This is a genomic window from Alkalihalobacterium sp. APHAB7, from assembly GCF_048323755.1.
Taxonomy (GTDB): Bacteria; Bacillota; Bacilli; order Bacillales; family Bacillaceae_F; genus Alkalihalobacterium.
Genome location: NZ_JBLWFS010000009.1, coordinates 115,343 through 167,051 on the forward strand (window position 1 = coordinate 115,343; position 51,709 = coordinate 167,051).

At 36.7% G+C, this 51,709-nt stretch carries 50 protein-coding genes and 2 riboswitches; of the genes, 3 read left to right on the forward strand and 47 right to left on the reverse strand.

All coding sequences use genetic code 11. From position 1 onward, the window contains the following. Positions 1 to 168 precede the first annotated feature (168 nt). From metH to ACNSTQ_RS11490, 9 genes are all read right to left on the reverse strand, one after another. Positions 169 to 3,615, reverse strand: a complete 3,447-nt coding sequence (metH, locus tag ACNSTQ_RS11450) for a methionine synthase (protein WP_418199946.1) — start codon at positions 3,613 to 3,615, stop codon at positions 169 to 171. Between the two features lie 48 nt (positions 3,616 to 3,663). Beyond that, entirely contained in the window at positions 3,664 to 5,520 is a 1,857-nt protein-coding gene (locus tag ACNSTQ_RS11455; RefSeq protein ID WP_418199947.1) for a bifunctional homocysteine S-methyltransferase/methylenetetrahydrofolate reductase, read from the reverse strand. A gap of 96 nt (positions 5,521 to 5,616) precedes the next feature. After that, the gene (gene metC, locus ACNSTQ_RS11460) at positions 5,617 to 6,780 is read right to left on the reverse strand and encodes a cystathionine beta-lyase (RefSeq protein WP_418199948.1); all 1,164 of its coding nucleotides are present in this window, start codon (positions 6,778 to 6,780) and stop codon (positions 5,617 to 5,619) included. 16 nt (positions 6,781 to 6,796) lie between these two features. Next, the gene (locus ACNSTQ_RS11465; protein ID WP_418199949.1) at positions 6,797 to 7,903 is read right to left on the reverse strand and encodes a methionine biosynthesis PLP-dependent protein; all 1,107 of its coding nucleotides are present in this window, start codon (positions 7,901 to 7,903) and stop codon (positions 6,797 to 6,799) included. 92 nt (positions 7,904 to 7,995) lie between these two features. Next, positions 7,996 to 8,102, reverse strand: a riboswitch (SAM riboswitch). Positions 8,103 to 8,346: 244 nt separating this feature from the next. Then, positions 8,347 to 8,511: a hypothetical protein gene (locus tag ACNSTQ_RS11470; RefSeq protein WP_418199950.1), complete on the reverse strand. Its 165-nt coding sequence runs from the start codon at positions 8,509 to 8,511 to the stop codon at positions 8,347 to 8,349. A 22-nt stretch (positions 8,512 to 8,533) separates the two neighbouring features. Continuing rightward, positions 8,534 to 9,169 (reverse strand): glutamic-type intramembrane protease PrsW, encoded by a 636-nt coding sequence (gene prsW, locus ACNSTQ_RS11475; protein WP_418199951.1) that lies wholly within the window; start codon positions 9,167 to 9,169, stop codon positions 8,534 to 8,536. Positions 9,170 to 9,205: 36 nt separating this feature from the next. Beyond that, positions 9,206 to 10,168, reverse strand: a complete 963-nt coding sequence (locus ACNSTQ_RS11480; RefSeq protein ID WP_418199952.1) for an asparaginase — start codon at positions 10,166 to 10,168, stop codon at positions 9,206 to 9,208. A gap of 39 nt (positions 10,169 to 10,207) precedes the next feature. After that, positions 10,208 to 11,200, reverse strand: a complete 993-nt coding sequence (locus tag ACNSTQ_RS11485; RefSeq protein WP_418199953.1) for a YpdA family putative bacillithiol disulfide reductase — start codon at positions 11,198 to 11,200, stop codon at positions 10,208 to 10,210. A 118-nt stretch (positions 11,201 to 11,318) separates the two neighbouring features. After that, on the reverse strand, positions 11,319 to 12,602 hold the full coding sequence (locus ACNSTQ_RS11490) for a Glu/Leu/Phe/Val family dehydrogenase (protein ID WP_418199954.1): 1,284 nt from the start codon (positions 12,600 to 12,602) through the stop codon (positions 11,319 to 11,321). Positions 12,603 to 12,947: 345 nt separating this feature from the next. On the opposite strand from ACNSTQ_RS11490, the gene ACNSTQ_RS11495 reads away from it, so the two are divergent. Next, positions 12,948 to 13,769 (forward strand): alpha/beta fold hydrolase, encoded by an 822-nt coding sequence (locus tag ACNSTQ_RS11495; protein ID WP_418199955.1) that lies wholly within the window; start codon positions 12,948 to 12,950, stop codon positions 13,767 to 13,769. Positions 13,770 to 13,891: 122 nt separating this feature from the next. Here the strand turns inward: ACNSTQ_RS11495 and ACNSTQ_RS11500 are convergent, their stop codons facing one another. The 14 genes from ACNSTQ_RS11500 to yhfH form a co-directional block, all read right to left on the reverse strand. Next, positions 13,892 to 14,809: a D-alanine--D-alanine ligase family protein gene (locus tag ACNSTQ_RS11500; RefSeq protein WP_418199956.1), complete on the reverse strand. Its 918-nt coding sequence runs from the start codon at positions 14,807 to 14,809 to the stop codon at positions 13,892 to 13,894. Positions 14,810 to 15,383: 574 nt separating this feature from the next. Next, entirely contained in the window at positions 15,384 to 15,992 is a 609-nt protein-coding gene (locus ACNSTQ_RS11505; protein WP_418199957.1) for a genetic competence negative regulator, read from the reverse strand. A gap of 151 nt (positions 15,993 to 16,143) precedes the next feature. Then, the gene (locus tag ACNSTQ_RS11510; protein WP_418199958.1) at positions 16,144 to 17,052 is read right to left on the reverse strand and encodes a MerR family transcriptional regulator; all 909 of its coding nucleotides are present in this window, start codon (positions 17,050 to 17,052) and stop codon (positions 16,144 to 16,146) included. 96 nt (positions 17,053 to 17,148) lie between these two features. Next, positions 17,149 to 17,913, reverse strand: a complete 765-nt coding sequence (locus ACNSTQ_RS11515) for a metallophosphoesterase (RefSeq protein ID WP_418199998.1) — start codon at positions 17,911 to 17,913, stop codon at positions 17,149 to 17,151. Positions 17,914 to 17,933: 20 nt separating this feature from the next. Then, the gene (locus ACNSTQ_RS11520; protein ID WP_418199959.1) at positions 17,934 to 18,338 is read right to left on the reverse strand and encodes a hypothetical protein; all 405 of its coding nucleotides are present in this window, start codon (positions 18,336 to 18,338) and stop codon (positions 17,934 to 17,936) included. 242 nt (positions 18,339 to 18,580) lie between these two features. After that, positions 18,581 to 19,843, reverse strand: coding sequence for an NAD(P)-dependent malic enzyme (locus ACNSTQ_RS11525; protein ID WP_418199960.1), 1,263 nt, complete (start codon positions 19,841 to 19,843; stop codon positions 18,581 to 18,583). 194 nt (positions 19,844 to 20,037) lie between these two features. Continuing rightward, positions 20,038 to 20,838 (reverse strand): hypothetical protein, encoded by an 801-nt coding sequence (locus ACNSTQ_RS11530; RefSeq protein ID WP_418199961.1) that lies wholly within the window; start codon positions 20,836 to 20,838, stop codon positions 20,038 to 20,040. Beyond that, positions 20,831 to 21,367 carry an RNA polymerase sigma factor gene (locus ACNSTQ_RS11535; RefSeq protein WP_418199962.1) on the reverse strand — a complete coding sequence of 179 codons (537 nt, stop codon included), beginning with the start codon at positions 21,365 to 21,367 and terminating at the stop codon, positions 20,831 to 20,833. The genes ACNSTQ_RS11530 and ACNSTQ_RS11535 overlap by 8 nt, the downstream gene beginning before the upstream one ends. A gap of 239 nt (positions 21,368 to 21,606) precedes the next feature. Then, on the reverse strand, positions 21,607 to 22,062 hold the full coding sequence (locus ACNSTQ_RS11540) for a biotin-dependent carboxyltransferase family protein (protein ID WP_418199963.1): 456 nt from the start codon (positions 22,060 to 22,062) through the stop codon (positions 21,607 to 21,609). An 81-nt stretch (positions 22,063 to 22,143) separates the two neighbouring features. Continuing rightward, positions 22,144 to 22,911, reverse strand: a complete 768-nt coding sequence (locus ACNSTQ_RS11545) for a LamB/YcsF family protein (protein WP_418199964.1) — start codon at positions 22,909 to 22,911, stop codon at positions 22,144 to 22,146. After that, positions 22,895 to 23,644: a 5-oxoprolinase subunit PxpB gene (gene pxpB / locus ACNSTQ_RS11550; protein WP_418199965.1), complete on the reverse strand. Its 750-nt coding sequence runs from the start codon at positions 23,642 to 23,644 to the stop codon at positions 22,895 to 22,897. Before pxpB ends, ACNSTQ_RS11545 begins: the two co-directional genes overlap by 17 nt. A gap of 17 nt (positions 23,645 to 23,661) precedes the next feature. After that, positions 23,662 to 24,528 (reverse strand): 50S ribosomal protein L11 methyltransferase, encoded by an 867-nt coding sequence (locus tag ACNSTQ_RS11555; protein ID WP_418199966.1) that lies wholly within the window; start codon positions 24,526 to 24,528, stop codon positions 23,662 to 23,664. A 199-nt stretch (positions 24,529 to 24,727) separates the two neighbouring features. Further along, positions 24,728 to 25,447, reverse strand: a complete 720-nt coding sequence (locus tag ACNSTQ_RS11560; protein ID WP_418199967.1) for a hypothetical protein — start codon at positions 25,445 to 25,447, stop codon at positions 24,728 to 24,730. 165 nt (positions 25,448 to 25,612) lie between these two features. Then, positions 25,613 to 25,744 (reverse strand): protein YhfH, encoded by a 132-nt coding sequence (gene yhfH, locus ACNSTQ_RS11565; RefSeq protein ID WP_418199968.1) that lies wholly within the window; start codon positions 25,742 to 25,744, stop codon positions 25,613 to 25,615. Between the two features lie 832 nt (positions 25,745 to 26,576). On the opposite strand from yhfH, the gene ACNSTQ_RS11570 reads away from it, so the two are divergent. Continuing rightward, positions 26,577 to 26,807 carry a hypothetical protein gene (locus ACNSTQ_RS11570; RefSeq protein WP_418199969.1) on the forward strand — a complete coding sequence of 77 codons (231 nt, stop codon included), beginning with the start codon at positions 26,577 to 26,579 and terminating at the stop codon, positions 26,805 to 26,807. A gap of 56 nt (positions 26,808 to 26,863) precedes the next feature. On the opposite strand, the gene ACNSTQ_RS11575 is transcribed toward ACNSTQ_RS11570, so the two are convergent. The 5 genes from ACNSTQ_RS11575 to ACNSTQ_RS11595 all read right to left on the reverse strand — a co-directional run bounded on the left by ACNSTQ_RS11575 (position 26,864) and on the right by ACNSTQ_RS11595 (position 30,816). Continuing rightward, positions 26,864 to 27,298, reverse strand: coding sequence for a DUF2663 family protein (locus ACNSTQ_RS11575; RefSeq protein WP_418199970.1), 435 nt, complete (start codon positions 27,296 to 27,298; stop codon positions 26,864 to 26,866). A gap of 80 nt (positions 27,299 to 27,378) precedes the next feature. After that, positions 27,379 to 27,618: a hypothetical protein gene (locus ACNSTQ_RS11580; RefSeq protein ID WP_418199971.1), complete on the reverse strand. Its 240-nt coding sequence runs from the start codon at positions 27,616 to 27,618 to the stop codon at positions 27,379 to 27,381. Between the two features lie 28 nt (positions 27,619 to 27,646). After that, positions 27,647 to 28,231: a lysostaphin resistance A-like protein gene (locus ACNSTQ_RS11585; RefSeq protein WP_418199972.1), complete on the reverse strand. Its 585-nt coding sequence runs from the start codon at positions 28,229 to 28,231 to the stop codon at positions 27,647 to 27,649. A gap of 15 nt (positions 28,232 to 28,246) precedes the next feature. Further along, positions 28,247 to 29,767, reverse strand: a complete 1,521-nt coding sequence (locus ACNSTQ_RS11590) for a RecQ family ATP-dependent DNA helicase (protein WP_418199973.1) — start codon at positions 29,765 to 29,767, stop codon at positions 28,247 to 28,249. Continuing rightward, the gene (locus ACNSTQ_RS11595) at positions 29,767 to 30,816 is read right to left on the reverse strand and encodes a helix-turn-helix domain-containing protein (protein ID WP_418199974.1); all 1,050 of its coding nucleotides are present in this window, start codon (positions 30,814 to 30,816) and stop codon (positions 29,767 to 29,769) included. Before ACNSTQ_RS11595 ends, ACNSTQ_RS11590 begins: the two co-directional genes overlap by 1 nt. A gap of 303 nt (positions 30,817 to 31,119) precedes the next feature. Between ACNSTQ_RS11595 and ACNSTQ_RS11600 the strand changes: the two genes are divergently transcribed. Further along, positions 31,120 to 31,368 carry a 4Fe-4S domain-containing protein gene (locus ACNSTQ_RS11600; protein ID WP_418199975.1) on the forward strand — a complete coding sequence of 83 codons (249 nt, stop codon included), beginning with the start codon at positions 31,120 to 31,122 and terminating at the stop codon, positions 31,366 to 31,368. 441 nt (positions 31,369 to 31,809) lie between these two features. On the opposite strand, the gene ACNSTQ_RS11605 is transcribed toward ACNSTQ_RS11600, so the two are convergent. The 19 genes from ACNSTQ_RS11605 to ACNSTQ_RS11695 all read right to left on the reverse strand — a co-directional run bounded on the left by ACNSTQ_RS11605 (position 31,810) and on the right by ACNSTQ_RS11695 (position 51,321). Further along, the gene (locus tag ACNSTQ_RS11605) at positions 31,810 to 32,526 is read right to left on the reverse strand and encodes a FadR/GntR family transcriptional regulator (protein ID WP_418199976.1); all 717 of its coding nucleotides are present in this window, start codon (positions 32,524 to 32,526) and stop codon (positions 31,810 to 31,812) included. Between the two features lie 174 nt (positions 32,527 to 32,700). Then, a complete protein-coding gene (locus tag ACNSTQ_RS11610) occupies positions 32,701 to 33,783 on the reverse strand; it encodes a M14 family zinc carboxypeptidase (protein WP_418199977.1) in 1,083 nt (360 codons plus the stop codon). A 204-nt stretch (positions 33,784 to 33,987) separates the two neighbouring features. Continuing rightward, the gene (locus ACNSTQ_RS11615; protein WP_418199978.1) at positions 33,988 to 34,986 is read right to left on the reverse strand and encodes a peptidoglycan DD-metalloendopeptidase family protein; all 999 of its coding nucleotides are present in this window, start codon (positions 34,984 to 34,986) and stop codon (positions 33,988 to 33,990) included. A gap of 307 nt (positions 34,987 to 35,293) precedes the next feature. After that, positions 35,294 to 36,388 (reverse strand): Ger(x)C family spore germination protein, encoded by a 1,095-nt coding sequence (locus ACNSTQ_RS11620; RefSeq protein WP_418199979.1) that lies wholly within the window; start codon positions 36,386 to 36,388, stop codon positions 35,294 to 35,296. Further along, complete coding sequence (locus ACNSTQ_RS11625) at positions 36,375 to 37,481, reverse strand: GerAB/ArcD/ProY family transporter (protein WP_418199980.1); 1,107 nt, start codon at positions 37,479 to 37,481, stop codon at positions 36,375 to 36,377. Before ACNSTQ_RS11625 ends, ACNSTQ_RS11620 begins: the two co-directional genes overlap by 14 nt. Positions 37,482 to 37,512: 31 nt before the next feature. Further along, complete coding sequence (locus tag ACNSTQ_RS11630) at positions 37,513 to 39,012, reverse strand: spore germination protein (RefSeq protein WP_418199981.1); 1,500 nt, start codon at positions 39,010 to 39,012, stop codon at positions 37,513 to 37,515. A gap of 241 nt (positions 39,013 to 39,253) precedes the next feature. Further along, positions 39,254 to 40,207 (reverse strand): VanW family protein, encoded by a 954-nt coding sequence (locus tag ACNSTQ_RS11635; protein WP_418199982.1) that lies wholly within the window; start codon positions 40,205 to 40,207, stop codon positions 39,254 to 39,256. A gap of 181 nt (positions 40,208 to 40,388) precedes the next feature. Continuing rightward, positions 40,389 to 40,973, reverse strand: a complete 585-nt coding sequence (locus tag ACNSTQ_RS11640; protein ID WP_418199983.1) for a cob(I)yrinic acid a,c-diamide adenosyltransferase — start codon at positions 40,971 to 40,973, stop codon at positions 40,389 to 40,391. A gap of 14 nt (positions 40,974 to 40,987) precedes the next feature. Beyond that, positions 40,988 to 41,422: a bifunctional adenosylcobinamide kinase/adenosylcobinamide-phosphate guanylyltransferase gene (locus tag ACNSTQ_RS11645; RefSeq protein ID WP_418199984.1), complete on the reverse strand. Its 435-nt coding sequence runs from the start codon at positions 41,420 to 41,422 to the stop codon at positions 40,988 to 40,990. Continuing rightward, complete coding sequence (locus ACNSTQ_RS11650; protein ID WP_418199985.1) at positions 41,356 to 42,006, reverse strand: histidine phosphatase family protein; 651 nt, start codon at positions 42,004 to 42,006, stop codon at positions 41,356 to 41,358. Before ACNSTQ_RS11650 ends, ACNSTQ_RS11645 begins: the two co-directional genes overlap by 67 nt. Next, the gene (gene cobS, locus ACNSTQ_RS11655; protein WP_418199986.1) at positions 41,964 to 42,770 is read right to left on the reverse strand and encodes an adenosylcobinamide-GDP ribazoletransferase; all 807 of its coding nucleotides are present in this window, start codon (positions 42,768 to 42,770) and stop codon (positions 41,964 to 41,966) included. Before cobS ends, ACNSTQ_RS11650 begins: the two co-directional genes overlap by 43 nt. Beyond that, entirely contained in the window at positions 42,763 to 44,277 is a 1,515-nt protein-coding gene (locus ACNSTQ_RS11660) for a cobyric acid synthase (protein ID WP_418199987.1), read from the reverse strand. Before ACNSTQ_RS11660 ends, cobS begins: the two co-directional genes overlap by 8 nt. Further along, a complete protein-coding gene (locus tag ACNSTQ_RS11665) occupies positions 44,274 to 44,849 on the reverse strand; it encodes a bifunctional adenosylcobinamide kinase/adenosylcobinamide-phosphate guanylyltransferase (RefSeq protein WP_418199988.1) in 576 nt (191 codons plus the stop codon). The genes ACNSTQ_RS11660 and ACNSTQ_RS11665 overlap by 4 nt, the downstream gene beginning before the upstream one ends. Next, positions 44,846 to 45,925, reverse strand: a complete 1,080-nt coding sequence (gene cobD / locus ACNSTQ_RS11670) for a threonine-phosphate decarboxylase CobD (protein WP_418199989.1) — start codon at positions 45,923 to 45,925, stop codon at positions 44,846 to 44,848. Before cobD ends, ACNSTQ_RS11665 begins: the two co-directional genes overlap by 4 nt. Continuing rightward, a complete protein-coding gene (gene cbiB, locus ACNSTQ_RS11675; RefSeq protein ID WP_418199990.1) occupies positions 45,883 to 46,878 on the reverse strand; it encodes an adenosylcobinamide-phosphate synthase CbiB in 996 nt (331 codons plus the stop codon). The genes cobD and cbiB overlap by 43 nt, the downstream gene beginning before the upstream one ends. Beyond that, the gene (locus tag ACNSTQ_RS11680) at positions 46,875 to 48,347 is read right to left on the reverse strand and encodes a heme ABC transporter ATP-binding protein (protein ID WP_418199991.1); all 1,473 of its coding nucleotides are present in this window, start codon (positions 48,345 to 48,347) and stop codon (positions 46,875 to 46,877) included. Before ACNSTQ_RS11680 ends, cbiB begins: the two co-directional genes overlap by 4 nt. 24 nt (positions 48,348 to 48,371) lie before the next feature. Then, the gene (locus tag ACNSTQ_RS11685; protein ID WP_418199992.1) at positions 48,372 to 49,427 is read right to left on the reverse strand and encodes a FecCD family ABC transporter permease; all 1,056 of its coding nucleotides are present in this window, start codon (positions 49,425 to 49,427) and stop codon (positions 48,372 to 48,374) included. Then, complete coding sequence (locus tag ACNSTQ_RS11690) at positions 49,390 to 50,382, reverse strand: ABC transporter substrate-binding protein (protein ID WP_418199993.1); 993 nt, start codon at positions 50,380 to 50,382, stop codon at positions 49,390 to 49,392. Before ACNSTQ_RS11690 ends, ACNSTQ_RS11685 begins: the two co-directional genes overlap by 38 nt. 244 nt (positions 50,383 to 50,626) lie before the next feature. Next, positions 50,627 to 50,806, reverse strand: a riboswitch (cobalamin riboswitch). A gap of 59 nt (positions 50,807 to 50,865) precedes the next feature. After that, complete coding sequence (locus ACNSTQ_RS11695; RefSeq protein WP_418199994.1) at positions 50,866 to 51,321, reverse strand: flavodoxin; 456 nt, start codon at positions 51,319 to 51,321, stop codon at positions 50,866 to 50,868. Positions 51,322 to 51,709: the final 388 nt, after the last annotated feature.

The following is a 51,709-nucleotide window of genomic DNA, read 5'->3' on the forward strand; positions in this document are numbered from 1 at the left end:
TACCTCCTTAATTATGTTGCTTTTTCTTAATCATGGATATTTAACCATTTCGTATGGTTATTGTTTGTACTTGACCACTTTTTATACAAATTCACGTAATATTTGACAACATTATCTTTTTCTCACATAAAAAAAGGAATGCCGTTAACCGGCATTCCTTTTTGACTCTTACATTGAAGAAAGCACATTAAAATAGCGACCTTCAGGATGAGCAAATACCATTGCTGTCACTGAAGCTTCTGGTTCCATCATGAATTCTTCAGTCAGCTTAATTCCGATCTTTTCAGGTTGTAAGAGCTTAAATAATTTTGCTTGATCTTCTAGGTTTGGACAAGCTGGATAGCCAAACGATACCCGAACTCCTTGATATTTAGCAGAAAAGCGATCTTCCATCGTCATTTCAACTGGGTCTGGAAAACCCCATTTATCTCTCATCAACTGATGCGTTCTTTCTGCAAACCCTTCAGCTAGCTCCAGTGCGGTCGCTTGAATTAAATGACTAAACAAATAATCCCCTTCATCTTTGGCCTTCACCGCTTTTTCACGAACACCAATACCACCTGTTACAGCTAAAAATCCAACATAATCCATTTCGCCACTGTCTACAGAACGTATATAGTCAGCTAAACATAAAAACGGTTCATGATTTTGACGTGGAAATGAAAATCTTTCAATTTCCGTTTTCATATCTTCCGGATCATAAATAATCACATCATTACCATCACTTTGCGCAGGGAAAAATTGATACATCCCTGTTGCTTGTAACAGCCCATTTGTTCTAGCTTCAAATAATAAACTGTCTACCTTATCTTTCAGTAAATGAGCTTTTTCATCTCCTTCAGCCAGTAAACGACTTACCTTTCCTTGTAACCCTAAATGTTTTCCGAGCAACATTTGCAAATTAATATATGGTTCAAGGTGCGAAATTTTATAATCTCTTAATATATGCGGTTGTAAATCACTCGGCCTTTTAATTGGTACTTCTTGAGACACTTTTGAACGAGGAATTATCCTCTTTATTTCACCACTAACTTTGGCTTCTTCATTATTACTTTGTAACAATTTCACACGTTTTTCCTCTTCAAACTTTGTTCGTTCTTCTTCTTTTACAAGTTTATTCGCCAGGTCCAGACCGTTCATTGCATCTTTGGCATATAATACAACACCATCATACTCTGGTGAAATTCGATTATCAGTAAACTTTCTCGTTAAAGCTGCTCCCCCAACAAGAATAGGAATAGAAATATTTTGTTGTTTTAAGTCTTGAGCAGTCAGAACCATTTGTTGAGCTGACTTTACTAGTAAACCTGATAAACCAACTGCATGCGGTTTTTCTTTTTTAATCGCCTCTATTAACTCATTGGATGTTACTTTAATTCCGAGGTTTACAATTTTAAAGCCATTATTACCGAGAATAATCTCGACTAAGTTTTTACCGATATCATGAACGTCTCCTTTTACAGTTGCGAGAAGAATTTTGCCTTTCCCATTATCATCTGACTTCTTCTCCATATATTGCTCAAGGAAAGCCACTGAGGCCTTCATTACTTCAGCACTTTGCAGCACCTCAGCAACAATTAACTCGTTGTTATTAAATAATCGACCTACCTCATCCATACCGTTCATTAGCGGGCCATTAATTATTTCTAAGGGGTCAGGGTACTTTTCTAATGCTTTCGTTAAATCTTCAATTAACCCTTCTTTCGTTCCTTCCACAATATAACTTGCTAAACGCTCTTCAAGCGGTAAGTTTGAAGTTTGAACTTTCTTTTCGACTTTTTTTCCGCGATAAAAAGCAGTAAATTCAGCTAGGGTCTCATCATTGGTTTCATATAACAGTTCGTCAGAAAGTTGTTTTTCTTGTTCTGAAATGGAAGCATACCGCTCTAGTTTTTCTGTATTTACAATGGCATAGTCAAGACCCGCTTGTGTACAGTGATATAAATATACAGCATTTAAAACTTCTCTTCCTACAGGGGGTAACCCAAAAGATACATTACTAACCCCTAGTATCGTTAAACATTCAGGATACGCTTCTTTAATGAGTCGAATTCCTTCTACTGTTTCTTTTGCCGAACCAATATATTGTTCATCACCTGTGCCGACTGGAAAGACGAGTGGATCAAATATTATATCATTTGGCTTCAAACCATATTTATTTACTAATAATTCATACGATCTCTTTGCTACTTCAAGTTTTCGTTCAGCCGTTACCGCCATTCCTTCCTCATCAATCGTTCCAACAACTACTGCAGCACCGTATCGATGAATAAGCGGCAGCACTTTTTCAAACCGCTCTTCACCGTCCTCTAAATTAATAGAGTTAATAATTGCTTTCCCTTGCGAATACGTAAGTGCGAGTTCAATTACTTCTTCGTCTGTCGAATCGATCATCAAAGGTACTTTCACTTTATTAACTACATATTCTAAAAACTTCTCCATATCTTCTTTCTCATCTCGGTCTGGGTCAGCCAAACAAATATCAATAATATGAGCGCCTTTTTTTACTTGTGCTCGAGCAATTTCAGAAGCTTCTTCATATAGACCATCAGCAATTAATGTTTTGAATTTACGTGAACCAATAACATTTGTTCTTTCACCGACAAATAACGGTCTCATACTATCGTCATAAACGAGTGGCTCGATTCCTGAAACAGCGTGAGGGTGACCTATATTCACTTTTCTTGGTTTATATGCTTTCATCGCTTCTGCCATTGCTTTAATATGAGCAGGTGTCGTACCACAACAACCGCCAACTAAATTTAACCAACCTTTTTCCGCAAATGCTGTCAATTTTTTCGTAAGAGATTGAGGTGTTTCATGGTATTTACCATCCTCATCAGGTAAACCAGCATTCGGATAACAACTTACATATGAAGTAGCTAAATCAGATAATGAACGAATGTGATCTTGCATAAACTCCGGCCCTGTCGCGCAGTTTAGACCAACGACTGTAGGTGTCATATGCTCAATTGATAAATAGAATGCCTCAATGTTTTGTCCAGCTAAGGTCGTTCCCATCGGCTCAATTGTTCCTGATATTAAGATAGGTAACTTAACATTTAATTCATTAAAGGCACGTTCTATGCCTAGATACGCAGCTTTAACATTTCTAGTATCTTGACTTGTTTCAAGTAATAGAACATCAACCCCACCCTTGATAAGACCAATTACTTGCTGTTCATATGCTTCAATTAGTTGATCAAAGGTAACACCACCAGTAACCGATAACGACTTTGTTGTCGGTCCCATCGCGCCGGCAACAAAGCGAGGATGTTCTGGAGTAGAAAACTCATCAGCTACTTTCTTAGCGATTTGAGCTGCCTTTATATTTAATTCTTCAGCTAAATGCTGTAAATCATAATCTTCTAATACAATGTCTGTTGCACCAAATGTGTTCGTTTCAACAAGATCAGCACCAGCCTCAAAATACGCACGGTGAATATGTTCTATCACATGAGGAGCTGTTATATTTAGGTACTCATTACACCCCTCATACTCCTCTCCACCAAAGTCCTCAGCTGTTAAATTAGCATCTTGAAGCATTGTACCCATTGCACCATCGAGTACAAGGATTTTTTTCTCTAATTGTTGTTCAAACGGGCTCTTCCCCATAATATCGTTCCTTTCTAGCGTCTCGGTTTCTCTATAAATAGCTGTTCATTATACTTGGTTTTGTAGTGATGATGGGTTGTATCCTACTTGCTCATAGATATATTGAGTCAAGACTACTGTCATTTCATAACGTAGGAAAGGAGTAATCAAATAAATACCGTTAAAATATTGAATCGCTGTGTCGATCAGTGATTTGGCAATATTGATACCTTCTATTTCAGCTCTTTCTTTGTCTTCACCACAAGCTGCCATTCTCCTTCGGATCTCATCTGTGAGCTTAATTCCAGGGACTTCATTATGGAGAAACTCCGCGTTCCTCGAACTTGTCAGTGGCATGATACCAAGGTAAATCGGTTTGTTTATATGCTTTGTCGCTTCATACACATCGATAATTTGCTGTTCACAATAAACGGGTTGAGTCATGAAATAATCAGCACCCGCCGCAATTTTTTTCTCCATACGAACCACTGCTTTTTCCAATGAACGTACATTCGGATTAAATGCTGCTCCTACTGTAAAATTAGCCTGTTGCCCCAAAGATTTTCCAGAAAACGAAATGCCTTCATTTAACTGCTTAATTAAAGAAATTAAATCAAAAGACGTCAAATCATAGACGGAGGACGCCCCGGGAAAATCTCCAACTTTTGTCGGATCACCTGTCACTGCTAATACTTGATTCATCCCTAACGTATGAAGTCCCATCAGATGAGACTGTAGCCCTATTAAGTTGCGGTCTCGACAAGTTAAATGAACTAATGGTCTTGCTCCCACTTGTGACTGCATCATCGCACCTAATGCCATATTATCAACTCGAGGTGAAGCTAATGAATTATCAGCTAATGTAACAGCATCTACCCCTGCTTCATGAAGAGCTTTAGCACCATCAAGAAACTTGTTGACATGTAATTGCTTCGGGGGGTCGAGCTCTACGATGACCGCTGTTCGTTCTTTGGCGATTTCATCAATGGATTTGTCTGTCTCTTTTGTATTTTTTGTTACTTGAATGACGAGTTGCTTTTTCTTGATGTCTTTTTCCGTTATTGGTTTATATCCTTTTAGTGCATCTGCCATTGCCCGTATATGTTCCGGCGTCGTCCCGCAACACCCTCCAAGTAGCCGAACCCCTTGCTCACGAAATCGTAAAGCATTTTCCCCAAAATAATTGGGATTCGATTGATAATAAAACCTTCCATCTTCATAATCTGGCAAACTGGCATTTGGATAACAAGACAAGTAGGCGTTTTTATATAACGATACATCTTCTAATGAACGAATCATATGATAAGGCCCCATGCGACAATTGAGACCAACGACATTAGCTCCCGTCTCAATGAGTGTATTTAGCGCTTCATTAACAGGCGTACCACCGTATAAGACTCCTATATCACCGAGTGCGACTTGCGCGACGATTGGTTTGTCTGTCATTTTTCTAGCTAGTGCAATGACATTTTTCAATTCCTCTAAGCTATAAAAGGTCTCAAATAGCAACCCATCAGGATCTGCTTGCAAAATGTTTTCCAGTTGTTCTTCAAAACTCCTCTGTATTTCTTCATCCGTTACAATTTTAGTTTGTAGTCCAGTGATGCCACCCACTGTTCCTAGCACATACGCGTTATGATCACGAACAGCTCTTTTGGCAATTTCCACTCCTTTACGGTTTAGTTCTGTTACCTTATGTTCAAGTCCATAGTTTGCAAGTTTAATGGAGTTAGCAGCATACGTATTCGTTTGAATAACATTTGCTCCTGCTTGCAGATACTCTTGATGAACTTCGTATATTTTTTCTTCAGCCGTTCTGTTTAAATTCTCAAAGCAAGTTTCTGTAATTCCCTTAGAGTAAAGTAAAGTTCCTATTGCCCCATCCCCGATTAATATTTGTTCTTTAAGCGCATCAAGAAAAGCCATACTATCGCCGTCCTCTTCTTTTTAATTGGCTATTTTCGTATACTTTGTTGCTTTTGGAACATTTTCGCTTCACAACCTGCGTGAAGAGCCTTTTAGTTATTTCGTGACCGCCAAGCTTTCAAAAGCATTGCTGAAGTCATTCTTAATGTCCTCAACACTTTCTAACCCGACTGATAACCTTAACAAACCATCCGTAATTCCCCTTTGCTGTCGTTCTTCACTGGGCATTGCCGCATGTGACATCGTTGCTGGATAAGACAAGATCGATTCAACTGCTCCTAGACTAACGGCAAACACAGGAACTTTTACGTTATTTACAAACTGTCTAACCGCATCTTTATCTTTTAATTCAAAAGAGAGAACGGCCCCAAATCCATCGGCCTGTTCTTTTTGTATATCGTACCCTGAGTGCCCTTCTAACCCTGGGTAATAAACGCGTTCAACTGCTGATTGTTCTTTCAGCCATAAAGCTAATTGATGAGCTGCTTTCGATGAATGCTCCATACGAACATGTAACGTTTTTAAACCGCGTAATACGAGCCAACAATCTTGAACACCTAATACTGAACCAAAAGAATTTTGCAAAAAAGCTAGTTGTTTGCCTAATTCTTCATCTTTTACAACGGCTAATCCAGCAATAACATCACTATGACCTCCAATAAATTTCGTCGCACTATGTAAGACAACATCTACCCCAAGTTCAATTGGACGTTGTAGTGCAGGCGTCATAAATGTATTGTCTACAAACGTTAAACACTCGTATCTTTCCGCCAATGCTACAACTTCTTTTAAGTTAGTAATCTTCATCGTTGGATTAGAAGGGGTTTCAACATAAATGACTTTCGTATTTTCTTGTATACTTGCCTCAATCTCATCCAGATTTGTCATATCGACAAACGTATATTCAATTCCTAATCGGCTTAATACTTGCGTAACAAATCGAAATGTTCCACCGTACACATCTGTTGTAACAACAACATGATCTCCTTTTGATAACAACATAAACGCTGTTGATATAGCTGCCATTCCAGATGCAAAAGCAAAGCCTTGAACTCCACCTTCTAATTCGGCAATCGTTTCTTCTAACGCCGCACGAGTGGGGTTTCCTGAACGACCATAGTCAAACGTTCCAAATTGATCAAAATCAAATTGATGAAAAGTGGAAGCATGTTGAATTGGTACACTTACAGCTCCTGTCTCCTTATCGACTTTTTGATTGTTATGAAGCAAGCGTGTTTGAAAAGAAAATTGTTCACTCATTTTTTTTACATCCCCTCTATGAATTTACATGGTTAAAGGCCTGATCTAAGTCGTGGATAAGATCTTGGCAATTTTCAATTCCTACTGAGAAACGCAATAAACGGTCACACACCCCGTTTGCATTTCGCACCTCTACCGGCATATCCGCGTGGGTTTGTGTCGTCGGATACGTCATTAAGCTTTCAACTCCTCCAAGACTCTCGGCAAACGAGATTAACTTTAATTGCTGTAAGAACGGATTCACCCATTTTGCCTCTTTAATACGAAAAGAAAGCATTCCACCGCGTCCAGGATATAGAACTTCAGTTACTGCAGGATGTTCTTCTAAATAAACAGCTATTTCACGTGCATTTTTTTGATGTTGCTCCATCCGTAGAGTTAATGTCTTCATTCCTCGTATGAGTAACCACGAATCAAATGGGCTTAAAATAGCTCCTATGCCATTGTGGTAATAGGCAATTCGTTCACAAAGCTCTTCACCTTTAGCAACAATCAATCCTGCAATCACATCATTATGTCCGCCTAAGTATTTAGAAGCACTATGAATGACAATATGAGCACCATCATTTATCGGTTGCTGTAATAGAGGTGTATAAAACGTGTTATCGACAATTAATAGCAAATTATTTTTTTTAGCCATTTGGCCTAGCGCTGATAAATCAGCTTCTTGCATTAACGGGTTAGTTGGACTTTCTATAAATAACGCTTTCGTCTTTTCAGTGATTAATTGTTCAAATTCTTCTAGGTTTCTTGGGTCTCCATAAACAAATGACAGCCCCCAATTTTTCCACCCATTTTCAAACAAACGATACGTCCCACCGTATAAATCACTTGATGCCAAGATTTCATCTCCTAGCTCAAATAAAGAAAGCACGGTTTGTATGGCAGCCATACCCGAACTACAGGCAAACCCTTGATCACCTGCCTCGAGTTGAGCAATTGCTTTTTCTAACACCAACCTTGTTGGATTTCCTGTTCTTGAATAATCAAAACCAGTTGATTCCCCAATTCCGGTATGGCGGTAGGCTGTTGAAAAATAAACAGGAGTGTTGATTGTACCTGTATGTTCATCTTGCCTGTTCCCAATTTGTACCAGTTTTGTTTCTAGCTGCTCTTTATTCATCGTACCTCTCCTCTACTCTTATCAATGCAAAAAACCTTCCTCTTATAAATTAAGAAGAAGGTTAAGAATACAATTTCTTTTGGTTAAACTTCTTCTTATCTATCAAGCTATCGCTTGCTGGAATTAGCACCTGACTGTATAAATACAGCTGGTTGCTGAGACTTCACCGGGCCATTCCCTCCGTCTCTCTTGATAAGAAAATCAATTTTCAATTTTCAATTTTCACTTGTTATTAAATTACATGAATTGCGCGAAAAAAGCAATAGGTTTTATATGAATTACTTTATTTATTTCAAGAGGTCCTTCCGCTTTTCTTTTTGTCTAGCTCTAGGGGCCATCGGCTCGAGGTCACTTCGGCCCATCAAACGTGTCCAAAACCGGGACACTTTTTGTTGGTCCTCCAGCGCTTGTCGCCGATAAGCAGGCCCCTTCCGCTTTTCTTTTTATTCAGGGGTTACATCTATTTGTAAGTCATCTTCATTACCACAGACGCAACGTATAAACCCTGTTTCATAGTTACCGTCTTTTGCTCGGCTTCCTCGAAGAATAAACTTTTCACCACATTTTTGACAACGAATTACGACACGATATCTTGTGTTTTCAGTCATATTTACACCCCTAACACTCGATCTAGTTTGCCACTTTCACCTTGTGTATACTAAACGTCCAAAGGCCAATCATAAATAAAAGCATCGTAATGTGAATATATCTGTCCATTGTTAATAATATTAAATCATAGCTTCCGTGAAGTAAAATGGGAAGAAATAAAGAAAGGAGTACAAAACGATTACGCCGCTTTTTTGAAAACTTCGCTTTCCCCAGATAATATCCCATAATTACACCAAACAACGCATGGCTACTTACAGGAAATAACGCTCTAAGCCAAGCTGTTTCTAGACCATTTGCTATTAGGTAAAAAAAGTTTTCTACAGAAGCAAACCCTAACGAAATAGACACCCCGTAAATAATACCATCATATGTTTTATTGAAAGTTGCATGCTTATACGCAAAGAAAAAAAGGAGAAACCATTTAAAGAACTCTTCAGTAAACGCATACCCGAAAAAAGCAATCGTAAACTCCGAGGTAAATACACCTTCCACTTCAAATGCATATTGAATGACCATGACTGGAAACACCAAAAGAGCACCTATAATAAATGTTTTTATGATCATTAGCAATGCTTGGTGACTGACATCGTTTTTAAGATAAAAATAACAAAATAAAGCCATGGCTGGACCAGTGGTTGCCGTTATGAGCGAAAACAACGTTTTTCCAATCCTCTCTGAACTTCAATCAATTCTCTATATTTTAAACCCTTCTTCTATGTCTCCACCAGATGAAATTAATACAGCAAGCTTTATTCTTGCTTTTTTTGAGTCATAGTCCTTTCCTAAGAAAGCACCTCTTAACCTCAAGTCGTGAGCACTACCACGATAGTCATAGGAGGTATGTACTTGCCCTTCTTCAGCACTAGTAGTAACAACTACTTGAACTCCTGCTTTTATAGCTTCTGTAATATCATCTACCATGTGAGGTGATGTTTGCCCTCTTCCGACACCTTCAAGGACAATTCCTTTTGCCCCCTCACTCACAGCACATCTAATAAATTTACCATCTGCCCCTGCATAGCATTTAATAATTTCCACTTGAGGGAGGGAATTATTAATTAAATAGCAGTCTCTTTCGATTGGTTTTTGATAGACACTCACAACATCGTTATCGATAATTCCTAAATAACCATAACCAAATGATTCAAAACCTTGCATATTTGACGCATGTACTTTTTTTACATATTTTGCTGACCATATTCGCTCATTAAATACTATCACTGTCCCAATATTATCTAGGCTTTTATCGACTGCTACATATATTGAATTTCTAAGGTTTGAATAAACATCTGTACCGAGATCATCTGGTGATCGTTGCGAACCTGTCACAACGATCTTTCTTTGGTCGGTAACAGCTAAATCTAAAAAGTAAGCTGTTTCCTCCAATGAATCTGTGCCATGGGTAACGACAATCCCACTTACTGATTGATCTTCAAAAACTTCATCAATCTTCTTTTTTAATTCGAGCATCCGATCAAAATCGATATGCATGCTTGGAAGCTGGAATAAACTATGTACTTCTACCTGAATATCAGACGGTAACCGGCAAAGTGAAGCTAATTCTTCACCAGTTAACTCTCCTGATGACAGCAAACCACTAGCAATTTTTTTGGATGCAATTGTTCCTCCTGTTGTAATTAAAGCGACCTTTCTCATATGTCTAGTCTCCCTGTCTATTAAGTTTTTTTCCTTTGATCAATTCGAACTATGATCTCTCTTAACGATTTCAGCTGAAATTAAGCCACCATGAAAGCGCCCGTTTTCAATAAAGATTTCATTTGCATTATTTCCTGCTGCAATAACTCCAGCGATAAAAATACCTTCCACATTCGTTTCCATTGTCTCCTCATTGAAAATCGGTCTTCCTGTCTCATTTTCAGTGCCTACACCCATTTTATGCAAAAACGAATGATCTGGGTGGTATCCAGTCATTGCAAAAACAAAATCTGCATTCTCTTCTCTTTTTACTCCGTTTACTTCATAAACTACAATTTCTTTTTTTATTTCAATCACTTCGGCGTTAAAAACCATTTGTATGAGATCATTATTAATTAAAGATGCAAACTCTGGCAAAATCCAAGGTTTTACGCTTTTTGAAAATTCATGACCACGATAGAGAACCGTTACTCTAGCTCCAACGCGCTCGAGTTCAAGTGCAGCATCAACAGCTGAATTTTTACCACCAATCACAACGACATCTTTGTCGAAGTAAGGGTGCGCTTCTTTAAAATAATGGAAGACATGACTTTGATCCTCACCTTTTACTCCCATCATGTTGGGATGATCATAATAACCAGTGGCTACAATGACATACTTACAATGATATTCAACCGGTAATTCTCTATTTTTAAGTGTACTTACAGTAAAGGTATCATCATTTCTTTTTTTAACTTCTGTTACTTGTTCATAAGCGTGAATACGGATTCCCCTACGCTTAACCACTTCTCGATAATAAGATAGGGCTTGATTTCTCTTAGGTTTCCTTTCAACTGTAACAAAAGGGACCCCACCAATTTCAAGTTTCTCACTAGTACTAAAAAAGGTCTGATGTGTCGGGTAACGGTAGATTGAGCTAACAATATTATCTTTTTCAATCACTAATGGGTTATACCCTTGATCCATTAACGCAATAGCTGCTGCTAACCCACATGGACCTCCGCCAACGATAATAACTTCTTCTTGAATCATAACATTTCCACCTCTTGTTTTATCTCTAACAACTATAAACCCTTGCATCAATTCGATGCAAGGGTTGTAGTTTATTATCTAACATTTCTTTAATGCAACCTTAAAATAATAATAATAATTATACCCAACCTCTAAACCTAGAAGCTTCCGCCATTTTACGAACACCGACCATATAGGCAGCTAGTCGCATGTTTACTTTTCTGCCACGAGAAAGGTTATAAATGTTATTAAATGCTTGTACCATTACTTTTTCTAATTTTGCTTCTACTTCTTCTTCCGTCCAATAATAACCTTGATTGTTTTGAACCCACTCGAAGTAAGAAACTGTCACACCACCTGCACTAGCCAAAACATCAGGAACGATTAATACATTGTTTTCAGTTAAAATGCGCGTTCCTTCCAACGTCGTTGGACCATTCGCTGCTTCAACGACAATTTTAGCTTTAATGTTTGCAGCATTTTCCTCTGTAATTTGATTTTCAATTGCAGCTGGTACAAGAATATCACAATCGAGTTCTAGTAATTCTTTATTTGAAATCGTTTCTTTGAAAAGATTTGTTACCGTACCGAAACTATCCCGACGATCGAGTAAATATTCAATGTCTAGACCATCAGGATCATGCAGAGCACCATATGCATCTGAAATACCAATCACTTTTGCTCCTTGGTCATGCATGAATTTCGCCAGAAAGCTTCCTGCATTTCCGAAACCTTGGATGACGACTCGTGCCCCTTCAATATCAATACCCTTTTTCTTTGCTGCTTCTCTAATACAAATCGTTACACCTTTCGCTGTAGCCGATTCACGGCCATGTGAACCACCGAGTACAATCGGCTTTCCTGTAATAAATCCTGGTGAATCGAATTCACGAATTCTACTATATTCATCAAGCATCCAAGCCATAATTTGAGAGTTTGTAAATACATCAGGTGCTGGAATGTCTTTCGTTGGACCTACTACCTGGCTAATAGCACGAACATACCCCCGACTTAATCGCTCTAATTCACGGAATGACATATCGCGAGGATCACAAACGATACCACCTTTCCCTCCACCGTACGGTAAGTCAACAATTCCTGCTTTAAGACTCATCCAAATTGATAGCGCTTTCACTTCTGTTTCTGTAACACTTGGATGGAACCTTACTCCACCTTTTGTTGGACCAACGGCATCATTGTGTTGAGCGCGGTATCCTGTAAAAATCTTAGTTGAGCCATCATCCATTCGGACTGGAATACGAACAGTCAACATTCGAATTGGCTCTTTCATTAACTCAAACATTTCATCGGCATAACCAAGTTTATCTAATGCCTCTTTTATTACTTTTTGCGTGGAAAATAACACATTCATATTTTCCTTTTCTTTAGACTCAGTAGCTTCCTGCCTGTCCTTCTCTACCATGAAATTCACCTCGAAGATATAATCAAACAAAAGTGTAATTATATTAAAAACTTACCATCTTTAACTATAAAGAAAAAGCCACATTTTTTCCACCCATTGTTACAAAAAGTTTTTTAAACTTCTGTTGCTATACATCTGATCAAATAAAACTACACCGAAGGAAGTTTCACATTATAAGTTAAAAGACATAAAATAGAAGCTATGTCTGTCAAAAATTTATCAATTTAAGGAGGAACAAACTACTTAAAAAATCAATTTACTATACTATCACTATTTACCCTTACATAAATTAGGTTATTATTACCTATAGATATGGTATTATATTCAATAATGGAGGGATTTTGAATGAATAACGTTGTCGTTAATGATATTACTCTTTATTATGACCGACTTGGAACTGGAGAACCACTCGTCCTCATCCACGGTTTAGGTGAAAGAAAAGAAGGGTGGAAATATCAACATGATCTGGCTGATCATTATGATTTAATTATTCCTGATTTAAGAGGGTTTGGAAAATCAACACTCCCTGACAACAAAGAAATATCTATTACTAGTTTTGCAAAAGACATTCTATCCCTCCTAGATAAGCTAAATATAAAGAAAGCTCATATTTGCGGGTTATCAATGGGAGGCATTATTGCACAAGAAATTTATAAATTAAATTCCTCAAAAGTTCAATCACTCATTCTTGCTAATTCAATCTTTTATGTACCAAAGTGGCTCGGAAATTTTATTTATAAGATTAAAAGAAAGAAGATCGAACAGCTTACTCCTGAAAAACATAAAATGATTTCAACTGAAAGGTGTCTTTTTTCGAAAGATATAGAGATGGTCGAAAAAGTGTTACCTGCTTGGTCCGACAAACGCGTCTGCTTTATTCCAGCGTGGAAAGCGTGCTTAGAAATCGATTATCGAACGCTCTTACCGACAATCGATGTCCCGACATTAATCATTTTATGTAAGAATGACAAAATTTGCCGACCTTATAACCAAAAGAAGATGCACAAGCTTATTCCAAATTCACAGTTAGTAACGATTAAAAAGGCAGGTCATGTTGGTAAGATAGAAAAACCAGATGAGTTTAATCATGCGATTTTGCACTTTTTACAAAGTACATATGATCAGGATCAAACAACATCCGCCGAATTTTTCATGGAAGTAAAGTAGAAACTTATCATTAAAAGTTTAATATAAGGGGCTAACTTGATATAGTTAACCCCTGTTTTGACAGAGAAAAGGCTGACTCAAATTAGCCGCTAAATGCGATCCTTTTAAGTCAGCCTTTTTTCTTACTTTTTGATGGAAAGCTCTACTAACCGTTCAATCATATCCTCATAAGATAAGCCAATTTCTCTCGCTGCATCTGGATAGAGGCTAGTTGGCGTCATTCCTGGAAGTGTATTTACTTCTAAAATAACAGGTTCACTGCCGTCTCTTGGTACAATAAAATCCACACGAGAATAAATATCACAACCTAATGATTGATGAGCTAAGACTGCATTTTTTTGTAGTAAAGTTGTCACTTCATCCTCAACACGAGCAGGAACAATATGCTCACTCATACCAGGAGCATATTTTGCTTCATAATCATAATATTTATTTTTGGGTACAATCTCTACAACAGGTAATGCTTTTTCTTCTCCTTTATTCCCCATTACTGCAACAGTTACTTCGACACCGTCAATAAATTCTTCAACTAATACAGTATCGTCAAACTTAAACGCTTCTTCAATTCCATCCAATAATTCTTGTTCATTTTGGGCAATCGTTAATCCTATTGTAGAACCTTCTTGATTAGGCTTAACAACTGCCGGGAAATTCGTATCCCAATTAAATTGTCCTTTATCATAATTATGTTTATATATGACCATTTCTTGCGCTACGCGAATTCCATTTTTGTGAAAGAACGTTTTTGCTTTTGCTTTATCCATCGCTAAAGCAGACCCTAGAACTCCTGACCCTACATATGGAATGTTAAGCATCTCAAGTAATGCTTGAATTCTCCCATCCTCACCATAACGTCCGTGCAAACCTATATATACGATATCAACATTTAAGTTGATGATGTCATTAATTCGTTGTGGATGGAAATCAATACCGATTACTTCATGTCCTTTTTTTGAGAGGGCATCGATAATTCCTTTACCAGAAGACAAAGAAACCTCTCGCTCAGCTGATGTTCCGCCGTACAGTACACCAATTTTCATATTGAGTATCACTCCTAAAATAATATGTATCCTCATTATATTCGCCTATGTAACTCTTGCTACATCACAACAAAAATTACCACAATCCATACTATAATAACATGAAGTAAAGAAAAGCGTAAGCACCCGTTTAGCGACGTATGGACTGAAACCCGCCGTATGAGATAAAGAAAACACGTAGAGCGAATGCGATACGATGTTGCCTTATCGTAAGGAGGCGAGTGAAGTCCACTAGACGCTGGGTGCTGGAGCTAGACAAATAGAAAAGCGTAAGGGGCCTGCTTATCGGCGACAAGCGCTGGAGGCCCAACAATAAGTGCCTGTTTTGGGCACGTTTGATGGACCGAAGCGACCTCGAGCCGATGGACCCTGGAGCTAGACAAATAGAAAAGCGTAAGGGGCCTGCTTATCGGCGACAAGCGCTGGAGGACCAGCAATAAGTGTCCTGGTTTTGGACACGTTTGATGGTCCGAAGCGACCTCGAGCCGATGGACCCTGGAGCTAGACAAAACTCTAAACTTAAACCTAGGGAGTCTAGGTACGTTCGAAAATAAAAACGCCCCAATTGGGGGCGTTAACATTTAGATCTGGTAACAAACGTGTGATACGTTCGAAAAATCGCTTCTACTTTCATTAGTTCTTTTCCATATTCCGCGATCCGATATGTGGTTATAGTTGAAGGGTTTCCGAATTCTGATAATAAGGCGATAAACGAATCGTCATCGACTCCAATGAGATCGTATTCTTCAAATTTTAAATAAAATCTATTGTCATATGAGTATAAGGTGCCACCAACAACCCCAAATGGATAGAGTCGTGAGGATAAAGCAATTACATCTTCAAAGGTGTCAAATTCATAAAACACTTCATCACTTTCATCAAGTGTAACCTTCATTTCAATATAACCATCATCATAATCATCTTCAAACTCTTCATCGTCTTTTGATCCTTTTGTAACGATGATCACCATTCCTTGTGCTGGCATAACAAATACCTCAACAGCAACTGGCCCATCAGCTTTAAAGCCTAGTTCATCATCTGCTTCGGACATCATTTCACGAAACAGATCATGAACTTTCGGACCATCCATCCACAAATCTTCCTTCGTCATTCCTCTTTCTTTTAGGTCATCAAAAGTTAAAAAAATTTTTATTTTATCCATGGTTAAACGCTCTAAACGCATCTATGACCCTCCCTGTGCCAGGCATCTCGCCCTAGACCGTTCATTGAACGGTTAATGCGTATATTGTACCGTTTGTTGTCATAATTGTTACTATAAGATATGTCAGAGGAACGTCGATGGTTCTTGGTTAATAACCATTTCCTAGAATAGATTATCGTTTTAGGTGAGCAGATAACCAACTTTCCCAATCTTGCTTTGTTATACCAACTACATATTTACCATACTTCTGTTCATCCTTTTCTGACATGTAGCTTAGAGCTGTACCACCTACACCAATGATTAGATCCTCAAATGTCCCTTGTAGATGATCAATGAGTGCAAATGTACTCGGAAGATTCAGTGACAACGTACATGAAGTAAAGAAAAACTTTGCACCCACTTCCTTAATCACCAATTCTACATCTCGTTCAGGTATACCCCCGCCTAAATAAATAACTTCAAACCCTTTTCTTCTTAGAAACAACGTAAAAATCAGTAAGCCCAGTTCATGCTTTTCCTGAGGTCCACATACAGCAACTACCTTTGGTAAATAGCCGTCAACAGGAAAGCTTTGAAAGATATTCCCGATTTTTGTTCTTAAGAAACTAGATATAAAATGTTCGTGAGCTACTGTTATGTCACCCTTTTCCCACATGTCACCAACTCTCACTAACAAAGGACCTAATATCTCAATCGTTACTTTTTCTACATTAAATAAACTAAATGCTTGATTCATGAGTTCATGAGCTTTGTTTTCTCTAAATTGTAGTAACGCATCTAATATTTCATCAGCTAACTGTTCAGAGTAATCATCTTTTTTCTTTTCCGCTGTTACATCAAAAATAATATTGCCTTTTTCCATAAGCCCAACCGCTTGACCTATAGTGAAGCCATTATTTACTTTCTCAATAAGCCAGCGTAATATGGCAACGTGTTCTTCGGTATACAGCCTATGCCCTGCCTGATTTCTTACGGGCTCAATCATCTTGTATCTTCTTTCCCAAGCCCTAAGAGTTCCTGGTTGAATTCCAAGCATCTGGCAAATTGCTTTAATATTATACTTACCTTCTTTTGAAGTCATTGAACTTCCTCCAAACCACGATCATTAATACCCTTAGTATAATAGAGGAAAATGTTTGTGTAAACTTTGTATAATAAACGCACAATAATAAATAGTTTATTTAGACCTTAATGTGATCAAATGTGTTTCTGCCCTGGCTCCTAATCGGAGAGGTAATCCTGTGGTGCCATAGCCATTACTAATAAATAAAGTTGTGTTATTCCGCTTCTTCAGCCCACCGATTTCAGCTATCCCAAAACCAAAGAACCGAATTTGACCTCCATGCGTATGTCCAGATAAAACCAAGCTTATTTGGTGTTCATCTTTTAATTGTTCAATGATACTAGGATTATGGCTAATCAAAATCCGAAACCCTTCTTCACTATCTTGAAGAGCAAGATCTAAACGATCTCTTTGGCAACCAACATCATCGACACCTAAAAAGATAACTTTCTCTCCATCATTTTCATATGTAACTGCAGTATTATCTATTATTTGTACACCTTTTTCAAGTAATGTTGCATCCAATCTTCGAAAGTCACCTTCATAATCATTATTACCCCAAACAAAATGAATGGGTCCTAGTGATTGAAGTAATGTAATGTTTTTTTCAACATTTGAGAATGGCACTTTTTTTTCTAATAAATCCCCGCCAATAATGACTAAATCAACCTTCCCTTTCACTTGACGAACCAGTTCTTCATCAATTAAGCGAAAATGAATATCAGAAATAAAAAAAATCCTCATTCCATCAAATGATTGAGGAAAATTAGGAAATTCCAACTCAATTTCACTAACCTGATTTCGAAAAGCTTCTCTATACATAAAAAGCATCAAAATGGTGCCGAGTACTAATACGATACTACCAATAAAAATAAAAATCACAGTATCCGAAAACTCCTTTACGAATTTCTATCATAAACTTTTCCTTCATTCGCCTCCATTATACCATATGCAGTAGCAAACATTCCGGCTAGAACACCCGTGATTGGATGCATTACTGATTGAATAATAACCGAAAAAAACAGAATAATAGCTATTATACACTCATTGGGGTTGACTAGCCCTTTATTTAAGAGAGGGAACACAACTCCAAGTATAATTCCTTTAATTACAAAGGCTAATGCCATAAAGCCTACGATAAACAAGAGGGTAGCACCTAATAATGAAAAAGGAGAAAAAACTAACTCTCCTAGCCACTCCGAGAATGTTAAATTAAATGGTGATGGGAAGACTCTAGAAGAACTACTAATACAAACATGCCCCACAATTAATAATAAAGCTTTTTTAACAAACCAATTATTCAAACCTCTTTCTCCTCTCTAGAAAATAATCTATGATCCTCTTTTTCTACTTCTATTTTTATGCATAACATATCACTGGTAGTGCCCATCCTAGTGAGCTTCTGCACTTTAGTACAACTAAACCCAAATAAAAAAAGAGGAGGACTATTCAGTTCTCCTCTCCTTACCAAAATATATCGTTTATATTTTACTTTTAGTACTCAGATTTGAGTCAAGTTTTCTTTATTATAAACAACTGATTTTTCCTACATTCCAAGATTACAACTTAAATACACATTATCACGGATAACGGACATTTTCCTCGCTCTAGAAGCTACCTCTTCTGGATTTACCATTTTTCTAGCAACGCCGGTTTCTAATGCAGCCTTAGCCACACTTTTCGCAACTTCAGGAGCTACTCTTGGATCAAAAGGATTCGGTATAATATAGTCTTGCTTTAATTCACTATCTGATACTAAGCGCGCAATAGCGTAAACAGCAGCAATTTTCATGCTTTCGTTAATATCGGTTGCAAACACGTCTAAGGCTCCTCGGAAAATACCTGGAAAAGCTAAAACATTATTAACTTGATTTGGAAAATCAGATCTTCCAGTTCCAATTATTTTTGCACCAGCTTCAATAGCATCATTAGGTAAAATTTCTGGGTTCGGATTGGCCATTGCAAAAATGATAGGATCAGTATTCATAGAGCGGACCATCGCTTTTGTTAAAGCCCCTTCTACAGACACACCAATAAACACATCAGTACCTGCAATAATATCTGCTAATGTCCCCTCTACCCTCTCTATATTTGTAAATTCAGAAACTTCTTCTTTTACAGGGTTCATTCCATACGAACGCCCTTTAAAGATAGCTCCTTTCGAGTCACACAAAATGATATGTTGTACACCCATTGAATGCAATAATTTAACGATAGCGATCCCTGCTGAACCAGCGCCATTTACTACCACCTTTATATCGGTAAGTTCTTTTTTAGTTAATTTTAGTGAATTCAACAGCCCAGCTGCAGTAACAATTGCTGTTCCATGTTGATCATCGTGAAACACAGGGATATTCATTTCTTTTTTCAATCGTTCCTCAATAATAAAGCAATTAGGTGCTGCAATATCTTCTAAATTAATACCACCAAACGTAGGTTGAAGAAGCTTTACAGTGCGAATGATCTCTTCTACATCGTTTGTGTCTAGACAGATTGGAAAAGCATCCACTCCAGCAAATGATTTAAATAATAATGCTTTTCCTTCCATAACAGGCATAGCTGCTTCAGGACCAATATTTCCTAAGCCTAATACCGCTGTACCATCTGATACAACAGCAACTGTATTTCCTTTCATCGTGTAGTCAAAAACTCGCTCTTGGTCATTAGCAATTTCCTTACATGGTTCAGCTACCCCTGGTGAATACGCTAAACTTAAGTCCCTCGTATTCTGCACTGATACTTTTGAGATTACTTCTAGTTTCCCTTGATGCTGTTTATGCATCCGCAAGGCTTCTTCCCTTAAAGTCATTTTGTTCTCTCACTCCTGTTTTTTATTTTCTGATTTTTTAAAATATTTATGTTATTTTATTACATCACACTGTTAAAATCAACCAACATTTAAAAAATAATGTGTAATTTTTAAGAACATTTCGAAAAACGAAGCAAAAAACCCAATCTACAATAGTAAACCGGGTTGATCCAAAGTCAATTGATATCCGTCTTTTAGTGCCATTGAAAGTGTTGTTGCATCAGTTGTACCCTTCCGCCTAACCCTTCAGAAAATTCATCAAATGTCGTTTCAGTTATTTCATAGATTTCTCCTCTTATTTCAAAAAGATAAACAGCTTTTGCCATATGATTTTCTTGTTTCAATACGAATAACTCACCATCAGCATTCCAATTTGAATTAAACATTTTCTCACTTTCAAAAAATCCTTGTCGCTCATATTCGGCTTTAAGGCGTTTTATATACTCTTCCACTGGAAGTTGATCATCGGACGGAGCCTTGTGTACTGTAAAAAAAGGCGGTTCTATTTGATCACCCGTATAATTGGCAAACACTCGAGCTGTATAGCCATTTTCATTCGCTACAGTATCAACAGTAAAGCGTTCATCAATATAGGTACTGAATCGAAGCTCTTCATCTATCCATAAAGTTAATTCAATCTCTTCCTCTTGTCCTTCAATAGTTAAGATATCAGTCTTTTGCTCCTCACGTTGAATAGCCATCCGCTCAGCATTATCTTCTAATTTATTTCCTGCATCCCTTAACTCAATCTGTTCATAGTCTTGACTAGCATTGTTTTCTGATCCTTCACTTAAAAGAAGGATGCTGCCGATTCCTACGACTGCAAACAGACTTGCGGCAACACCTAAACCTCTGATTTTATTAAAGAAGGAAACCTTCCTTTTTTCTTTTTGCTTGATATAGTTCATTATTTCATCAGGGGACGATTGATTGGGTGTTTGATTATAGGTTTCTCTTAGTTTTTTTAATGACCTTTCAAAGTCTTGATCACTCATTGTGCTCACCTACCTGTTCTAATCGTTCCTTTAACATTTTTCTTCCACGAAACATTCTTGTCTTAACCGCACCTTCACTTACACCTAACACTTCACCGATTTCTTGATAGGATAAATCATGAAAATAATGAAGAATAATAGGAAGTTTATATTGTTCAGCTAACTTCTGAAGCGCTTCATGAACTTCAGGCAAGTTTGCATCATCTGTAAAATCCGGAGATTGGGTTATAGCAGCCTCAGCTAGAAAAGCTTTCTCCTTCCGATCTATTCTTTTCTTTTTACGATATAAATCCCTGATGATATTTAAGGTAATTTGGTAAAGCCACGTCGTAAATTTCCCATTAGTATGGTTATTCATATAACGATAGACTTTTAAAAAAGTCTCTTGTGTAACATCTTGTATATCATTCGGATGTACTCCAAGTTGAAAAGCAAACTTCTCAACTGTAGAAATATGTTTACTTACTAACTGATAGAAGGCATCCTCATCTCCTTGTTTTGAATTTGCTAATAATTCTTCATCCTTCATTAAACTACCCCCAAAAGTTGAACCAAGTTTAATAAACGGTACCATTGTATTAACCTTTAATTCTCTTATGAAACGCTATGTATTTGCTCAAAGTTACAAAAATATAAAATCATTAAAAAAGCTAACTTAAAAATGCTACATCACCTAAAAAACCATATATAGAACCAAAAAAGGTTTAAGTTCTATAAGTCACAGTTAAGGTTTCTGAAACATAAAAAGTCAGCCTAATTTTTCTTTTTTCATTCGATTATAGGGGCAATCCTTTTATAGCCACCCGTTGTTTGTCGATCAGCCATCATAATAATTGGTTCACCACTCTTTGGTACTTGTATCGTTCCATATGCAATCACATCGGATAAAATGTCAGCACTATTTTTATGAGATAACGACGATCCTTTTAAACGATAGCCCATCCTATCAGATTGATGCCCAACGGTAAATTCCTTATTAAAGAATGTTTCTTGAGATTCCGGTATGAAAGAATGCCATTCCGGTCCTTTCATCACTCGGATAACGTGCTTTTCTTTATAGTTAGGTATTAATGAAGGGTGGAGGGATTTTATAAGCGAAGTACGATTACATGGTGTCTCTCTTCGAACATACAACACATCCCCTTTTTGAAGTACTCTTCCTTTAAATCCGCCTAAATTGCCTCTTACATAAGTAGATTTACTCTCCTGACACAACCACACCATAACGCTGAAAACCTACTCTGCCGGAATCTTGAATGGTCGTAAACAACCCTGGTTTTATCACTTTAAATTGCGGTGTCTTCACTATTTTTTCTCCACACATTCAACTTGAATTTCACGTTTCTCTAGTTCCAATTTAAGTCTTTTCACAAAATCCAGCGCATGCGTCGAATCCCCATGTACACAAACCGTTTGTGCATTAATTGGCATTACTGGACCCTCAATTGTCTCAACTTCTCCTTTTAAAATCATACGATAGACACGTTCCAACGCTTCATCAAAGTCAGTAATTATCGCATTCGGTGAAGTTCGAGGCGTCAATGTTCCATCTGCCTGATAGGTACGGTCAGCAAATACTTCTTCTACTACTTGAAGGCCAATTTCTTGTCCCGCTTGAATGAGCTTTCCACCAGCTAGTCCAAATAGGAGCAGTTGAGGGTTAAAGTCATAAACAGCTTCGGCGATTGCCCTTGCTAAAAGAATATCTGTGGACGCCATATTGAATAAAGCTCCATGTGGTTTCACATGATGCAAAGTTGTTTGATGTAGTTTAGCAAATCCTTCTAAGGCACCTAATTGGTAAATTGTAAAATTATATACATCATTCGGTTCTACCTGTAACACGCGACGACCAAACCCTAGAAGATCCGGCAATCCCGGATGAGCACCTATTTTCACCTTTTCCTTTACCGCAAGTTTAATCGTTTCATGCATGACATTATGGTCGCCAGCATGATAACCACAGGCTATATTCGCTGAAGAAATATATTTAATAACTTCCGCATCATTTCCAATTTGATAGGCACCAAAACTTTCACCAATGTCACTGTTCAAATCAATTGTCCTTTTCATCGACAACCCTCTCCTCGCACTGAACCGACAAGGTAAAATCATTTACCGCTAGGTCCTTTTGTATTTGCTCATATTTTTGTTTTGGAATACTCTCAAACTTTAAGTAATCCCCAGAGTTTAATAGAGACGGTGGCGTACAATTCTCGTTGAATAAATCTACAGGTGTGCGACCGATAAATCGCCAACCGCCTGGTGAACTTAAATAATATACGCCAGTTTGATTCCCGGCAATTCCAACGGATCCTTTTTCAACCCTATGCCTAGGTACTTCTAACCTTGGTGTTGCAATAGCTGGATTTAAGCCTCCTAAATACGGAAATCCGGGTGTAAATCCAATCATATACACTAAATATTGCCTTTCACAATGAAGCTCTATTACTTCCTGTTCTGTTAACGAATGATAATTTGCTATATATGATAAGTCTGGTGCAAATTCCTCTTCATAACATACCGGTAATGTAATAATCTTTCTTGGCGGCAACACGACTTTACTCATATGACTAACCACTTGATGAACTAATAGTTCAACCTTTCCATATGTATTCTTTAAAGGGTTATAATAAATTGAAACAGAAGTATAGGAAGGTACCCATTCAATTATTCCATCTAACTTTTCGTGCTCTAATAATATACAAAAATTACGGACACGTTCATTAATATCTGCTGATATTTGACTCCCAAAGCAAACCCTTACGATTTGGTCACCAACCGTCTCTATAACGATTGAATTCATCTCATCACCTAATTACCTTATTTACTATATAAAGCAGTTACCCATTCATTCGATTGAATTCGTTCTAATACCTTAAAGCCAACATTTTCTAAGTAGGTTGTGACCTTTTCTTCATTCCATTCAACGACGCCTGAAAGTAAAAATTTATTTGTTTTCTCGTACAAACGGTGTCGCTTTATAATTTTTACAGTTTCTTCTGCTCCAATATTAATAATGGTCCAATCGATGTCCTTAGGAAACTCATAATCTTCCTCTAGAATATCTACTTGATGAACTGTTATATTCGATACTTGATTTAAATTCGCTTGATGTGCAACTTCTCTTTCAACAGGCTCAATATCAATTGCCGTAACATTAACAGCACCTTTGATAGCTGCAGCAATGGCAAGTACCCCAGAACCGGTCCCAATATCGAAGACGTTCATGTTATCAAATCGATCATTCAGAATGAATTGTAAGCAATCTTGTGTCGTTTCATGAACGCCTGTCCCAAACGCAGCTTGAGGATCTAAATAAATTGTTTTTTCTAGCTTACTATCCACACTTTCTTCATAACAGATCATCCAACCATTTCGAAGTTTAATGTCAACAAAATGAATAGGACCAATTTGAAGAGAAATATCTGCCTGTTCGATTTCCTGTGCGGAGACTTGTAATGTCTCACTAACTAAACGAAGAACTCCATTCACTTCTGTATCTTCTTCCACAACAATGTGTAGTTTAATATCTTGATTTTTTTGAATTTCAACCCCATAACCATTTTCATTCACCTTTGTTTCAAACGGCTGTTCGTAATATAAATTGAAAACCCCTGCGATGTTTAACTGTTCAATTGCTTCATCAACAGATGTACTTGGGATGTTAACCGTAAGTTCCTTCGCCATTCTTCTCCTACCTTCTTTCAACACATGTATCTATTTTTTTATTCATTTTACCACAACGTGATTACTTGAAGTAATCACTACAACGCTTCAACCACAACGAAACACATCACTATTTTTGAGCATTATCTAATCCATAACGCAAATGAACATAAACCTAAAAAGGAACCGACTTCAACAAGCCGGTTCAAAACAATCTTTATTAATAATCAAAATTTGTCTTTTTGTATTCAATTCCGATGCCATCTGTTATGACCAAATCGACCCGTACATCACCAAGCTCCTCTATCTCTTCATCAAAGTGTATCCTTTGATTGTACTCATACATTTGGTCGTGCGGCATATCCATTGCTTGGTTAGATTCCGCTAATACATCAACGTTTTTTATCAATTCATCATTAATATATACATGCGCTTCTGCACTCATAATTTTTAGTAGCTCTTTATCTTGCAAGAACATATGTCCTCCACTATACTGTTGCATCATAATATGAAGATCCATATATTCCTTACTATAAGAATATACATATACATCAGCGTGAATCCGGTCTTGTATTTGATCAAAGATTGAAAGATATTGCAATTCTTCACTTCTTTTTCGTTCTTCTGATACAGCTAAAATTTGAGTTTCATAATTTCCCTTGATAGATAACACCAGTTCGATTTCATAACTTAATGTTTCAACTTCCTCTACTTCTAGTTGTTCCCACTCATCCGTCCCCTGCTCACGATATAAGAAGTATAGTTGTTCCTTACGATCGAGCTCTCCTAAGGCCCAAGTGACGAGCACCTTAACATGCTCAGCCTCACTTCCCATGTCTTTCACTTCAAAAAAACTCTTTCTTACCCAGCGTTGCTCTTCTGTAAATTCATTTAAAGTATCTGATAATCTATATTCATATACAAACAGTAAACACTCCATCTTCCTCTCCCGTCATTTCCAGCTTTCCTTAAGATTACTATACGATTTACCTAGAGAGCAAGTAGACACATACCATACAATTTAAAGACCACGACAAAAATAAAAAGCCTTCATTCCAATTCCCCGGTGAAATGAAGACTTTCTATTAAGCTATTATAACAGCTATTATTCTACCTCGTGACGTAAACACTTCTCACACTGATGAAGATAAGACTCATGTTGTTCATCAATAACGTCACCACAGTCTGTGCATTGTTTAGGTGGTAAACTTCTAAAGAACTCTGTACTCGGTGTCATTTTTTGTTCCTCCTATATCCTTTGTTAAAATCATTGTATTATAACAACTTTAATTTTGCAACCCTGTAATAAAACAATTTCTTATAAAAAAACACCTATTTTTATTAAATTCACACTTACTGTTATATAAAAGAAGAGGTTTACCTATTCAAGCGTCATTCAACTCCACGAGTTAATAACACTTAAGGTAAACCCCTTCGAATTTTTGAGTAGTGACATGATTATTATTGTGTCTCTTCTGCCACTTTGAAAAAGGCGATCGCCATACCAATAGATACAACCATTATTAAACCAGTAAATCCTAATACTGCAATTAGAGCAGTTCCACTCATTACCCCTCACCTCTTAATAGTTTTTTACTCCCATAAAAATAATAGCATATTTTTTACTTGCTTTTTTGTTGTAAATGTGACAAAATTTTAAGTTTACTTTTTTTATTATTTACACTGTATTAACGTAGTAAATAGAGTTATCGACAACACCTTATTTATTTATTTTTGAAAATTCACAATTGCATATTTACTTTAGTACGCATACGTGTTAAAGTAATAAATGTAAATGACCTCTTATTTTTCTCTCTTTGAAGAAAGCCAAAGTATCGGCTTTCTTTTTTTTTAGCTCTATACCTACTTGGAATGGATTTTGGTTCTTTAGTGTAGAAGATGTGAATGATCCACTACGCGAGCCTATTCCAGACAGGCGGTAAGAAAAACACAGGTCCATGGTCTTAATTTTTTTCTTATTATTGAAAATTCTGTCTTTTGTGGTATACTTTAATTACTTGAGTAAGCGCTTACAAAATTGTTCATTTTATTCTTGCTGAAAGGAGCTGATGAACAGATTGTTACTTCATAAACTAAAAAACAAGTCCCTCATTACTAATGCAGATATTGAATTTAATATAAAGTACGGTTTACCTGTTGAAGTCTTTTGTCCGGCAAAAAAGCAAACGCTTGCATTTGGGCGTATCGAAGATTATAACCACTATTTAATTCAGATTAACGGTGTTGAATATTGTCGCAACCAAAATGCCCTTTTTGGTCACCCTTCTTTGTCTGCATAAGAAAGACACAATCCATTCCATAAATAAACACGAGGCTGAACAAGTCAGCCTCGTGTTTATTTATGGAACAAATTTACACTATATTCTTCATTGAGAAATTTAAATAATTCATACCGTTTTCCCCACAATTCGGCTGTATCCCATAGTTGTTCTTGCCGATCAATAACTTCAGAGCGTAACTCTTCAAATTCTTTCTCTGCTTTATCCAGCTTCTTCTTTGCATTTTTCATAAAAAGTAAGCATATAAGAAACAAACCAATATACAAATAAAGAAAACCACTTGCTATTAAAGTTAAAAAGTTAAGAGCTGCACCTTGTAAGAGGATAAAAATAACCCCTAACCCTAAACATATTAAAGTGGAAAGTGTCGTTCTTCGTAAAAGTTTTTCTGCATGTTGTTCAGTCACTTTCCGCTCTATTAACGTTTCAACTAAAACTAAACCTGTATCCGAAACATACTCTTGTTTTTTTAGAAACTGCTTTCTTTCCATATTTAACCTCCTTCATATAACTTGTACTTACCCTATGTTTATGAAGGAGATTTTGCTTTTAATACCGTATGCTTACAAGCTTACAAATTCTCTAACCAAATAGGTGATGATAACACAACTATGACAAGAATAATAAATAAAACTAATAACACTCGAATCAATGGAAAACGCATTCGAAACTTACGGTTCTTATTCTTTTTATGTTTATGGAATTCACTTCTCGGTGGTAAAGACGCGGTATCAACTTCTTTCCTGTTCGCTCTTCGCTTTACTTGCTTCCTTAACTCTTCCGCTTGATCATCTGAAGATTTTACAACCATAAGATCCCCCCCATACCATAGTAGACTTTCACGTGTTGTTTTTTCTAGCTCTTATCATAATATAAAGGCCTAATACAAAGTCAATAAGAAAATGTGTAAATATAGGAACTAATAAATTATTAGTCAACTCAAACAATAACCCTAAAACAAAACTTAACACAACTGCCATCGTAAATAGTAAAGGTTTTGAAAGGTAGCGAAAGTGAATAAGTGCAAATAAAAGACTAGCAAGAATTAATCCAATTTGTGTTTGTAAAATGCCTCGAAATAAAATTTCTTCACTTACAGAAACAATCAGTGCTATTAAAAAAATATGAAAGACATTTCTCTTTGCAAACACTCTTTCATTAATTCCACCATCATCCGTCCACTCTTTCGGTAAATAAAGATCGAATAATAAATCAATGATAATTACGGTGATTGCAATACCGCCACCAATGAAAAGAATTTGTATAGGATCCCATTTAAACATTTCAAAAAAAGTTGACATGTCATCGATCCAAAAAAAACCTAGAACGATAGCTAAAACTAACATAATGGTCTGCGTAATATAAAGGTTTAAAAGTATTTCTCGATCTGACATTTCTTGAATGATCTTTGCTTGCCTGTTCATGTTCAACATCCTAATTTATAATTGATGAAAAATTTGTTTTAACTCCTCTTGCCATGGTAACAACTCAATTGACTTCTTGACTTGTTCACTGTTAATTTTCATATAGCCTTCTAGATATAGTTCACAATTATCACAACAATTTATCGGCTTTTGATCTAATTTTTCTTCAAAATAGGATAAATAGTATTCACGCCTACATAAATCACATTCAATAAAGTTAATCATCTCTTGCACTTTTTGGACTTTTTCTTCAATCCTTCTTTCAACTTTTCGTTCAATCAATGTCATCGCATACGGTAAAGCTTGTTTATTCACATTCCCTAAATGAATCACGTTTTGTAACTGTAAATGATAATATAAAAATCTCCAAGCTCCTTCTGTTAGTCCTATTTGAGCTTGTATTTGTATTTCATCGTCACTTGTAAGTGAAAGTTTACTTGATGCTAACATTTCTAAATAGCGATTGACCGCTTGAAGTTGTTTTTTATTAGGTAATTCATGTTCAATTAAAGATATAGGTAAGTAACGGTCGTCTTGACTATATAATAAAAGTGCAATACTACTTTGACCGTCTCGACCGGCACGACCAATTTCTTGTAAGTAAGCTTCCATATGCTGTGGAAAATGAAAATGGATAACGTACCTAACGTTATTTTTGTTTATCCCCATCCCAAATGCATTCGTACAACAAATAATATCTAACTGACCATTTATAAATTGCTGTTGTATTAGCAACCGGTCATCATTTTCTAAACCACCATGATAATAAGCGACATATTGATTTCCTTCACTTTGTATTCGAACAGCAAGATTCTCTGCCCATATTCTTGAGGATACATAAATTAATCCTGGACCATTTAATTTATTTACCCAATTTAGTAACTCAGTAACCTTCTCATCTACATCTTTATACTTTTCAACTTGGATAGCTATATTTGGTCGATGGACGCTAAATATATGTGATGTGACATCCGGTAAACGCAACTGTGAAACGATATCCTTTTGAACTTCTTTTGTGGCTGTTGCAGTAATCGCTAAACACGGCGGGCAGCTTAATTGTTCCCAAACTTCACCTAACTTTAAGTAATCTGTTCGGAAGTCGTGCCCCCATTGAGAAATACAATGGGCCTCATCAATAACAAATAATGAGATCGTAGTGGAAGTTAAGGCATCCATTATCGTTTGAGACATTAGACTTTCTGGTGAAATATAGACGATGTCATAACTAGCTAACGTTTCAATTACTCTTTTTCTTTCATAAAGAGAAAGAAAGCTATTAATCGCAGCAACTTTTTTAATTCCCTGGCTTTTGAGTTGTTGTACTTGATCTTCCATTAAAGAAAGTAACGGTGACACAACTACAGCTGTTCCTGGCAAAAGCAACGCCGGTAATTGAAAACAGATCGATTTGCCCGTTCCAGTTGGAAGCATCGCCAGTACATTCTCTCTATTCATTAGTGATTGAATTACTTCTCTTTGTCCTGGTCTAAATGTACTATAACCAAAATAATTAAATAATTCTTTTTCTAAATCCACTATCGTTCACCTAACCTAGCTAATACGAGCCTTATTTTGAAAAAACTAATGTCCATTGGAAGTTGCTTTTTTAAATCACTGAGTTTTTTATTAGAATTATTTGCGATCACTTCTGATATGAGTTCCACCTCTTCTTCCTCAATAAAAGAAGTTAATTCTAATGATTTATCCTCTAACATTATTTCAACTATATGATCTTCAATTGTATTCACTTTTAAATTACGCTGAGTTGCAATCTCCTCAAGTGACAGTCCGCGTTTCATTAAGAGATACGTTTGCCTTGTTGAATTTGTCATTTGAATGGAGCGATTTATATCTGAAATAAATGTATTCAAGAATGGAGTTTGATGACCGTTTACTTGCATCTCATCCAACATTCTGTGCACAATCGACAAATGGATTAGCTGAATAGCCTCCTTATCTTTTTGGTACATTGAGGCTAATTGTTCATTTGTTAGACCAATACGATGTGACCCTGATAACTTATATGTAAAGATCTCAGCTTCTTCCTTCGAAACTTTACTTAGTAAAAAAAATAACTCCTCGTATAGTCGAATACTAAACTGCTTCCGATTGGACTGTTTCGGGAAGTGTTTTTTGACCCACCCTTTCACTTGTTCGTCTTTTATAATGGGAAAGAAATGATGACTCTTCGCCTCTAAACAAGATAATGATTGTATGGTCAATACAAGTCTTGACCAAAACAGTGTAGAAGCACCTTTATGCTTCCACCCATTTAGATAAAATATATAATCTAATTCCTTGAGTTCCCTCCGTAAAATTTCTTCACCTTTTTTTGTGATTTTATAGGTCAATTCACTTTCCTGTTTAATATAATGATTACTAAGTAATTCTTCTAGTACTTGATCCAAATCATCTCGAAGTAGACGGGGCAAGATCCCAAACAAAAATAAACATTGATACAAATGCCCGTCTTGAATAGTTTGAGATGAACGTTTCCCTTTGAGTAAATGATATATTCCTGATATCGTACGGTCCCCGTTAAAAAGGGAAATGAGATACAATAAAATTAATGTAATTGTAGACACAATTTTCCCCACTTTTATCATTTGTTTATATTTATAGGGTACAACTATATAATAACAAAACGCGAATAACAACATGTAGTTTATTTTTAGAGAAATTCGGCAATAAATAAACTGCGAGACCCCTTATGTGATAAGTATTCTCAATAGATTTAATTGTTGAAATGTTGGTCAAACATCTATACAATATATAATAGAAATTGTATTCCTTACCAACAGTCACAAACTTGACTAAGATACATCTTATTATACATAGGGGATTATTTAAGGAATGCTTATTTTACAACCTACATGGAGGGATTTATTATGCCAAAATACACAATTGTTGACAAAGATACTTGTATCGCATGTGGTGCCTGTGGAGCAGCTGCGCCAGACATTTACGATTACGATGATGATGGAATTGCATTCGTAACACTTGATGACAATCAAGGGATTGTAGAAATTCCAGATGTATTATTAGATGACATGAATGATGCATTTGAGGGTTGCCCTACTGACTCAATTAAAATTGCAGACGAATCATTTGATGGTGACGCTTTAAAATTTGAATAGTATTAGAAAAGAGGCAACACATAAATGTGTTGGCCTCTTTTTTATGTAGTTTGTTCTCATAAACCTATGATGTAAGCTAAAAATAACCTCGAGTAAATTAAGGCCTTGCATCATCTCCTGTGAATTGATATTAATAAATAACTTTTTATTGCTTCCATCCAAGTTGTAGCACGTTCATTCTTTAATTCTCTAATTACTTTTTCTCAATCAATTATACCGATACTCTGTTAACGAAATATTAAGTTACTTTAAAAAAAGCTATATTAAATAATACTGTTGATATCCGTTGATTTTGGGCTCATCGTGTGAAATGTTAATTTCCACACACCTATTAGGAATGAGCCCAAAATCAACAATACTCTTTAACAGGGCTAATCTTTGAGAAAGGGGCGAAATAAATAAAAGAGTGCTACATTTATTATCAGCACTCCTTCACATCAACTACTCTTTAGTTATGTTTGAAAATAACCCTTTTTCAACACCAACAATATGCTCCATCATTGCTTCATAAGCACCTTGTTGATTTTTTTCCTTTATTGCTTCATATATCCGCAAATGTTCCTCGAATAATTGATCCATTTTGCGTTGTTCTGAATATAATAGAACTTTTCTTGCCTCTCTCATTGATTGGTGCATCACATCGGATACATTACCGACAAGCTTTGATAGCATTTCGTTTTTCGTCGCACTTACAATTGACTTATGGAAATCGACATCAGCTTTTTCACCAATTGTACCGTCACCTTCAGCCTGTTGCATCTCGTTAAGAGCCTGTTCCATTTGTCTTAAATCTTCTTCCGTTCGATTGAGAGCTGCAAGTGAAGCTGCACCCGTTTCAATTACTTTTCTTATCTCAAAAAGTTCTCGCATATCTTCTTGTTGCATTAATTGAACGCCTGGAATAATACTACCGATTAAATCAAGGTCAACCTTTTTTACGAATGTACCTTCTCCTTGACGCATATCTATATATCCCATTGCTTTTAATGCACTTAAGGCTTCTCTTATTGCTGAACGCCCAACATTAAACTCTTCGGCTAATTGTTGAACAGAAGCTAACCTCTCACCAGGCTTTACTTCACCTTTTTTGATCATATCCATTAATTGTTCTGCGACAATTTCATAAATCTTTTTTGGCTTCACCTTACGTATTGCCACGACTCCACCTTCTTTACTGTCATATCTCCTGTTCTAATGCTCTTCACTATTATTATATATAGAATTTAGGAAACGCTTTCGTAGTGAATATGAATAAATTGTACCGGTAATATAACGAATTAGCAACAGTTATTAACAATACTTGGTTTTTGCTTAAGGTGAAGTCAGTAAGTTCTATAAAATGAGCCCTTCTAAAGCTAACAACACATTATTGGACCATATTTCAGAAAAAGAAGAAAGCGGCAGTGGATTCGTGCCTACTCCAACCTCAATCGTGAAACCTGGACGCCCTGTTTCTTGAATAAACCAGTCTTTATATCCCCCGTCACTCTCAGCAGTGTGAACCGGAACGTAGGAACTCACTAGCGAGAGACGTTCAACCATTTCTTTACTTTCTGCTGGTTCATAACCTCGGTAACCCCAATAAATAACTTGGCCTTGGGAATGAAATGCTAAAACGTGGGAGAAGTTATGTGAACGTGTAAAATCATAAACTGCTCTAGCTTCAGGTTCTGTTAATGGTGCAGTCCCGCTATAATGCCTAGGCCAAGGTTGTTGAGGACTCTCATCTGCTTCTATCTCCCACCCAGCTGGCCATTGATGATTTAAGTCCACTCCTCTAATATTACTAGACCAGTGATCAAACTCCGTACAACCTTTATTAATTGTCAATACTTCTTTATACATCGGATGTTCTGGATAAATTCCTTGCTGAACTAACTCAACACCATCTGGATTCACAAGAGGAACTATATATAAAGTAACTTTTTGGAAGAGATCTTTCAGCTCATATCCATGCCACCTTTGCTTATTTTTATAGTGATGAAGCAGCTCTTCAATGAACGTCATTAAGAACTTACTCGTTAACCATTCATTCGCATGCCATCCACCAGAATAAAAGATTTCCTTTTTTCCACTTCCAATTTTAAAACTATACAAAGGATGAGACAAAACCGATTGACCCATTGTATTAATCGAAAGAAAATGAGTAGAAATGTAATCGCGGTAATTTTCTTGTAATGACTTAACATCCCAATCTAAATCGGTAGGACCGTATTCACATAAACACTGAAAATGTGCATTTTGTAATGTTAACGCTTTAGTTATTGCTGGTATTTCTAACACTTCTCCTGGATAAATATAGGATTTTTCATTCATGATTTGTCGATTAAACAAAATTAAGTCAAAAGGTCGAATACCAAACTTAACAGCTACTTTTCTAATCGTATCCCCTTTTTGAACAGTGTACGCTCTCATAATCTCCCTCCTCACTTTACTTTATGAACCTTTTCTTAAAATAAGAAGAATTCATCTTACAGAAACCGGACCAATTGGTTCACAATTAGTAAACAGGAGAAGCACTTAAAATGAAACCTTTCTAAATTAAATAAGAGAAGGCGTGCTTAGTAAGTGTGGGCTTTATCAATTAATTTGCCACAACTAAAGCTGCCTTCTCTTTTTTTATTGTGTCACTTGGAGAACGTCACCTGGGAATATGAGATCCCCTTTCAACTCATTATGTTCTCTTATAGTTGCAATAGAAACATTATATTCGATTGCTATTTCATGTAGTGTCTCGCCAGCCTTAACGACATGAATTAAGTCATTTTCGTTTGTGTAAACAATTAAATTTTGGTCGACATGAATGAACTCATTATCAAGCTCATTCCATTTTTTTATTTGCTCGACCGAAACTTGGTGTTGTTCCGCTAAGCTCCAGAGCGTGTCCCCTTTCTCAATCGTAAGAATTATTTGCTGCTCAGTTATTTCAGTTACTTGCTCCTTTGCTGTATCATCCTGTTTGATCGGAAACTTTGTTGTCTTATTCGAATCCAAATATGTATAGTGCTCACTAACTACTTCATCGTTTTCATCTTCAATTAATTGATACTTAGCTGACAATACCTCTTGAAACTCATTTTCCGTACCTTTTTCGTCTATAACAGCGACTAATGAATTCGGCTCATCTTTTAATACGAGTAATGGGTCAATCGAATTCGTTTTACTTATATTCCATTCTCCGACATGCACTTCAAAATGTAAGTGATTTCCTGACGAACGTCCGGTATTTCCAACTGTACCGATAACTTGTCCTTGTTCTACACTGTCTCCTTCACTTAAATACCTCTCATGCATATGGGCATAGATTGTCTCTAGCTCTGAGTCGTGTTTAACAAAAATAACATTACCATATGTATCCGAATAGTATGACCTCGAAACAGTTCCATCTTTTATCGATACAATTGGAGTTCCCTCAGGTGCAGCGATGTCTATACCAAAATGACGTCCACCCCTTGTTCCATAATGATCAGATATCTCACCTTCAGTTGGCCATATTAAAGCATTGATTAACTCTTCTTCTATCGTTTTTGCATAAGCAGGAACTGTTCCTATGAATAGGATGCCGATCAAACCGGTAATTGCTCCTACAATCCATATTCGTCTAAAATAATCTACCATGCTTGCCTCCTTAATTTTCCTTAAGTACGTGTTCAAAAAGGAGGACAAAAAGATCCAAGAAGTTCGAGGCGGTGCAGTTGCGAGTACCACAGCTTATGCTATTAATACGTGAGGAACGCAGCAGCAAACCAACGAGCTTCCACAGGATGTGGTGACTTCGACGTTCCCACAGGACGTGGGGGGCTTAGTCGAAGATCATCTACTGCCAGATATTTTTCCCGGACTTTTTGAACATCCTCTTAAAGGTTCACACACACAATGTTTATAGTATGGAGGCTTGCCCATTTTTATTACAACAATTTTTTATTTATTCAATTGCCCCTGAATGGACAATTCGGACATTAAATTTAAATTCTACTTCGATATCTTGATACATCTCTTCCCACTTTTCTGGTTGCCAATTTCTCGTTCTACTTCGATATTGCTCACCAAGCCCAAGCGGGTCAATTTTTAATTCCTTAAATTTTGTTATTAACTTTTGGGCAGTCTCAGCCTTTTCCTCTTCCATCTTTTTTTCCAATTCCTCTATGAAACCTGGATCTTCGATATTAATACGTTCAGAAGAATCTGTAATTTCCCCTTTTACATTAACATGATAGATAAATTTTGGAATTTGACCTGTATTTTCCATCTTAACTCTATATGAAGATGTTACGTTTTCAACAGCGACAACTAAATCTTCCCCTTCATGAGTAACTAAATGCTGTTGCATACCATGTTTGCCTCTCATCGTTAAATACCTTAACATATAAGACTCTTGCAAATTAATTTCAGCGACATATTTATCGTGATCAAACAGTGCTGTCCCAATTACATTTAATTCATCTTCACCTTTAATTAACGGCAAGTAGGCATCTCTACCATCATTGTACATGCTGTAAAGAAAAAGGTGTAAATTAGAAGGGGGAATTACCCGTTGTTGAACGTGATCAATTAAATCAGGGATAAATACTCCAACGCGATCCTCATTTTCATCGACTGTAGTAAAAATATCTTTTGCCTTTCCTACAGAAACAGCCAATTGTACACGATTTGGAACATCAGGATTTCGATATAAAGCATCTGCTAGATGTTCAATACCCTTTTTGGCAATCGTATTACTAAATATATAGACTCGAGACTGCCCTAATTTAATCGGACGTTGACTTTTCATATTGATTTGTTCTATGGCCCCATTTGTTGTTTTACCAATACCTGTTAACATTTGGGAAAACAAGGCACTTTCTTCCCCTTGTTCAACAAAGTTTGGAAAAGCTGCAGTTAATTCAATTTGATCTCCATCTGCTTCATCATAAGCCATTCCATGAACCAATGACAATTCCTCTATAATATTCGTTTCTACACACCCTGTTAGAACGAAGAGAATTACGGAAGTTAGGATGATCCATCTACATCGTTTCATTTTGATCTTTCCTCACTTTCATAACAAGTTGCTGCATAATGAATAAGAAGGGGATATAGACAAAAACAATTCCGAATCCAATATATGAAAAATATTCATTCAACATATTTATATCTTCCCGACCTTCTACCATCGCTGTTATTGTTCCTAATAACAGTAAAACAGGTAGTAATAACTTCTTTTGCTGAACTTTGAAAACGCGTTTGCATCCTCTTGTTGCAGCCCATACCGCAAGTGCAATATTTGGTGCGACAATAATCATCCATAATGAGATACTTATATATTCAAATCGTTCGATAAATGGAAGCTCTACAATTTTATATATAGTTAAAGTGGCCCAAATTGTTCGGTTTAATTGTTCCTCACTAAAAAAAACTAAGCTAACAATCATTAGAAAGGTATAAATAAATGTCGTATAAAGTGCTCCGAGTTGGGCCCATCTTTGTGAGTCTTTACTATTTTTCAAAAATGGATAATACATCAATAAAAGTTCAAAACCTAAAAACGATAAAGTTGTATCACTAGCTCCTAGTAACATCTCCCCAACAGAATGTCTCCAAATCGGTAATAAATTAATGACATTTGCAAATTCAAGCGGCAGGATTAACAGAAGAAATAACGGTAATGGAATAAAAACACTAATAACAGCCATTCCTACGACAGCGCGAAATCCGCCACTTATTAAATACCAAAGTAACAATACAGCAATTGTACTAAAAAACCATGCTGGAACTTCAGCAAACATCCATACTTGTACAACCTCAATAAACGTTCGCAGTACGACTGTAGCTAGACCTAAAAAGTAAATAATTAAGAGAACACTTAAAAAGCCGCCAAACCATTTTCCAAACAATTGTTGGTGAACATAGACAATATCACCACCACTTTTATCTAGTATTTTGTAAATCATCCAAATTATTAGGTGGACAACAATTCCTGCTATGATTACTGCAATCCATCCATCGAAACCAGCTGTTTTTACAACGATCCGTTGATAACCGAGAATGCCGACACCGATTTGCATGGCATGGATAATAAAAAAAACTAAATAAGAAGATACTTGAACATTTTCTTTTACTTTTGGGGGATTCATCTACTTCACCTCCTTCTACTCAAATGGTATCCTATTCGTCGATATCTTTCGTTCGCTTTACTCTAGTTGCGTTAAATCGTTTCGTATCCTTAGGTCTCATCATGACTGGACGTGAAGAAAAGAATGTAAAAGGTAATCTAAAAAACGCATCTTTCCAATCTCTTAATCGGAGTGGATAAACAGGTTCTAAATACGGTCTTCCTAAAGAGGTTAAGCGAATTAAATGCGCAGCAGTAAAGAGTAAACAAATAACGATCCCAACCCCTCCCAAAAATGCAGCAAAGATCATTATGGGAAAGCGTATAATTCTTATCGTGTTACCCATTTGATATACGGGGGTTGTGAAAGATGCTAATGCAGATAGGGCGACGATAATTAATAAGATGTTACTCGTTAAACCTGCTTCTACGGATGCTTGTCCAATTACGATTCCTCCAACAATACCAATTGTTTGACCGACTTTTGTCGGCAGTCTAGCCCCTGCTTCGCGTAAAAGTTCAATTGTAAACTCTAAAAATAATGCTTCAATGATCGGCGGGAACGGGATATTGCTTCGTGACGCAATAATCGTTGCCAGCAAATCTTTTGGGATCAACTCATAATGAAAAGTAATGACCGCAATATAAACGGGAGCCGCTAGTATAGAAAATGTTACTGCAAAAAAACGAAGAATTCTTACAAAGGAAGCAATATGCCAAGGTAAGTAATAATCTTCTAGTGATGAGAAAAATTCTATGAGTGTCGTTGGACCGAAAAAAGCCTCTGGAGAATTATCACTCAAAACGACTACTTTTCCTTCAGTTAGTGCACCAGATACCCGGTCTGGTCTTTCTGTATTAACATACTGCGGAAAAATAGAAAATGTGCTATCTGAGACCATTTGATTAATCATTGTACTATCAAGAATTTGATCAAATTCTATATCTTCTAACCTTTGCATCATTGTTTTTACATTTTCCTCATCTGCAATTCCTTCAATAAAAAGTAAAGCTACCCTCGTTTTTGTTATTTTCCCTACTTCAACCTCCTTTATTTGAAGATTTGGCAGCGGTAATCGTTTACGAATTAAATTAATATTCGTATCCAAAGACTCGATAAATGATTCTTGCGGACCCGTCACAGTAAATTCAACTTCTGGCATACCTACATCTCGTTCAAAGTTAACACTTGCTTCAATAAGCATACATTTATTCTTATCTGCTAAAAGTTGAACGAGGATATATCCTTGTAAGACCTTATTTTTTATATCTTTTACGTCACTAGTTATTGAGATCTCCTCAACAGGTATTTTATCTTTAAGTATTTCTAGACCATCAGTAATGTATTTATTAATGTAAGGAAGTACATCCTTATGCAGCCGATCTGGATCGACTAGCGTGGAAAAAAACATGATCTTATATGGAACTTCGCTAGTTTGGTGTTCATACATACTAAAATCTGTAGACTTCTGGAATGTATTTAGTACGGACATAAGGGTTTCCTGCTGCTTTTGACTACTATGCATTTGTCTTGTCAACCATTTTAAAAACATAGCCACTTCTCCTAGCCTTACCAACTATAGTTTTGTCTTTAGTATTAGAAAACAGTGGTAATGTTATTCCAACTTGGAAAAGTTCGGGTTGTTAATTAAATATGTGAAATTAAGTTTACCGTTACCAACTAAACCTTAAAACACACAAAAAAAAGCTAACCAGCATCTTGGTCCTCTCACATCTTACCGAGAGTCTAAATGCTTAATTAGCTTCTTTCTATTTCCTTTTTAGTAACTTTATTTATTGTATCGAGGCAATTAACTGTTCCTTATTATGTGATGAGAAAACTTCAACTGTTATTTTTCCAGAACTTAAAGAGACATCTGTTTTTAATAGGACTGGAATATTGTAAGGATTCGTAAAAACAAAATCAGGTCCTCCCCATGAAACAGTTGCATCTCGGTTTGCGGGAACATAACCGATTTCTCTAGAATGAGTATACCTCTCAACCACTTCTAATCCAGCAGCATCAATGGCATTAAATAATGTTGAGGAGGTTTGACAGATTCCCCCGCCGATCCCCATAACAAATTCCTTGTTAACTATTTCTTTCGCTTCTCGATAACCTCTTTCAACCGTACGCTGACCTACAACATTATTAAATGAAAACTGATCACCTGGACCTAATACATAATGCTGGAATGCTTCGGCTGATAATTTTATATTTACGGAACGACCTTCTACACTTGGATTAAAGTGAGTAGAGAAAGATCCGATGGATACATCTAGTATGTTAACTAATTGATCTTCAGAAACGGTTGGTTCCTTTTCATAGATTGGGAGGATAACTTCTCGATCCCGGTAATCTAATTGTTGAATTTTTGAGACTAGTTCTTTCTCTGATAAAATGACTTGGTTTTGTCCGGAGAAGATATTACCATTCAAATCAATGGTTGGGTTGCGCATTGGCTGGTCGATTGTTCGAGCTAATTTAGCAGCAAATTGCGCCAAAGCAATCTCATCTAATTCATCCAAATCAGGAATATAACCAAAGTCATTTAACACAACCGTTTCCTGTTCACTCGTTCGATCGTCAATTAATGCAACTTCCCACTTTATCGGCTTTTTATAATACTCTACTTCATTCCCGACTAGTCCATGCTCCCTCGAACTTTTTTCTTCTGCAGCGACAAATGAAGTGAAAAAGAAACAAAAACTAAATAAAACAACAAAATAGACCCAGTATCTCTTCAACCTTACTCCCCCTTTTGTAACATTCCCAACGTTAATGTATGTAGGATAATTATGGAAATGAACAAAAAAATAAAATAAATTTTTCTTCTATCTATAAGACGTATTTTATCACTAAAATGTTTCGTTTTTTTCAAATTTTCTAAGAAAAAAACACGTCAATTTTCGACGTGTTTCGCACGATCTATTTTTCTTTCCGTTTTCCTTCTCTAAAGACGATTGCACTTCGTTCATACTCTACATCTTTTACACCTAATCGATGATTTATCACTCGGGCAATTGCGAAGAAATAATCCGATAAACGATTTAAATATTTTAAAACGACTGGATTTGTTTCAGATTCACGTTGCAGGCGAGAAACATATCGCTCTGCACGTCTAGTAACTGTTCGGCAAACATGAATAGTTGCAGCTGCAGGAGAACCCCCCGGAAGAATAAACCTCTCTAGTTCTGGTGCTTCCTTAATATATTCATCAATTCGTTCTTCTAGAAACACAACCATTTCTTCCTTTGCTTTAAATGGTCGTGCCTCAGTAGCTTTAAGCATGGCTAAATCTCCACCGCAATCAAATAATTCATGCTGAATTTTTACAAGCTCATTAATGATATCTTCAAATACTTCTGATTCTAATTGAGTGATCGCCTGACCAACAAAGCAATTTACTTCATCGGTAGTCCCGTAAGCAATGACTCTCGTATCATCTTTTGTTAACCTGCCACCTACAACACTCGTCTTTCCTTCATCTCCCGTACGTGTATACAAGCGCATCAAACATTCCCCCATTATTTTAATTGTTCTGAAATTCCATACCAAATGCGATATACTTTACTCGACTGTTGTACTATGTCTTGATAAGACCAGCCTACTAAATCACGCCATTGCCGATCTTCCTGTGCAATAGGTACTATCCCTTTACCAATATCACAGCCCACTAGTACTAACTTTCGATCTGTTCGTAACTGTTCCCATTCTATCCATCGACTTAATAGTTGGCTAAAGTCTTTTCTGCCTTTACCTTCTTGAAGAAAGCGTTTAAGAATCATCTCCATTCCAGTAATGACACATAATTGTCGATTGGGCAGATCATAAAGTTCTTGAATAATAACGTCTTTTTCATACCCATTATAACAAACAAACTCATCCACATGGTCTATTTTGTAATTTGAGTACACCCAGTTTCGTTTGCCATGAAAGGCGCCTCCTGCAATAAATTCCACTGCTCTCCCCTCCTTAGCCACTCGACTTCTGCAGTCAGTGTATATCCTTGACCATAGCCAATATTCCATTCCCAGAAGCTTCTATTTTGAGATGTCATTTGTGAAAGAATGCAGCGAATTGGCCCGCCATGACTGACGACAATTATATGTTTCCTTTTTTGTCCTAGTGCATCTTTTATTATATTGTTCCAGCTATTGATAATTCGAGATTGAAAGCTCAAATAAGCTTCCCCATTAGGCGGTATAGTTTTATTTAGATCATCTAGCCACTTTCTATACAAAGGTTCTTCTTTAATTTCCTCGTAGGTTTTCCCTTCCCAATCTCCAAAGTTTAATTCTCTTAAACTTTTATCTTTGATTATAGATACGTTGGGGTAAAGGATTTCAGCAGTTGTTACACACCTTGTTAAGTCGCTTGAGTAAATCACATCAGTATGTAAATACCGATATTTGTCCTTAAGTTCTGCGAGTAGTTGCTTTCCTTTATCATTGATTGGAATATCTGTCCAGCCTAAATATCGTTTCTGTTCGTTATAGTCTGTTAAGCTATGCCGTAAAAGAGTAACAGCCAAGCGACGAGCCATAGAATGCCCTCCCCTCCTTCAACTAATGTTCCTAGTGTATCTCCCGTTATTCCTCCGAATTGCTTATTAAAAAACGAAAAGCTAACTACTAAAATGATAAGTACTGCACCCTTCAGTAAAAGAGCTGCTACAAAAAAGTTCGGGAAGAAAAGATAGATACAGATGAAGAGTAACGGCCCCCAAATCAGCAAACTAAACTTTATATGTGAATTTACACTTTGTTGAACGGAGTAAGCCATCCCATCTTTCCTAGCAGGTCTTCCTACTAATAAAGAACTTGTCATCATCCACCGTGAAAAAAATGGAATGATCAAAAAGTAAAGCCAATAGTATTCTGTACTTTCTATTACTTGATAAATAAAAATATACTTACCTGCTAGTAAAAAGAATAAAGAAATGACAGCAAACGCACCGACTCTTGAGTCTTTCATAATTTCTAGCTTGCGTTCTTGGTCTTGTCGTGAAAAAAATCCATCACTAACATCCATCCAACCATCTAGATGAAGGCCTCCCGTTAACGAAACAATGAGTAGTAAAAGAAGAAAGCTACTAACAGTTGCAGGAAGAACAAGTACATCAATAAATAAAACCGAGGTAAACATTGAGACACTACCTAAAATTAAGCCGATTAAAGGATACAGCGCAACAGAAACCGAAACTGTTTGGGTTGTCCAAGCGACTTGTTTTCTTATAGGAATAGTTGTTAACAGTTGTAAGGCTAGGGTAAGACCGTCAAGTAGGATAAGTTTACGATGCTTATCCATTCTCCTTCCAACCTTCAATCGTATGGAAGATGTATTCAACATCAAGATAAGTTTCTACATGATCTGCTAGATTTTCGTAACCTTGATCTCTAAATTCTTGCAAATCAAGCACTTCTCGTTGCGGTATTCCGCGATTAGTACGCAACTTATTTAGCCATGAAGCACGCCATTCATCATTATGGAATAAATGATGAAAATACGTCCCAATCACTTTTCCATCATTTATATAAATCCCTTCTGGTCGATCGCCTACCATGAGAAAAGGTTCAACATTAGCTGCTGTCGCTGTTGTTTTTCCTAAGTGGATTTCGTAGCCTGATATTTCTTTTTTACATTTCCACTGATCAGCCACTAGTTTTCCTTCCGAGCGTATTGTAATTTTCTTTGCGTTAAAAAATGTTATTAAAGGAGCAATATTTAGACCGTGTATTTCATTACCTACTTGATTTGTATCCGAACCCGCTTCATCAATCAACCGTTCACCAAGCATTTGGTACCCCCCGCACAACCCAACGACTGTTCCACCATTTTCTGTATAGTTAACTAATACATGATCAAGACCCTTCTCTTTCAAATACTTTAAGTCATGAAATGTGCTTTTTGTCCCTGGAATAATAACGGCATCTGGATGGCCAAACTCACTCTTTTCTTTGACAAAACGTAAAAACACGTCACTTTCAGCTGCGAGCGGTTCAAGGTCCGTATAGTTTGAAACATAAGGCAAAGCCAAAACAGCAATATCCAAACCAGTGTTATTTCGTTTTCCCTCTTTAATGAGACTATTATGGATCGAAAGGGAGTCTTCACCTTCAATTGAAATATGATCATAATAAGGAATGACCCCTACAACTTTAACTCCAGTGTATTCTTCAAGCCATGAAACACCGTCCGTAAATAAACGAATATCACCGCGAAACTTATTAATAATAATTCCTTGAACACGCTTTCTATCTTCTTCAGATAAAAGCTGAAGCGTACCGACAACACTAGCAAATACACCGCCTCTTTCAATATCAGCAATTAAAATGACAGGTACATCTGCTAATTGTGCCACCTTCATATTTACAAGCTCACGATCATTTAGATTTACTTCGACAGGACTGCCTGCTCCTTCAATCACTAGATATTCATAATTTGCGGCAAGCTCTGTCAATGCATGTTGAATCGCTTCCATTCCTTTTTGGTAAAAACGTTCGCGATAGCTTCGTCCTGAATAAGTTGAATACACTTCTCCAAACAAAACAACTTCAGAATCCATCGTGCTGCGCGGTTTTAATAATATTGGGTTCATATAAACACTAGCTTCCGTTTTGGCAGCCTCTGCTTGCACTCCTTGCGCCCTCCCAATTTCTTTACCGTCAACAGTTACATAAGAATTATTTGACATATTTTGTGACTTAAAAGGAGTTACTCTATTATTCTTTCGAGCAAGTATTCGACACAGCGCAGTAACTAGAACACTTTTGCCAACGTCTGATCCTGTTCCTTGGAGCATGATTCCTTTCATCCGACTTCCACATCCTTTTTTAATATCGGAATACCACCTTCGACTAAATAAGCTTGATGACTTAACGATACAATTTTTTGATGAAGAACTCCCATTAACTTCATATAAGCAATTGTACTTTCATCGTTTGGAATTATGTCTTCAAACAGTTCATTGGTCACCACAATACATGGTATTGGACATTGTTGTATTCCCACAAAAGTATCTGAAAGACGCAAAAGTAATTGTTGCTGAAATAAAGCCTCTTTCCACAGCTCTAATCCTTGGTCAATACTGCTAAAGAACTCTGCTGTTATTAGACCTGTTAAACAATCTAAAATGACAGCATCACCTTTTTTAAAGTTAACCATTAACTCCTCAATATGAGTGCTTTTTTCATGAGTGACATAATCTTTATCTCGCAATTGTCGTTCTTCAATGTGCCTATTAATACGATCTTCCATTTCCGTATCACTTCGTCTACTCGTCGCGATATAATGGATAACACCTTTTTCACTAACCTTACTTTCTGCCACTTGCAAAGCAAATGTACTTTTCCCGCTTCGCACTCCTCCAGTAATAAAAACGATCATTGCTGTGTCCACCTTTCTAATACATTTAACAGCATGTCATTTTCAGCCCGTGTTTTAATCGCTAAACGAATATACTTTCCTTCAAGCCCTAAGAAATTATAAGTGTGACGAGGGATGATTCCATTTTCAATCAAAAAAGTAATGAGAGGATTTAAATCGTCATTTGATCCTTCAGGTTTAAGTAGATAAAAGTTGACTACAGATGGAGAAACTTCATAGCCTATTTGTGATAAAACATGGAACAGCCATTTTCTCTCTGACCTAATAAATGCTCTTGTTCGAATGGTGTGCTGTTCATCACTTATACATTCAAGTCCAACTTGTTGTGCAATACCATTGACACTCCAAGGTTGCTGAAATCTTTTAAGCTCATTGACTATCTCACTATCCGAAATCAAATAACCTAATCTAAGCGAAGGGATCGCATACATTTTTGTTAGTGACCTTAATATAATCATGTTTTGAAAATCATTTATGTAAGGCAGGATGCTTATTTCTTCATCACTAAAATCATAAAATGCTTCATCCATAATAACAGTTACATTATTTTCTTTTGCCCTTTGTATTAACCTTAGTAGAATTGTCTGCTCTACCATTGTTCCCGTAGGATTATTCGGCTGGCATAAAAACATCGCATCAACATCTTTTATTGCTTCTAATAGACCTTCCAAATTGAATTGCCAGTTGTCATCAACAAAAAGTTGAAACCTTATTACTTCACATTCATAAGCAAGACAGGCATCCCGATATTCTGAAAACGTTGGCTCTACGATGAGTATTTTCTTTTTACGAAAATAGTTTGCAATTAATAAAATTAGTTCAGCCGCACCATTACCAATTAATAACTGGTCGATAGATATGTTATTTTGCAGAGCTAACTTTTCTCGTAATTTAGAAGCATAAGGGTCAGGATACGTATGAATAGTTTCTGCAAACCCCGCCCATTTTTGCAGGACAGCTTTAGGTACACCTAATGGGTTCACATTTTCACTAAAGTCGATTGAATTTTCTTTCAATTGTAAACCTAACGCATTTACAAAATATTGTGGGTTTGCACCATGATTAGGTAAAACCATAATAAAATCCCTCCAATCAACCAAAGCGTAAATACAAAAGAAATAACGGTATTATGCATGATTTGAATCGCTTGCTTTATATGTAATGAGGAAATAGGCATCGTTGAAATACCCATTTTTGCACGGTTAGAGATAATACCTTTATATTGATTTTGTCCACCAAGTTGTATCCCTAGCAAACTTGCAACAGCGGCTTCACCCCAACCACTATTTGGACTTGGATGTTTTTTCGCGTCTGTCCATAATATTTGAAAGCAAGTCCATTTTCTCTGATTTGAGAAAGTCCGGTTAAACAAAATCATAAGTATTCCAGTTAACCTACTCGGAATAAAATTCAATACATCATCGAACTTAGCTGAAGCCCATCCAAAATCAATATACTTTTCATTTTTATAACCAACCATTGAATCGCACGTATTTACAGCCCTATAGAGCATTGCAAGTGGTGCTCCTCCTATTAAGGCAAAGAAAAGTGGCGCCGTTACTCCATCACTTGTATTTTCAGCTACGGTTTCAACAGTTCCACGAATGATCTCAGTTTCGGGAAGGTTTTCAGTATCTCTTCCAACAATATAAGATAACTTTAATCGCGCTTGTTGAATATTACCTTCTTCTAGCGGGTTTAACACTTCCTCTGCAGCTTCTTTTAAGCTGCGCTGGGCAATCGCAAATGAAATAATAATCGCTTCTATGATTACACCAATCCAAGGGTGGATGAAGTAGGCTAAGATAACTGGAACAACTGTAATAATAACTACGATCGAAATAATGATAAGTAAAAAGAAAAAACCCGTTACTCTTTTCTTCCCTCCACCGTTTAGCTTACATTCAAAAAAAGAGATCATCTTTCCTATCCCGACAACTGGGTGTGGAATATTTCTAGGATCTCCTATTATTCGATCAATCACTACAGCTAAGGAAAGTGCAATTAAATGGTACATAACAAAGCTCATTGAACTCTCCTTCTTTCTTTGTTCCTTTGAACAGCCTCATAGGTTGCTTCATACACCGCTCTTGCAATCGTCTTTCCTAATGGTGTAATGGTTCCTGCATAAGGCTGTTCGTTCCCTGTTTGTGAAGCAGCAACCATAATACTGTCAGTAGACGTTCCTGTCGCAAGAGTTTTTGTTTGTGGATCTTTAATATCCTGATCAAACAGTGCTTTTGCCTTCGCTTCTGTTGATGTCATCACCGCCTGAACGAAAGCTGCATCTGATAAGTGACCTTCTACGAATATCCACGTATTAATCGTTCCAACTGTTTGCAAAGCATTCTTTTGCAAATACGCCATTGAGGCATCAACTGCATTTGAAACACCAGCAGTTACAACAACGAAAACAGTGAACTCATCTGTCGAATACGTCTTAAAAGAACCATCTTCCAATATAGCTGCAGTCATCATTCCTACAGCCCCTTCATAATCAATTTCGAGATTACTCAGATACTGTTTATACTCACTTTCTGCACAATCACAGTTATAATCTTTATGAACATGACGATTAATGAATGTTGAATTCCATCCAAACCCTGCACCAATGACAGCTGAAGAGTAGGTTTTAAGTGGTGTAGGACTCGAAATGAAAATATATTCTTGTTTTCTTTCAATTTTCAACCGATTAATGAGCGACCGCTCGGTAGATACCGATTGCTTTGGCTGAAGTGTAATAAGTGGACTTGGAACAGATGGGTGTTCTCTTCTCCCTACTTTAGCTTTATACACTTCTTGTAATCTTGTTTCATTCATAACATGTGCTGGACGGTCAAGTGAGCTAACTGTTCCTTCATCAAGAAGTAAGATACGATCACAATACAGACTTGCCATATTTAAATCATGTAAAATCGCAATAACGGTCAATCCTTTTTCTCTAGACCACTGTTTCAATGAGTCTAGCAAGCTCATTTGGTACGAAATGTCGAGGTGATTAGTAGGTTCATCAAGAAGTAGTATTTTCGGTTCTTGTGCTAAGGCACGTGCTAGCATGACACGCTGGCGTTCCCCACCACTTAATGAATGCAGAGGTATATCTTTAAATTGATATACTCCTGTTAATTTCATCGCCTCTCCGACAATTTGTTTGTCTGTTTTAGTTGCAACTTGAAACCAGCCTTTTTGATGCGGATAACGTCCTAACTGAACAACTTCTTCAACTGTGTAAGAAAAAGAAGTATCTGATTGTTGGGGTAACACAGCCATCTGTCTAGCTAATTCTTTTGAGCCATATGCTAATATATTTTTATTCTCAAGAATGATTTCACCTGATTGTGTAGGTATTAATCCACTAACCATCTTTAATAACGTCGTTTTCCCACTACCGTTTGGACCGAGGATTCCAAAGATTTCCCCTTTAGAAACTGAGAATGAAACGTTCTTAATTATATTGACATTGCCGTACCCACCACATATGTCATTCACTTGTAACATCCTGTTCACTCCCATCCATACAGATTATAATCTATGACGTTGTCGGATTAAGATGATTGCAAAGACTGGACCACCGACAAGAGCCGTTATGACTCCAATAGGTAACTCGGTTGGAGCAATTAATGTACGGGCCACTAAATCAGTAAGCACAAGAAATCCTCCACCAATTAAAACAGATAGCGGTAATAGATGACGATGATCTGGCCCCCAAATTAACCTAGTTAAATGCGGAATAACTAAACCGACAAAACCAATCGTCCCAGAGACTGCTACAGCTGATCCAGTTAACAAAGCCGCTCCAAATAAAATCAGCATTTTCCGAGCTTGAATATTAACTCCAAGATGCTTAGCCGTTTCTTCTCCAAAAGCTAGTGCATTTAATTCTTTAGCATTAAAAAGCAAAATCAAAAATCCGGCTAAAAAAAACGGAGCAATTAAATACACATAACTCCAACCTCTCATCGAGACGCTTCCCATTAACCAACCAATGATTTGTCTTAATTCTTCGCCTGTTAAAGCGATCATTAGTGAAATCATAGAACCTAGAAAAGAACTTAAAATAATTCCGACTAAAATCACCGTATGAGCAGCCATCGAACGATTAAGTGCTCTAGCAAAAAAAATAACTAAAAATAATGTAATAAATCCAGATAAAATACTAATAACTGGTAAGGTAAATGCTCCTAATATCGGTATGCTAATACCAAAAAACAAAACCGCAACTGCACCAACTGCCGAACCAGAGGATACTCCAAGCGTATAAGGATCAGCTAATGGATTTTTTAAAAAGCCTTGGAAAGCAGCCCCTGCTAATGCAAGGGCACCTCCAACGAACATTGCTAATAAAACGCGTGGAAACCTTATCTCCATTATAATATTTACATACATCGGATCTACTTCTGCTGCTATAGGTAACCCGATCCATTCTCTTCCTAGAACCGTTATCACTTCAAAAAATGATATAGGTACGCTACCAATAGCAATGCCTAAAACAACCGAAGCAAATAAAAAGGTAAAACAAATTATATAAGCAAGTACTATATTAGTTTTCGAAAACATCTGGGTAAATAAATTTTGCAAGTTTTTCGACCCCTTCGACTAAGCGAGGACCTGGGCGTTCTACAATATTAGCTTCAATATTAAAGACTCTTTCGTTTTTAACCGCTTCTACTTCAGTCCAAGCTGAACGTGCTAATACGTCTTCAACTGCATTCTCCATACCTTCAACATGACCATAAGTTGTAATGATCACATCTGGATTTAGAACAACAGCATCCTCTTCTGTAAACATCGGCCAACCTTCTTGTTCTCCTGCAGCGTTTGTTGCATTAATCATTTCCAGCATCTCATGCATAAACGTTCCTTTTCCGGTTGTATACATATCAGGAGCTGGCCAAATTTCTACCCATACAGTAGCTTTATCAGCATCCTCAATCTCACTTGCTTTTGTTTGTACTTCAGTAATTGTCTCTTGCATTGATGTTATGACATTATTAGCCTCTTCTGACTTTCCAACTGCGTTTCCAATCATTTCAATAGAATCATATAATTGCGCAAAAGAAGAAGCATTATTTACTACAAGTACTTGGACCCCTGCATTACGAATTTGATCTAAACCTTCTGCGTTGTTCATTTCATTCGCTAGTACTAAATCTGGATTTGCAGCGATAATTTTTTCTACATTAAATTCCATTCCACCAATTGTCTCAATATCTTTTACTTCCTCTGGGAAGTCATCATTATCTGTTACCGCAATGACACGATTAAGCGCTTCAAGTGCATAAACAATTTCCGTATTACTTGGAACTAGCGAGATTAATGTTTGTGGCTCTTCTTCGATGACAATCTCAGTTCCTGTTGCATCAGTAATTGTTAACGGAAAAGCCACGGCTTCTCCACTACCTGTCGTTTGCTCTTCTGTTTCTTCCGTCGGTGCTTCTTCTGTTTGTGGCTCTTCTTGGTTATCTGTGCCACATGCTGTTAATAAACCAACAATAAGTAATGAAGCTACTAACCACATATACCATTTTTGCATGTTCTCCAACCCCTTTTAAGTTTGTATTTCTTTTTGTATTCAATGAAAGAATTGCAAGAAAGGAAAGGAAAGTATGTAAAAAAATAAAGCTCTCCTTCAAAGGGAGAGCTTCGGTTTCAGTTTAATAGATCCCCTAGGTAACACTTGGATGCTAAAAACATTCCATTATGTGTCGTTCTCATTAGAACAAGGGGACTCTTTTTCAAGAGTCAGATCTTATCACACTGCTTACCTTTTCCGCGAAGGTTACACAATACTTTAAGGCAGGTCTCCTGACTCGTACAATGATACCTCTTTACCTTCCCATCAAAGATGACAGTGGTTTATTAAAGAGTATTCGTACTTACAGTGGCGCGACCGTGTTGGAATTTCACCAACTTCCCTTTTCACACTCGTGTGAGTGACCTTAAAGCTAACTAACTATTCAATTCATTGAGATACGACTTAATTATACAAAATAATAGATAATTCGTCTATATAAACTTACACACTCGCTTTTAAGTTAACAGCTTGTGCAAACTTTCTACCAAAATCTTTGCACGTTTCTTCTTCACCATCCGGGCCTAGCTCTATTTTAAGCCCCGGCTGTACGATTTGACCATTTCTTTCATCAATCATTGCTTCTAATAAATCTACAGCACCACAAAAGATATCGTATGCTGTATCTCCAGATCCAAAAACTGCAAATTGTTTATTAGTAAAATCCAGCCCAGCCATTTCATCATACAAATCTAAAAATTCATCAGGCAGTTCGCCGTCTCCCCATGTATAAGCACCTAAAATGATGGAATCGAATGCATTTAATTGGTCAAGGTCACAATCAACAACATCTAATTTCGTTACGTTCATATTTTCCTCTTGCAAACCTTCTTCAATTAAATCGGCAATCGCTTCTGTATTTCCTGACATACTAGCATAAACAAGTAGAACCTCACTCATGTTAACATTCCCCTTTCAATCTATTAATTTAAGACTAAATGACTTTTTAAATGATGTCCTTTCATACGAAAGATGCCTTCTCTTTCAACTGCAACTATGTATTCTCCATTTTCAACTTAACAAACAGCAGTAGCTCCTCGGACAGTACTTTTTATCATGTTCATTAACAATTCCTCCATCAATATTAACAATGAAAATCATTTTCATTTATATAATAATTGAAAATGATTTTCATTGTCAACAAGTAAATGTATAAAGCTCATCGAGTAGGAGGAGGTGATTAACCTCCGACCTCTCACACCACCGTACGTACGGTTCCGTATACGGCGGTTCAATTTTATACTAAGCATGTACTTTGTTGTAATGTTGGACACAAGAGATTAGCCCA

Bases quoted from the DNA above. Each gene is read 5' to 3' on its own strand.
- ACNSTQ_RS11560 (WP_418199967.1), bottom strand. From the start codon at position 25,447: ATGGAGTGTTTACTGTTTGTATATGAATATAGATTATCAGATACTTTA.
- ACNSTQ_RS11470 (WP_418199950.1), bottom strand. From the start codon at position 8,511: ATGACTGAAAACACAAGATATCGTGTCGTAATTCGTTGTCAAAAATGT.
- ACNSTQ_RS11570 (WP_418199969.1), top strand. From the start codon at position 26,577: ATGAACAGATTGTTACTTCATAAACTAAAAAACAAGTCCCTCATTACT.
- ACNSTQ_RS11660 (WP_418199987.1), bottom strand. From the start codon at position 44,277: ATGAAAGGAATCATGCTCCAAGGAACAGGATCAGACGTTGGCAAAAGT.
- ACNSTQ_RS11485 (WP_418199953.1), bottom strand. From the start codon at position 11,200: ATGATTCAAGAAGAAGTTATTATCGTTGGCGGAGGTCCATGTGGGTTA.
- ACNSTQ_RS11530 (WP_418199961.1), bottom strand. From the start codon at position 20,838: ATGAGTGATCAAGACTTTGAAAGGTCATTAAAAAAACTAAGAGAAACC.
- ACNSTQ_RS11495 (WP_418199955.1), top strand. From the start codon at position 12,948: ATGAATAACGTTGTCGTTAATGATATTACTCTTTATTATGACCGACTT.
- ACNSTQ_RS11545 (WP_418199964.1), bottom strand. From the start codon at position 22,911: ATGAAAAGGACAATTGATTTGAACAGTGACATTGGTGAAAGTTTTGGT.
- ACNSTQ_RS11500 (WP_418199956.1), bottom strand. From the start codon at position 14,809: ATGAAAATTGGTGTACTGTACGGCGGAACATCAGCTGAGCGAGAGGTT.
- metH (WP_418199946.1), bottom strand. From the start codon at position 3,615: ATGGGGAAGAGCCCGTTTGAACAACAATTAGAGAAAAAAATCCTTGTA.
- ACNSTQ_RS11535 (WP_418199962.1), bottom strand. From the start codon at position 21,367: ATGAAGGATGAAGAATTATTAGCAAATTCAAAACAAGGAGATGAGGAT.
- ACNSTQ_RS11585 (WP_418199972.1), bottom strand. From the start codon at position 28,231: ATGAACAGGCAAGCAAAGATCATTCAAGAAATGTCAGATCGAGAAATA.
- ACNSTQ_RS11455 (WP_418199947.1), bottom strand. From the start codon at position 5,520: ATGGCTTTTCTTGATGCGCTTAAAGAACAAATATTAATCGGGGATGGG.
- cobS (WP_418199986.1), bottom strand. From the start codon at position 42,770: ATGGATAAGCATCGTAAACTTATCCTACTTGACGGTCTTACCCTAGCC.
- ACNSTQ_RS11505 (WP_418199957.1), bottom strand. From the start codon at position 15,992: ATGCGTTTAGAGCGTTTAACCATGGATAAAATAAAAATTTTTTTAACT.
- cbiB (WP_418199990.1), bottom strand. From the start codon at position 46,878: ATGAGCTTTGTTATGTACCATTTAATTGCACTTTCCTTAGCTGTAGTG.
- ACNSTQ_RS11680 (WP_418199991.1), bottom strand. From the start codon at position 48,347: ATGTTACAAGTGAATGACATATGTGGTGGGTACGGCAATGTCAATATA.
- ACNSTQ_RS11640 (WP_418199983.1), bottom strand. From the start codon at position 40,973: ATGCGCTTGTATACACGTACGGGAGATGAAGGAAAGACGAGTGTTGTA.
- ACNSTQ_RS11610 (WP_418199977.1), bottom strand. From the start codon at position 33,783: ATGAGAGCGTACACTGTTCAAAAAGGGGATACGATTAGAAAAGTAGCT.
- ACNSTQ_RS11665 (WP_418199988.1), bottom strand. From the start codon at position 44,849: ATGATCGTTTTTATTACTGGAGGAGTGCGAAGCGGGAAAAGTACATTT.
- ACNSTQ_RS11490 (WP_418199954.1), bottom strand. From the start codon at position 12,602: ATGGTAGAGAAGGACAGGCAGGAAGCTACTGAGTCTAAAGAAAAGGAA.
- ACNSTQ_RS11575 (WP_418199970.1), bottom strand. From the start codon at position 27,298: ATGGAAAGAAAGCAGTTTCTAAAAAAACAAGAGTATGTTTCGGATACA.
- metC (WP_418199948.1), bottom strand. From the start codon at position 6,780: ATGAGTGAACAATTTTCTTTTCAAACACGCTTGCTTCATAACAATCAA.
- ACNSTQ_RS11615 (WP_418199978.1), bottom strand. From the start codon at position 34,986: ATGGTAGATTATTTTAGACGAATATGGATTGTAGGAGCAATTACCGGT.
- ACNSTQ_RS11510 (WP_418199958.1), bottom strand. From the start codon at position 17,052: ATGACTTCAAAAGAAGGTAAGTATAATATTAAAGCAATTTGCCAGATG.
- ACNSTQ_RS11630 (WP_418199981.1), bottom strand. From the start codon at position 39,012: ATGTTTTTAAAATGGTTGACAAGACAAATGCATAGTAGTCAAAAGCAG.
- pxpB (WP_418199965.1), bottom strand. From the start codon at position 23,644: ATGAATTCAATCGTTATAGAGACGGTTGGTGACCAAATCGTAAGGGTT.
- ACNSTQ_RS11600 (WP_418199975.1), top strand. From the start codon at position 31,120: ATGCCAAAATACACAATTGTTGACAAAGATACTTGTATCGCATGTGGT.
- ACNSTQ_RS11555 (WP_418199966.1), bottom strand. From the start codon at position 24,528: ATGGCGAAGGAACTTACGGTTAACATCCCAAGTACATCTGTTGATGAA.
- ACNSTQ_RS11620 (WP_418199979.1), bottom strand. From the start codon at position 36,388: ATGAAACGATGTAGATGGATCATCCTAACTTCCGTAATTCTCTTCGTT.
- ACNSTQ_RS11540 (WP_418199963.1), bottom strand. From the start codon at position 22,062: ATGGTGTGGTTGTGTCAGGAGAGTAAATCTACTTATGTAAGAGGCAAT.
- cobD (WP_418199989.1), bottom strand. From the start codon at position 45,925: ATGGTTTTACCTAATCATGGTGCAAACCCACAATATTTTGTAAATGCG.
- ACNSTQ_RS11625 (WP_418199980.1), bottom strand. From the start codon at position 37,481: ATGAATCCCCCAAAAGTAAAAGAAAATGTTCAAGTATCTTCTTATTTA.
- ACNSTQ_RS11650 (WP_418199985.1), bottom strand. From the start codon at position 42,006: ATGGCTCGTCGCTTGGCTGTTACTCTTTTACGGCATAGCTTAACAGAC.
- yhfH (WP_418199968.1), bottom strand. From the start codon at position 25,744: ATGACACCGAGTACAGAGTTCTTTAGAAGTTTACCACCTAAACAATGC.
- ACNSTQ_RS11525 (WP_418199960.1), bottom strand. From the start codon at position 19,843: ATGACTTTAAGGGAAGAAGCCTTGCGGATGCATAAACAGCATCAAGGG.
- ACNSTQ_RS11465 (WP_418199949.1), bottom strand. From the start codon at position 7,903: ATGAATAAAGAGCAGCTAGAAACAAAACTGGTACAAATTGGGAACAGG.
- ACNSTQ_RS11695 (WP_418199994.1), bottom strand. From the start codon at position 51,321: ATGAGTGAGGTTCTACTTGTTTATGCTAGTATGTCAGGAAATACAGAA.
- ACNSTQ_RS11580 (WP_418199971.1), bottom strand. From the start codon at position 27,618: ATGGTTGTAAAATCTTCAGATGATCAAGCGGAAGAGTTAAGGAAGCAA.
- ACNSTQ_RS11480 (WP_418199952.1), bottom strand. From the start codon at position 10,168: ATGAGAAAGGTCGCTTTAATTACAACAGGAGGAACAATTGCATCCAAA.
- ACNSTQ_RS11690 (WP_418199993.1), bottom strand. From the start codon at position 50,382: ATGCAAAAATGGTATATGTGGTTAGTAGCTTCATTACTTATTGTTGGT.